The following is a 57,671-nucleotide window of genomic DNA, read 5'->3' on the forward strand; positions in this document are numbered from 1 at the left end:
TAGCAGAAGCAATATTTGATTTCGCTACTGTGGAAGATCTACGAAATTGGTTAGACAATTTACATGATTAAGTTAAACTATATAAAACTCCACCTAACTTATTAAGTTTTAACTTCGCAATTTAAAATAACCTGCCAAAAATTAAAACCCATGAATAAAATCCCTTTCAATAAACCCTATATGACAGGTAAAGAGCTTTGGTATATTAGCCAAGCTCACCACGCTGGACAATTGGCTGGGGACGGGAACTATACCAAAAAATGCCATCAATGGCTAGAAGCGCAAACGAATTGCCACAAAGCCTTACTCACCCACTCTTGTACAGCAGCCCTGGAAATGTCGGCTATTTTAGCCGATTTAGAACCGGGAGACGAAGTGATTATGCCCAGTTATACTTTCGTTTCCACAGCTAACGCTTTTGTTCTCAGGGGAGCAGTTCCCGTATTTGTTGATATCCGACCCGATACCCTAAACTTAGACGAAACCCTCGTATAAGCGGCAATTACGGACTGTACTCGTGCCATTGTCCCCGTTCATTATGCCGGAGTAGGGTTATAACTATGCTCATCTCTTTTCTAATGTTGCTGCTTATACTAATACTATTCATAGGGATACACTATTCCACTCTGCTATTGTGGAAATGCTGGCTAAATTCAATACACCTTCAACAGGTTTGGACGGAGTAAAGCCATTAGAATATCATGTTGGGGTACATCCTTGGGTAGCAGCAAATCTCAATATTTTGGGTGGTCAAGCACCTCTATTATTAGCTATTTGTCAGCAAATTGCTTTTTTGCCTGTATTATTTTTTACCGCAGTATTAGTCCTCAGTTGCTTAGTATCTACTCAAGTCTCAACATTGGTAGCTTGTGGGTTTACTTTTTTAGCTTTGTGGTTGTCAGGAACTCGTATTTGGGATTCTTATTTAGCAGGTGAATCCTATGCTTTTTCCCTACCTATCTTTATGGCGATGTTGCCAGTAGGTCAGTCCTGGTTGTTTAAGGCTTGTCAAAGTGTAACTGAAACGAAAACTCAGCTATATTCTTGTAACCTGTCAAAAAAAATAGACAAGTAAAGAACTTACCAGTGTAAAAAAAGAGAAAATTACGATATTAACCTACCAACTAAAAATAAGGTAATTTGGCGTTGCTGAACTCAAGTATGAAATTGAAAAATCAATGACTTCAAACTCTTACTCTCTGCGACTCTGCGCCTCTGCGTGAGGTAAAATCATATTCTGAATCAGCAACGCCGGTAATTTTAAGTCACGCTGCGTTATCAGCACCAAAGGCTATTCTGATCCCCCAAAATACCATTAAAGTGGCGATCGCTAACCAATCACCCATTTTTAATTTTAACTCTTGCCATCTCACTCGATGTTCGTTAGGACTAGTAAAACCCCTTACCATCATCGCATTTGCCATTTGTTCTGCCCGCAAAAGCAGATTTTCTAATAATCTTTCCGTCACAATTAACCAAACTTTTGCTCCTCCTTTTAATCCTAGCTTTTTCCAATTAATTGCCCTAGTCATCACGGAACGAACTAGATTTTGAATTTCTTCTAAAACCAGGGGAATAAATCGCAAGGATAAAGTTAGAGTCAGGGTAATTTCTGTAACGGGAATATTGAACCTTCTCAACGGCTGCATTAAACTTTCCATTCCCGAAGTAATTTCTTCTGGTGCAGTTGTGAGTAAATATAAATTAGTGCTGTAGATTAATGTAAAAACTATTGTACTCAAGCTAATTGCCAAATCCAAAGAACGGCGATTTATTTTCACAAATCCTTTCTGAAATAACACATAGCTATACTTTTTACTGCTATCTGCTATTACTGGGGTAACTTGGGTCTTCTTATCAGTTATTGGTTGGGTAAGGATTTGTTCATTTGCGGGTAAACGGGATTGATAACTCACACCTAATCCATCAGGACTAATCGCGCCAATAACCAATACCATAAATGATAGTACCAATAACCAGCCCATTTGTTGTCGCCATACTCGCAGAGGAATTTTGGCAAATACAGTAAAAGTAATTAGCAGTAATACCAGTAATACCCGCCAATAGTTGTTAGCGATAATATAGCTACTGAGAAAGCTCAATAACCAAATTAACTTCACTCGCGGATCGAGTTTATGTAACCAAGTTTGCGGTTCTTCTAAGTAAAGTCCGAGGGGGAGCGATCGCAATAAATCCATATTTTGTCAGTTGTCATTGGTCATTGGTCAGTTGTCAGAATAAATAAAAATAAAACAGTCGGTTTTAACCGACTTTAGCTTTTAGACAGGGAATTTATTCCCTGGCTTCCTGGCTTCTGACTCCTGACTCCTGACTCCTTACGTTTCCTATTTTACACGAGTAGCACGATTTGGTCCGCCAATTTCCATTTCTCGAACTTTCTTACTGCGCCAAAATAACCGAATCGGTGTACCTTGAAAGCCAAGCTGTTTACGGAATTGGCGTTCAATGTAACGGCGATAATTGTCATTAAAGCGGGTATTATCATTAACAAACAGCGCGATAGAAGGAGGCTGACTGCTAACTTGAGTACCGTAGTATATCTTACCCTGACGACCGCCCCGTGAAGTCGGTGGTGAATGCCAACTGATAGCATCTTCCAGAACTTCATTAATGACTGATGTACTCACACGGCGTTTGTGTGCCTCAGCCGCTTGATTGACCAATTCTAAAATCTTTTCTACCCGTAGTCCCGTATTTGCGCTCACAAAAATAGTATCTGCCCATTCCGTAAAATGTAAGCGTGATTCTAGTTCTTTTTCATGGTCATAGATGGTGTAAGAATCTTTCTCAACAGCATCCCACTTATTTACAACCACAACACAAGCGCGACCTTCTTCTAAGACGCGCCCTGCTAATTTTTGATCTTGTTCAGTGACACCATCTAAAGCATCAATCACTAATAAAACCACATCGGAACGACGAATAGCTTTAAACGCACGGTTAATACTGAAAAATTCCGTCCCGTATTCTATATGTTTCTTTTTGCGAATACCAGCAGTATCAATTAACCTGTAAGTTTGTCCCCCTCGTTCAACTATTGTATCAATTGTATCTCTAGTTGTTCCAGAAATAGGACTGACAATAGCTCTATTTTCACCGACAAAAGCATTGAGTAAGCTCGATTTGCCTACATTTGGTCTACCAATAATGGCAACTTTAATTTCTGTATTTTCCTCTACTTCTACTGTATGAGGAATGTGATTCATTAACTCATCTAGGATTTCCCCTGTCCCACTACCATGAATAGCGGAAATGGGGAAAGGTTCACCTAGTCCTAATTCCCAAAATTCAGCGGCTTGAATCACCCCTTGGTCTGGAGATTCACATTTATTCACAGCCAGTAATACGGGAACTGGTTGTTGACGTAACCATTCGGAAATTTCTTCATCTGCGGGCATCAAACCAGCTTGCCCATCCACTACGAAAATAGCAGCACAGGCTTCTGCAAGCGCCGTTAAAGCCTGTTGGCGAATCATGGGGAGAAATTCGGTATCATCGTTAAAAACCAAGCCACCTGTGTCTACTACGACAAATTCCCGATCATTCCAAAAAGCTGGACGGTAAGTGCGATCGCGTGTTACCCCTGGTTCATCATGGACTATCGCCGTTTGATCTCCGGCAAGACGATTTACAAAGGTAGATTTGCCCACATTGGGGCGACCGATAATTGCAACAATTGGCAATGCCATAAACTAGAGTTCTTTAGTGCTGAGTGTGTAGGTGTGCTGAGTTTTGTCTCTACGTTCTTCACCCAGCACCATTTTAGAGAACTACTAATTATATCATAGTTTTTGGTCATTGGTCATTGGTCATTGGTCATTGGTCATTAGTCATTGGTCATTGGTCATTGGTCATTGGTCATTGGTCATTGGTCATTGGGAGGAAATATTCCCCAACTTCCCCAACTTCCCCAACTTCCCCAACTTCCCCAGCTTCCCCAACTTCCCCAACTTCCCCAGCTTCCCCAGCTTCCCCAACTTCCCCAACTTCCCTAACTTCCCCAGTCCCCAGTCCCCAGTTCCCAGTCCCCAGTTCCCTTTTACTCAACTACTGTAGCCATAGTTTCCTCCATTCCCGGAGGTAAACTAGGTAATTCCAGACAATATCCTGCACCGTAAACGGTTTTAATGTAGCGCGGATGACGAGGATCAGGTTCGAGTTTAGTTCTCAAGTGGCGAATATGCACCCGAATAGTTTCAATATCATCATCAGGATCATAACCCCAGACTTCTCTGAGGATTTCGCTAGGGGAAACAGTTTGTCCATGACGTTGCAGCAAACAATGGAGTAACTCAAACTCTAAATGAGTCAGTTTCACCGTTGCTTTGAACCAGATAGCCTCAAATCTTTCGGGAACGAGGGTAATCGGTCCATAGTTGAGAATTTCGCTATGTTTTGCTGCTTGGGGAATCCGGTCAGTGCGTCGTAATAAAGCCCGTACTCGCGCTAACAATTCTTCTAGCTCAAAGGGTTTGGTCAGATAGTCGTCTGCACCAGCATTAAACCCTTCCACTTTGTCATGGGTTTGGCTTAAAGCAGTTAACATCAAGACAGGAATTTCGGCAGTCCGTTCATCCCGACGTAAGCGTTGACAAACTGTAAATCCATCTACTCTAGGTAACATCAGATCAAGCATAATTAAGTCAGGTTGTAGCTGGAGAGCCAGAGCCTGACCTTTAATGCCATCTTCAGCTTGACTAACATCGTAGCCCGCCATTTCCAAGTTGACGGCAACAAGTTCTGAAATCGCTGGGTCATCGTCTATGACAAGAATCCTCGGCATTCTTAAAAAATTATAACTACTTTATTTAACGATAATTGACGCTCTCCCAACTACCAAAATTTCGCTACGCTGATTCTGGGAAAAAGTTGAGGGATGATTAGATGATCAAGCAAACCATAAGGCTTTGTTTTCCTTGATATATAAAAAGATTACCATCTTAATTATGAAAAATATGTTAAATCTAATATAAATATTAAACTCAAACTATTGTAAGATACAATGCTCTTCTTTTATGTATAAATACGAATATTTACCGCCCTATTTTTTGCAAAATGGCGTGACCATGACGGCTTATACGGCTTTATGGGCTAATCGGGATTGGGAGAGTAAAATTACTCATCCAGAACCAAAATATCACGAGGTTATCTTCTCTGGGGGTCAAGGTGTGCCAATTTTTGGTCAAGTTGCTATTCCCCCAAATGTCCATAGTACAATTGTTGGCACCTATGGTATTACTGGAGAGCTAGACCAGCAATGGTTTTTACGAATTTTGGGACGCAAGGCTTACGCCCAAGGCTATGCTGTGGTGTTATTTGATTGGCGGGCGCATGGTAAAACCGCAGAATTATCGCCAACATTGACTTCGGATGGTTTGTATGAGGGGGAAGATTTTGTTAAAATAGCCGAAACTGCCGCAAAAATGGGTTGTCCTTCACCATTTTGGTTTACGGGCTATTCTTTGGGGGGACAGTTGGCTTTGTGGGGAGTGAAAGCTGCTGCGGATTTAGCACCTAAAGACATTGACATTGCTGGTGGGGCGGTGATTTGTCCAAGTTTGGATTCGTTGCGATCGCTCACCTATTTAGTTAAACACCCTTTTGGTAAATATGTCGAGTCTCGCATTGCTCAGGAATTGAAAAAACTAGCCTGGAAAATTCATGCTGCTTATCCTGAGTCTATTCAACCAGAAGCTATTGCCAGGGCTAATAGTATTTGGGGATTTGATGAAGAATTGGTGATTGCCCGTTTGGGTTTTGCGACGGTTGCTGATTATTATCAAGCCAGCAGTGGTTTAGAATTATTACCAAAATTATCTCAACCAACTTTCATTTTATATGCTGCTGATGACCCTTTATTTGATCCGGCTATCATTCCTGATTTAGAAGTTGCTGCTAGAAAAAATCCTGATATAGATTTATTACTGACTCGCTACGGTGGTCATGTTGGTTATGTGAGTAGCAAAAAATGTCAAAATCAATACCAAGATCCTGATCAATGGTGGGCGTGGAATCGTGTTTTAGAGTGGATAGAAGGAGTTAGGAGTTAGGAGTTAGGAGTTAGGAGTTAGGAGTTAGGAGGAAGAAAGAATATCCCTAACCTTTCCGACTATATCAAACGTTTTGTCTCCCGAATTTTTACAGTTTAATTATTAGATATTGTGTGTAATTTGAATTGGCTACCCGCACCTAAAAAATTAGATTTGTTATTAAATGATGTGCATATTTGGCGCATTAATTTAAATTCTGATGAATTACAATTACAATTTTTTCGGGAAACTTTATCTAGTGATGAAATTGCTCGCGCCGAAAGGTTTTATTTTCCTGAACATCGGCAAAGATTTATGGCTGGACGTGGCACTCTCCGCGCCATTTTAGGGCAATATTTAGATATTGCCCCTAAACAAGTAGAATTTGAATATCAGCCGCGTGGTAAGCCTTTATTGGCGGCTAAATTTGCTGATAAAGGATTGTTATTTAATTTATCTCATTCCCAAGATTTGGCTTTATTGGGGATAAGTTATCAACATCAAATTGGTGTGGATTTAGAATATATTCGCACTATGTCTGATTTGGAAGGTCTGGCGAAAAGATTCTTTTCTGCTAGAGAATATGAATACCTGCGACTACTTTCTCTCGCCCAACAACAACAAATATTTTTTCGTTATTGGACTTGTAAAGAAGCTTATTTAAAAGCTACAGGAGATGGTTTAGTACAGTTAGAAGAAATTGAAATAGATTTAACACCAAATCAACCTAGTAAATTACTTGTCTCAGGAGATTGGAGTTTAAGGGAATTAATACCAGCAGACAATTTTGCGGCTGCGGTTGTAGTTGCCGGTAGCAATATTAATTTGCATTGTTGGGAATATGCTTGAAATAGTTCATGTATACTACTTTGTCAGCTTTTTGTTGATCTGTGACAGTTGGGGTAGGGAAGGTGGGATATAAATCATTCCGCAAGAAAGTTAAAGCCATAGTCAATAACTCGAATTATGGTGCTGTAGTTAGCGATTATGTACTTTCATAATATAGTTTATGTATAGATTTTTTATGGCAATTATGCTAAACACGGTTGGGACATGGGCTTTTGCAAAATTACGAAAACCCCGGATTGGTGGGGGTTTAGCACTGCTAAACCCCTATAGAGAGAATCAAATGATTAAGCTATGTTGAGTATATTACAAGTGTTAATTATGTTAACTCATCGCTGCATGGTAGTAGTGAGTATTAATTTTGTAATCGTTTTGGGTAATATTGGATCTGGTGTTGCACAATTACCTGATGACCTCAATCCTAGTAACAATCCCTTACAGTTACCTTCCCTACCAGAGGAAGTCACAATTCAAAGAACTCAGCCAGTTACTTTACAGCAAGCCTTGGAACTAGCACGACAAAATAACTCTGAGTTACAGGTGGCATTATACCAGGTAGAACGCAGCCGTGCTGCCTTAAGAGAGGTTCAAGCTGGTATGTATCCATCTGTTACGCTGAGTGCTGATTTGAGTCGCGTTCAGTCTGCTTTTAATCAGCTTTCGACAGAACAACGACAAGCTCAATTATCATTTACTCAGAATTTTTTCTCTAGTCAAGATGAACATACTACTACAACTTTTAGTGGGACTGTGCAAGTAATTTATGGTCTTTATAATTATGGACCAGGTAGCTCTAGTAGAGGAGCAGCTAAAGAACAGGTTGGTGTAGATGAATTAGAGGTAGAGCGTCTGTCAGAGGAAATTCGCCTGAATGTCACCATTGATTATTACAATCTGCAACAAGCAGATGAACAAGTAGGCATTGCACAGTCATCTGTAGGAAACTCGACAGCTATTTTAAGTGATGCAATAGCTTTAGAGCGTGCGGGAGTTGATACGCGGTTCGATGTACTGCGTTCTCAGGTAAATTTAGCAAATGCCCAACAAGACCTAAGCAATGCTATCTCGCGGCAGCAGATTGCCCGTCGTCGGTTGGCAACTCGGTTAAGTTTGGCACAGTCTGTTAATATCAGTGCGGCAGATCCTGTAAAATTAGCTGGTCTTTGGAATCTTACACTTGAACAAACTGTTATATCAGCGTTTCAAAACCGACCAGAACTAACACAAAGGTTGGCAGAACGTAATATTGCTAGATTCCGACAGAAAAGAGCAATTTCTCGGTTGAAGCCAGAAATACGCTTTGTTGCTGACTATGAACTAGAAAACGTATTGAATGATGACATTAGTATCACTAATGGTAATTCGCTAGGAGTTAAATCAACATTAAGATTGTTCGATGGAGGAACTACAAAAGCTCAGGTATCTCAACAAGGTGTCCAAGCGAGGATTGCTGAGACTCAATTTACTAACCAACTTCATAACATTCGGTTTGAGGTGGAACAAGCTTATTGGCAATTGCAGTCTAACTTGGAGAACGTTCAAACTGCTAATGTTGCTCTAGAACTAGCTAAGGAAGCTCTTCGTCTAGCACGGTTACGTTTTCAAGCAGGTGTGGGGACTCAAACCGATGTTATTAATGCAGTAACTGATTTGACCAGAGCAGACGGTAAGCGAGTTCAAGCTATCTTAGACTACAACCGTGCTTTAGCTCAATTACAACGAGCCGTTACTTCTAGATAACTACCTACGTAAGTAATAGATAACAGTTGAGAATCAGGCAACACTCTAGTTAAAGAGTGTTTTGTATGTGCTATACTTGTATCGGTTTCAGTGTTTACCATATAAACACTGTCGAACTTGGAGTAGCTATTTACATTAATTGAGGTTTGTTCTAATGGGAGACCCAGTAACATTCACCGCCGCAGCGATCGCAGCATTAGCTTTTACAAAAGCGTTAGAGAAGACCGTGGAAATGTTCACCGAAAATGCTATTATCAAGATGGACGAGTTGCGTAAAAAGATTTCGGACAAGTTGCGGGGAAATACGAATGCTGAAAAAGCCTTAGCCGCTGTTGAAGAAGGCAACAAGGCTGAACTAGAAAAGGTTACAGGATATTTGCAATACGCGATGCTTGAGGATGATCAGTTTGCGGCTGAAGTGAAAGCCCTAGCCGAAGAAATTAATGCGGGTAAACGGCGAGATAACAGTAATATGCAGCAGAATAATTATGACAACAGTACAGGCTTTCAAACGAAAATAGACGCAAATGGATCACAAATCTTTATAGGTAATCACCCTGGCACTTCCCCTAATGGCTGACTGGAGTCGCCCAAATTGGAACGGGTAAAGTCAAATCCACCACAAAATATTCCTTCTAGCGGTGCTGCTCAGTTTGTTGGGCGATCGCATGAGTTGGAAACTTTGCATCAGCAGTTGCAAGGAAAAGATCGTGTTGCTATTGTAGCCATCGCAGGTATGGGAGGAGTTGGCAAAACGGAACTGGCAATCCAGTATGCTAAAAAATATGCCCAGTCGTATCCTGGTGGAGTTTTTTGGTTAGAAGCTAAGGGATCTAATTTAGCCGATCAGTCCAATCAGATTGTGGGATTCGCACAGAGACATTTAAAAATTCCAGGTTCACAAGAGTTATCGAACGAAACGATGACTACAAAACAAAAGATAACTTGGTGCTGGCAGCACTGGCAACCACCAGGGGAGGTATTATTAGTTTTAGATGATGTTATAGAGTTGGCAAATTTTCGAGAGTTTTTACCACCGTTAGATCATCAGTTTCGAGTCCTAGTAACAACTCATTTGAAAAATTTAGATGCAACTATTACCGAACTATCTCTAGATGTATTATCACTTGAAGCCTCTTTAGAACTATTAACTAGACTAATTAATAAGGATCGGAATCGGATTGAGGGCGAACTAAAAGTTGCAGAAGACCTATGTAAATGGATGGGTTATCTACCTTTGGGCTTAGAGTTAGTTGGACGATATTTGGCAAGAAACCCTGATTTATCTTTAATAGAAATATTAGAACGGTTGAAAAATCAAGGATTGCAAGATAAATCCATAAATGAGCAACAAATACAGAAAAATTCTTTAATGACTTCTCAAAAAAGTCTCAAAGAAACGTTTGAATCAAGTTGGCAACAACTTGACTCAAATGCATCTCAGCTTGCACAACTGTTGGGATACCTCAATATAAATGTCATCCATTGGGAACAGGTAGAATCAATCGCTAAACAACTAAATTGGACACAGACAAATCTTAAAGATGCAAAAAATCAGCTTAATAAACTTCATTTCATTCAGTCATCTGGTCAAGGATTGGAGAAATTTCATCCATTGATTAAGGAGTTTTTACGGGAAAAGGTAAAAAAATCGGGGAATATCAAACGTTTCCGCCAAGCGATTGATGCCTCTATGAAACTGAAGCGTCCACCTCTACCTGTCTGGCTAAAGTTTTCCCTATTCGGGTTACTTTTAGCAGTTGGAGGCATTGCTCTTATATATTTAATTATACAACTATATTTTAATGGGCAAGAAAAACCTCTTTCTAAAAATTACTTCACCAGAGGAGAAGAAGCTCTGATTAATCAAAATATCAAGTCAAGTAATCCATTATGCAAACAAGCTTTTGAGAAAAAGAATCAAGGAATGCAAGCTTTTGCTGGTAAACAATTTTCCCTTGCCCAAGAAAACTTCCAAGCTGCTATTAATCTATTTAAACAAGCTAATCTTCAATGTTCTGTTGATCCAGAAACTCAAATTTTTCTTAATAATGCCAAAGCTAATATCCAAGGCAACCCTTTAACAATTGCAGCCGTTGTTCCAATGAATGGAAGTGAGCAATTTAATAATCTTTCCGAACAAGTTTTACGTGGGGTTGCTCATGTTCAGGATAACTTTAATCGAAGCAATGGCATCGAAGGCCAATTCTTGCAGGTGATAGTTGCTAAGGATGATAACAAACCAGAAGTAGGCAAACGTCTAGCCAAGCATTTTGGAGATAATAATATTCCAGGAGACACAAACTTCAAGGGTGAAGTTTTAGGAGTTATAGGTCATTTTACCAGTGATGTAACTCAGCCTTCAGGAGAGATTTACGAAAAGAAAGGATTAGTTGCAGTTTCTCCTATCAGTACAGCAGTTAGACAGTCTAATCTCAGTCCTTCTGGCTATCAATTTAATTTAAGTAAATATGTTTTCCGCACTGCTCCCTCTGACTCAATTGCATCTGACAATTTGTTTAAGTATGCTCAAACAATTCCTAGTTCTGGAAAAGCTGCTATATTTTTCAATTCTAAACAGATATATAGCTTATCTCTGAAAGAGGCATTTGAGAAAAAGTTTGCCCCACAAGATGTGATTTCTTGTGATTTATCCAAAAAGACTATAAATACCTGTATAGAGATAACTAAAAATGCAAAGTTTCTCCTGTTAGATATCGGTTCTGAAACAGCGAACGACGTGTTATTAATTATTGAGCGCAATCAAAATAAATTGCCTTTATTGGGTGGAGATGCTTTATACAGTGACGATAAGTTACCTTCGGAGTTTGGCAATAAATCTAAAAATATGGTTGTAGCTGTAGCATCTCATATAGAACTCTTTTCCGATTCATTTAAGAAAGAATCTGTAAGACTTTGGGGAACTAAATATGTCGGTTGGCGCACAGCTACAACATACGACGCAGCACAAGCAATAGTGGAAGGGCTAAAGAGAAATCCGACTCGCGCTGGGCTATATACTGCCTTGTCATCCAGTAATTTTTCTGTAGAGGGTGCTACAGCTAAAGTCCAATTTGATGAAAAATCGCATGATCGCAAAGTTGATCTTAATATCGGCGTTTTAGTTAAAGTTCAACAAAAGTGTAAACCCAATGGTGAAACAAATCCTCAAGCCACTGATTCTAGTAATTATGTATTTTGCTTATTAAAAAATTAATATGAAATTATTTCTGAATAAGCGTTTCCAGGAATATGGCGGATACCACAGCCCTGGTTATAAAACCGGGGCATGATTAAAAATTTTAGATCAGTCTTGGTGTGGACATCAATCGGTAAAATTCCCTAATTAGATATTTTCTAATTCAAAATCGCGTAAATGGGCTTTAAATTTTTTGCTGAACTGGACTAAAAAAGGAAAGTTGGCACTTACAGGTCTATTCTGCCATTGGGTGACAATAGCCACTAATTCCCCTTCTGCATCCTTGATGTCAAAAGCATCACCGCGATGTTCGGGATGATGATAAACTACTACTGATTCTTTAACACGCACGCGATCGCCTATTTTCATAAGAATACTCGATAAGTGGGAAACTCAGCGGCTTTAGCCCTGAGAGGGAAACTGCACGAGCGGTTTTAACCGCTGTGGATATTAAAATTGAAGCCAGATTTTTGATTGGAACCTGGAAACCAACTCCCATTTCTGGGGTAATGTTAGCTAGATGCCTCCGGCACGCTGGCGCGAACGACCTGTTATAAGAGCTTTTTAGACTTGCAACACTGTTTCTGTTACCTTAAAACTGTTTAATTGCAAATGACAGAGCAGGGAACTAGCTACGCATTCCAGGGTGTCGTGACTCAAATAACGGCTACCCTTCGACTTCGCTCAGGGTGGTCTGGTCAGTACGGCTTGCTTGATTACTCTTGCAAGCCCAGTCCATTTAGGGCTGGGTTACTGACAATATCTTATGTATCTAACTTTTGTTGTTCCTAAACCATCTCCACAGCTATTTTGACTGCAAAATCCAGCATGATTTAATGGCAAACCCAATTTTACAACATATTGCGCTATTAAGCTGTAGAACAAACTTGTATATTTCTTATTGAGGTCATTGGTCATTGGTCATACTCTTTTCCCTACCTCCCCCACCACCCCCACCTCCCCTACCTCCCCCACCACCCCCACCTTCCCCACCTCCCCCACCTCCCCCACCACCCCCACCTCCCCCACCTACTCCCTTCCCGGACATAATTCTCGTACCTTTTGCGGAAGTTGCCGACAGACTTGTGAGAATGATTGGGGTGATAATTGCCACCAAGCAAATAAACTGATTGTGGTACTTCCCAATAATAAAACTAATAATCCTGCTAATAGTACCAAACCTTTACTTCTAGATGGTTTTAGCGGTGCTTCTGTCAAACTTAAATCAAGCAAGGCTTGGGAACTTGCTGTTAAACCTGTTTCTATGGGTGCTGATATAATTAATGCTTCTGCGTCAGGGACGGCTAAGGGTTGGGGCGGAATAATTTCTGCTGGTGGTGCGGGTATAATTGCCATTGAGGATGGTTTGGCAACACGGCAAAGAGTCAGGACTACAGATATATTATCTTGGCCATTCTTTTCGTTAGCCAGTTTAATTAATTCCTGGGTAGCGTCTGCTATGTCTAAATCGCCTGTAAGTACGGGAATTGCGTAGTCTTGCCAAGATTGTTCGACTAAATTGCGATCGCTTAAACCATCGGAACACAGCAATAAAATCCCATCTTCTTCTATAATAAATCTTTGAACCGAAAAGTTGAGAAATTCCGCTTCTTTTGTGCCTAGTGCTTGGGTCAGGGCTTTAGCTTCTGGGATTTGCAATGCTTGACGATATAAACTTTTCCCTAAACCAACTTCTCGTTTTACCATATCATCGTCCACAGTCAGGAGTTGACAATAATTTTGAGTAATCCAATAAGCACGACTATCACCAACATGGGCTAAATAAAGTTCATGGGAATTTTCTAACTGTTCTCTTCTTTGAGGGATTTGCAATGACATAACTAAGGTTGTAGCCATGCGTTCCTTTCCCTGACGTTTTTGCTCGTCATTGCGCGACCATACTACATTATTAACGACGCGTAAACAAGACTCTATTTGTTGACATAAAAGCTTAGGAGTTAATAATTCTGTTTGTTCGTCTATTTGTGCCAATAAAGCCCGCATTTGCAACTTGAGAGACTGCAAAGCTAATTGACTCGCAACTTCACCACCTTCATGACCACCAATACCATCACAAATAATTGCTAGTCTTGGTTGTAATTGATCATCTATGTCCCTTGGATGACTAGGATAACAAGCATCTTCATTATGTTTAATGACGGGACCTGGATCTGTCCCCCCGGCTATAGTTAAATATAAAGGTAATTCTGTGGCTGTTGTTAATAATAGTTCATTGAGTTGAGTATTAATAATTTCTAAATCATTTTCAGGTTGACACATTAACTCAACTATGTATTCTAATTTTGGGGAACTGGTGGTTTTTGCAACTGTCACCCAATTGCGCCAAGAATTACCTAAATCTTGTAAAGTTAATTCTTCTATGTTTTGATGCAGTTCTAGTAAGCGAATACACCAACCTTGCACACATAAATTATCTGCTAATAATAAACTTTGGGCAACTCCCAATTCTGATAAAGGTGTCCACAATTGAAGAATTTGCCATAACCAATAAATCTGTCTCACGGGAGATGCTTGTTCCCAGGAGTCGGTAATTGTTGGGTAAATGCAGCCTGTTTCATCTATGGGGGCATTTTCTAGTAAAAGAATATCATCTTCTATTTCGGCTAAGGAGGTAAAACCATAGGCTTGGGGTATATGCAAATGTTCTGAGTATAAGCGTAGGTAGGGAATAACGATATTTGGTAGTTCTGCGGGGATATCTGGTAATAGTGCAGGTTGGGTGTCTAACCAAATTTGGGGTTTGATGACTTCATATCTGTTTGCTACCTTTGTTTCTGGGGAAATTTCTGCGGCTTGGTTGCCAGTTGCCCAGAGATAGCGGTAAATTAGGGGGGTGTGACAGCGATCGCAAATAGTATCTCCGACGCAGTTCAAAGGTTGATCACATTCTGGATTTGGGCAATTAATCACCCGCTTGGTAGAAAACATAATTAAAATCAGGATTAGTTTTTTTTGTCAAGATTCACTGTATTGGTGTATCTAATGCCAAGTTAAGATAAAACTGCATGGAATAAGACTTTAAGAATATTTGACCGCAGATAAACGCAAATAAACGCAGATAAGAATAGATGAATAGATTTCATGATTCTGTTCAGCCTCACATAATATTGGTATCAGTAAATTCATTGTAAAGGGAAAAGCGTTATGCCAAGTTCTAGCTTAATTTGGCTGTTGGCGGGTTCGGTTCTGTGTTTGACAGAACTGTTTTTACCATCGGCTTTTGTTGCTTTTATGATGGGCATTAGTGCTTTAATTGTAGGATTATTGTCTTACTCTGGTATAGGAAACTTGTGGATACAAGTTGCAGTTTGGTTGTTTTTGTCTACTACTCTGATTATCCTTTCCCGGCGGTTTTTGCAACCACGACGACGAAAATCGCCCATTCAAGATGCAGTCATTGGGGAAACTTTAACGGAAATTTTACCAGGACAGGTGGGTAGGGTATTATACGATGGTAATTCTTGGCGAGCCAAATGTGATGATCACAAAATTAGCTTACCACCTCAGCAAACTGTTTATGTGGTGAGAAGGGAAGGGACGACTTTAATTGTCATGCCAGATTATTTTTTGAGTTAGTTGTCAATTGTCAGTTATTCGTTCCGGCTTTAATGGTTAATACCTGCAAATTAGGAGAAAATTATTATGGAACAGCTTTTTTTACTGATCATTTTGGCACTTGGTGGTTCTGCTGTTGCTGGATCTGTGCGTGTTGTCAATCAGGGAAATGAGGCTTTGGTGGAAAGATTGGGTAGTTATAACAAGAAAATGCAGCCCGGACTAAATTTTGTGATGCCGTTTGTTGATAAAGTTATCTACGAAGAAACTATTCGAGAAAAGGTTTTGGATATTCCCCCTCAAAAGTGTATCACCCGCGATAATGTGGGGATTGAGGTGGATGCTGTGGTCTACTGGCGAATTGTGGATATGGAAAAAGCCCGCTATAAGGTGGAGGATCTACAATCGGCTATGGTAAATTTGGTGTTGACTCAAATTCGTTCGGAAATGGGACAATTGGAGTTAGATCAAACTTTTACCGCTCGGACTCAAATTAATGAATTGTTATTACAGGATTTAGATATTTCTACTGATCCTTGGGGTGTAAAGGTGACGCGGGTGGAGTTGAGGGATATTATTCCTTCTCAAGCGGTACGGGAAGCAATGGAATTGCAAATGTCAGCGGAACGACGCAAACGCGCATCTATTTTAACTTCGGAAGGTGATAGGGAATCGGCTGTGAATAGCGCTAGAGGTAAGGCAGATGCCCAAATTTTGGACGCGGAAGCTAGGCAAAAATCCGTAATTATGCAAGCAGAAGCTGAACAGAAATCAATCATTCTCAGGGCGCAAGCAGAACGCCAACAACAGGTTTTAAAGGCGCAAGCGATCGCTGAATCGGCAGAAATTATCGCTGAGAGGATTAAGGCTAACCCTGATGCTCAAAAAGCACTAGATGTGCTGTTAGCCTTAAATTATTTGGATATGGGGACTACTATTGGTAAAAGCGATAGCAGCAAGGTGATGTTTATGGACCCTCGCACTATTCCAGCTACTTTGGAAGGTATTCGTTCTATTGTTTCAGATAATGCTCCTAATCCCAAACCTCTCTTTCCCACTAATTAAATAATTTCTTCTTCTTTCTTTTATTCCTTCTTTCTGACTCCTGATAGCGCAGCGTGGCCTTAGCCATACTCCTGAATGGGCGCAGTCCCTGCGCCCCTACCTCCTGATAGCACAGCGTGGCCTTAGCCATACTCCTTCTTTCTGACTCCTAACTAGTAGTCTGTCAACCCGAAAATGACGGGTGAAGGCAAGCAGGGGGAGAAGAGAGGCAGGGGGGGGTAGGGGAGGGAAGAACAGAAGTTTTTTCCGATCATTACCCGTCAAAATAAATTTGACGAACTACTAGCTTGACATTTTGTACATAGTCCAAAAAATTCTAGAGTGTGATAAAACACTTTAAATTGATGACTGGTTTGTAATTGATTTTCGAGTTCATGGACAGGACATTGATGAATAGGAATGGAAATGCCACATTGGAGGCAAGTTAGATGATGCTTGTCCTGTTGTATTAAACTATAAAGGGCTTCACCATTTACTAAAGTTCGCACTTGCACTAAGCCTTCTAATTTCAGAGCATCCAAGGAACGATAAACTGTTGCTAAACCCATGCTTTGGTTGAGATTACGTAGTTCTACGTAAATTTCTTGAGCAGAAATGCCTTGTTTAAGATTTTGTAACAGGTTTAAAATCCGTTCTTGACTACGGGTATGTATGGCTCTCATAAATCGTTGTTAAATTTGTATTTATGTAGAGGTAATTCATGAATTACTTCTACTTCCTGATTATATTTTCACTCAGTTAGACCAGAAAAGTTATAGGATAGCGATCGCAGCATTCAGCAAAAAGCCTGTGCAAATAAAATATTTAGCTAAAATTTTCGTGACTCTGAGAACTTCAGTTTTAGATCCTGCTGGTGTGGCTGTACAATCTGGCCTCAAACAAATGGGATACGACAATGTGGAACAGGTGAGAATTGGTAAGTACATTGAGTTAACCATTACCGCACCTGATGAAATGAAAGCGCGTCGAGACTTAAATCAAATCTGTGACCAAATGTTATCTAATCCGGTCATCGAAAATTATCGCTTTGACTTGATTGAGGTAGAATCACAAACTGGCGTATTTTGAAACTGCTAATGGGTAATTGGTGATTGGTAATTGGTAATAGAAACAATACTATTGCCAAATCCCTGAAACCCTATTGATATCCTCACGATTTTATTGGGTTTCAGACATATTTTGGAAAATTGGCAATAGTATTGAGAAAATAAATAATTTGCCTCTTGCCTCTTGCCTCTTGCCTCTTGCCTCTTGCCTCTTGCCTCTTGCCTCTTGCCTCTTGCCTCTTGCCTGTTCCCTGTTCCCTGTTCCCTGTTCCCTGTTCCCTGTTCCTATTCCTCTGACAAACAATGAAATTCGGTATTTTAGTTTTTCCAGGTTCTAATTGCGATCGTGATGTTGCCTATGTGACTAGAGATTTGCTAGGACAACCAACGCGGATGATTTGGCATCAAGAGACGGATATTAGTGATATAGATGTGGTAATTGTCCCCGGTGGCTTTAGTTATGGGGATTATTTACGATGTGGGGCGATCGCTCGCTTTTCTCCTGTGATGCAGCAAGTTATCAACCATGCACAACAAGGTAAATTTGTCATCGGTATTTGTAACGGTTTTCAGGTATTAACTGAGGCTGGTTTATTACCTGGGGCATTGGCGAGAAATCAGGATTTGCATTTTATCTGCGATCGCTCTCCCTTGAAAGTTGAGCGTAATAATTTACATTGGACTCAAGGTTATTTTGAAGGGGAAATCATCACTTTACCCATCGCACACGGAGAGGGGCGATTCTACAGTGACGAAACTACTTTAGCAGAAATCGAAGCCAACGGACAAGTTTTATTTCGTTATCAAGAAAATCCCAACGGTTCACTCAACAACATTGCGGGGATTTGTAATCTTCAAGGCAATGTTTTGGGCATGATGCCACATCCAGAACGAGCAGCAGATAAAGCGTTAGGGAATAGTGATGGTTTGCGCTTGTTTGAGGGGTTGTTGGGGAAGGTAGCGGCTTTGGTGTAACTGACTGATAAACAGATCCCTGACTTTTTGGAAAAGTCGGGGATCTATAATTTATTTTTTATTTATATATCTTGACTTGTCAAATCGCAAGGCATTATTATTTATAGTAATTAATTTTAAAAACAACAATGAAGGGTGCAAATGAACAAAATAACCATAAATCCAGACTTAGCCAATGTTGATTATACTGATTTATTAGCAAAAATCTTGTTAGTATTACAGAAACCCAATCAAGAAATATTTAAACTTTCTGATGATAATAAACGTTTACGAATCAATATTGATCAGGTAGCAACTCAAGTTGCTAATTTGCAAGTAGAAAATCCCTTGGGAGCATCTGCAAATAGTGTTCGTTCTGCTACCGTAAATATTAGTCCAGGTTCTGAAGTAAAATTTCGGACTCAAATTCACGCAATTAAAGATTGTGTTGAAAAAATATTAGAATCATCATTAGGAAATAGTAAATCAATAGAGGAATTTGTTAGTAACCTAATTACAGATTTACAGACATTCAAAGGGACAACAGCTAAATTAGACTTTACATATCCTTTTCTTCCTTATGACAATTTGCAAAAGCAACGGTTAACTTTTAATAAAAAGAATCATGAAAACAGAGAATTGCTAAAAGTTCACAAGCTAACTATTTCTGTGCAGAAAACCCGTGATTTTGATGCAGAATTGCGAAAGGGGTTAGAAAATTATATTCGGGTGAAATTTGCGGGTGCAAATGCTGAAGAAAAACAAGACTTAGAATACATTCTTGAAGACTTAGAAAAAGATAAAAATTCTGACCTTTTCCGGTTGCGGGATGTTTTCAATAAGGAAACATTAGGAAAACTCAAAAAACAAGCACAGATAAATTATTTAGAGTTCCTGCTAGAAAATATCAAGACCAAGACTAGTAATTTAAATGCAACAGGTGCTATCCCAGGTGCTATATATTTAGAAGATTTGATTAGAAGACTCAGACTTATAGAAACATACATCAATGATAGTAACAAAGCTGATGGTGATTACCTCGTTAATTATGCGGGTGCTGAAGTTAATTACAAAGATGCCTTTTCTAATGGTGAAGCATTTAATATGCTGCCAATTATTCCCATAGTAGAAGGTTTTTTGGGAGAAACAAAAGATGAAAATCAAGGAGCAATTCAATTTGTATTTGGACTAAAATTGAAGTTTGATGGTAAAGTTCATACTGACGGTGGTAAAAGCGTTTTTGATTATCGTCTCAATATCCTGAATCCAGATAGTCAAGAACATAAAGATGCACTTACAGATCCTTTACAGCGAGAATCATTTGCAAAAAAGGTATTAAGAATAGCATTTTTGTACTATTTTTTATTTGCGTCTTGTCAAGATCCAAAAAAAAAGGACTACAACCTGAATGATGAATTAAAATATGATCCTATTACAGAATTTGAACAAGGAGTAATATCAATACTGAAAGGGTCTGATGATATAGCAAAACAGGACTTATTTCAGAAAATTCTTGGAGATTTTACTGAGTTTAATGTTCATTTTAAAATTAATCGTCTCAAGAGTGTTCTGCAAAGTCTCCTCAAGCGTAAAACTTCCTTTCCCGCAAGAGAGTATCCTGTACATATTTCTGTAAAAAATGGCATTCTTGAAGAAGATACCCAGAATATTTTTAATAACAATACATTTTTTAAACCTGTTGTCAGAAGAAATCCCAAGGAAGTTCTAAAATACATATCTTTGGGAAAACCAAATACAGAAACAAATTCTCTTTGTACCCTACCAGCTAAGGTTACTATCAACGACATTCACTTTTTTGCTACAGATGATCAAGAAACCTTTAACATGGAATATGATTTAACTGCTATTCGTGCATTACCAGTAGTTTTTGCACCTTTAAATGATCAAAGATGTTTAAGGATTTACAGTCAACATTTCAAGAATCGGCAACTTTTATTATTTCCCTATCGTTTAGAAGATAAAAAACTAGAACCTCATCAAGCTTTTGTTTATAAATTTACTTACGGTTTGCTTGCTTATATTTGTCTTAAAGTTTTATTAGACAAGCAGAAAAGATTATTTATTCCCATTCTCAGATTACATCTAAATGCCAAAGATGATGATGCACCGATAGAAAAATTTATAGTTTCTTTATCTGCTGTTTTATCTCATTTATTCAACGAAACTCATCGTGCGAATGAACAGGGAATTGATATCCGAGATTTGGGATATAAAATCCCTAATACCATGAGTTCTTTGTACTCTGTTTTACCCAAAAAATTCACTTTCAATAGTTCCTCAAAATCTCCCAAATTAGACAAATTAGCCATTATTATTGTCTCCAGTCGTGAAAGTGATCGTGGTTGGAATGGTTCTGCAAAAATCTCCAACTTAATGGGAGAAATCATCTGTGTAAACATGAAAAATGGGAAAATTAAATTCCAGTTACCGACAACTTTTTCTGATAACTGTAATAACCAAGAAATGTTTACAAATCCCAGCGTGATTATTGATAAAGTGACTGAACTTTACCAATTGGGATACAAGCACATTGTCTATATTGCTAAAGCACCTTATACCAGCACATTGCATCTAACACAAACAGAAGATGACGATGGACTTTTCTTTATGTCAAGAGATGTAATTAGAGGTTTAAAATCTGAATATCATGATATTAAAATCTATCCCATGTTTTTTGATAAATACTATGCGGTTAGATTAGAAAATATTGCAGCTAGTTCTTTGTATATTCAAGACACAGTAGAACTAACAAAATTACTTGAAGATCCTAGCAAGAAATCTGTTGTATTTTTCAACTTATTTAATGGAATGAAAGTAGGTAAGGAGGAAGAAAGATATTATAGAGGTGTTATTTCCTATGCGACGCTGTTAAATAGTTATAAAGGAATTCTTGATGATGAAGATATCCATAAAGGACTTATTTTTGATGGTTCGTTAAAAGACGATATCTTACAATATTTAACTTTATTTCACTTCTCCCGCTACCAAAAAGCCGACAAACAAATTCACATTAAACTAGATCCTTACGACAATTTAATCGGAGATAAATCCGTTGGTAAACTTTCTTTACTTAATCATTTTAAAGGAAAAGGTGAATTTAACTCTTTAGCATTTTTAACTCTTGTGAGAAAAGTGTTAAATGCAAAGCAGTAGGGGTAATTCATGTAGCTTGCTTCCCGAAGGGTATTAACCCTAAAACTTTCAGAAGAAGAAGCAACAGGGAACAGAAAAAAACTCATCTTTTTAAACATGAGATTGAAATAATGATACTGTTTTTTCGGGCTACACATCTTTTAAAAACATCTTTTTCTTAACTGAATCTCTAAACTGGTGAAACTTTAGTTTCTTATCTGTTCCCTATTCCCTTTTTTTGTAAAATTATCTGAAAATTAACATGAAATCTAAAATAGCTGAAGATTTGGGACGTTTGTTTGAAGTAGGTTTTAATATTGGGGTTCTTGCTTATATTGAAGAACAGAAAATTCAGCACAAATTTGGTGATTTATATCGTCAGGAACTACAGCAACTAAAGTTATCTAAAATTCAACAGCGAGTTATTGATAAAGTTATCAGTACTGTAGAAAGAGAAATGGCTAAAACCTGGAGTGTGTTTTTTATTCAAAAAGGTTTTTTAAGTGGCTTTAATTTCTTGCGAGAATACATCAAATCTACTGGTTGGGATAAACCACACAAGTTAAAAAATATAGAAATCTTATATTATCAATGTCGGTTTAATGGTGATAATAGTATTGGTACTTATGACACCAAAGATAATTTTCAATGGTTTGGTGAAGTCTTATCTCAATTTGATAACTTAGATAACATCCCTCAATATATTACAAATTATCAGAAAAAAGGTGAATTTCTGAATGCAGATACTTTAATTTTATTACGTCATCGAAAAGAGTATCGAGTTATTTGTGTTGATTTATCAGTATTTTCTATCAATTCTCATCAAGATGTTGAAAATATTGATTATATAGAAATTATCCGTCGGTTATTGCTGCGAGATATTAGCTATTTACGGTCAAAAAGTGTTTTTTCTAATCTGAGAATTGATACTGAATCTTTAGGTTTAGAATTTTCGGAAAGTTTAAAGACATACTTTACTGCTTTTAAATATAGAGACAAAGAAAGTACCAAATCAATTCAAGCTGCTTGTTATCTCCATAGCTTCTATGAATTTCTCCAAAAAACCACTATTCTCCCAGATACAGCAAATGTAGTTTTCAATTCTATAGGATATAGCGATCGCGGAATTAGCACAATATCCATTCAACGAGAAAATGTCGATATCTTAAAAACCTGTTACCAGATTTACAAGCATGATTCCAGTCCCCAAGAAATTCCCCAAGCACGTAAGCAAGTTTTAAATAAAATTAAAAGCAGTGCTTACCGGAGTTTTGAACGTGGTAAGGAGTTTGTTGATTCTCTTTTAGAAATTCCTGCTGATAAAATTACCCTTTTACCGCGTCACACAGAGAAAATTACGGGATTTATCAATTCTGTGGGGACAGTTCCTTCAGAATTAATGAATGATTTGGGTTTAACTGGAAGTATAACATTAAGAGATGCTCATGCTGAATTAATTAAAAAAGCCTTAGTTTCTCAATCAACTTATATATTTTTAACGGGAAATCCGGGAATTGGTAAAACTACCGCAATTGTTGATTTTTTGAAAGCACATATAAATGAAGGTTTTCTTTTCTTTTATGTTAGTCCTCGCAAACAAGTTAATTTGGATATTATCGAAAAATTCAAAGATAAAAATACCGGAAAATTATCTCATGACAAATTATTAGCTATAAACACTAACAGCAACCTAATTACAAATAATTTTGGTCGTTACACAGTTCAATACACATCTAACCAGCGTCAGGGTAAATTTATTGAAAAGTCTGTTGACTTTCTCGATAGTAGAGATATTGAACAAAAAGCCAGACGTTCGGACAGATTTCAGCGAACTAAGGAAGATGTAATTCAAGATATTGGACAAAAAAAGCAGGGTGTTTTAAATAGTATTTGCGAAGCTATTTCCACAATTGTAGAACAAAAAATATCGAATAATATTATCGCAACTGCTTCTATTCAATCCTTGAAAATGACTGATGCTGGTAATACATTAAAGCATTTTGATAAGATATTTAGAAATGCTTATAATACCTCAGATGGTAAAGTTTTACCGCAAAAAATGCAAGAAATATCTGGGAGAATTAAACACCTATTTATCATGATAGATGAAATTACAGGTGATGATGGAGGTGTGGAGTTTTTAAATGGAATTCATCAAATAATAGAAAAGTATCAATTAATGGATTCTCAACATGGTTTTAATACTAAAGTAATTGTTGCTGATGCTTCTATTGTTGATAAAAACGTGATTATTCAACATTTATCTGATACCTCCCCAGAACCAGATAAAATATATTTCCGCCGTGCGGTAGATACGGCTCAACCTCTTTCTATTCAACCATTAATATTTAAAGGTTTAGAATCAACTGTTATTAATACTAACTCCTACCCAGCAAGCAGTTTATCTATTAGTTATCAAGTATTAGTTGAATCTTGTAGATTTAGGGAAGAAGGGGGATTAAAGCAACAATATAATTTAGAATCTGGGTTACAAACTGAGATTTTAAAAGATATTGAATCTCTCCTTCAACGGTCAGATGTTGAACAAATAATTGTTTATATTCAAAACAAGCGTAAATTAGCAGAATTAATTGATAAAATTAAGCGAAACTGGGGGAAGTTTGAAAAATGTACAGATTATTTAGAAATACACGCAAATATTTCTGATCACGAAAAGAAAGAAATTCAGAAATTTCAGGAAAATGTCAAAGTCATTTTTATGACTGCTTGCGGTAGTCGGGGGTTATCTTTTCCTAAAGCTAAACATATTTTAGTAGAAATTCCTAAATTTGAAATTGAAAAAAACCTTATGGAAATAATTCAAGTTATTTACAGAGGTCGGGGAAATCAGCATATAGATAGTCAAGAAAAAGAACTAATTTTTTACTTAGCAGAACGAGCAGTGTATTATCAAGATGATGCAGAAATATCTTTACAAGAAAGTGCGCTGAGTCTATTAAATATATTATTGATTTTAAAAGGTTCTATCATGACCCGGATTTTTGGTTATAGTCGCATAGGTCGAGATAATTTTATGCTGATTCCTATCGGTGGAAAATCTGTTTTTGCTGCTGGAGAAACATTTTCTGCTCAAATGGTCAACCTGATTCGTCAATTAAAAACAGAATATCAACGCACTAAAAGTGATATATTGCTAAAACAAGTTTATACAAATTTAGAAAATCTCCTCGGACGAGCAGATTTTGTCATTCAAAGTACAACTGAGTCTAATTATTTAGGACTACAAAAGTCTTTTAACAGCAAATTTTCAGAAATTTCTCATACTTTAGATAAGTTACTAGATTTTGGAAAACTTGAACCTGGTTATATTAGTGGTGGTTTGCTGGTAGTACCTATTGCTAATAATAAATTAGAAGAAACTTATCAAATGCGACTAGCTGATATAGCAACCTACGCTAATGAAGAACTGTGGAAAAATATGCACGAAATTACCCGCCGCAAATCTTATTATCCAGAAAATTTACGATCTGCTATTCAAGATGCTATAGAATTAGTGAAAAATCTCAAAGATGATGTCAAGAAAACCCAAAAACTCGAACAAAGTAGTCAACACAATGATCAATATTACGCTTTACCATTATTTGCGTTTATTAGTGGGGAAGCAATGAAAGAATATTTTGAAAATGAACCCCAAGAACCGGAAGATCAACTTTTTCGGGATATTTTATCTACCTACATTCGTTCATTATATCCCGTTGGTAATGTTTTACCAATTGGTCATAATTACAAAGAATTTCCCTTTGTGGTATTTAGAAGTTATAGCTTAGAAGAAATCAGAAACAAAATATTTACAGAAAAGTATCTATTAAATTCTCATGAATTAAATGTGCTAAATTTGATTCTTTCTTCTTAGAGGGTGTTTAAAAAGTGGTATCCCATAATTTTCATCACATTGTTACCCCCCCTCCCCTTGTAAAGCTACGGTGTACACACAAGTTATCGAATCACCATTATTCCTCAAATTACCCCACCCTAACCCTCCCCGATGCTTTGGGGAGGGAACTAATTTTTTTGGTTTTCCCCTAAAGCATCGGGGGATTAAGGGGGGTAATTTAACTTGTGTGTACACGATAGCCTTTATAAGGGGAGGGTTAGGGAGGGGTAAAATATTTGATACAGCAATCATGACTTTTCAAACACCCTCTTAGAGGTTGTTTAAAAAGTTTATGGCGAATACAAGGATACCTGTTATGGTAAATTGCGTTTTATATTTATCTCCACCTCCGGTCAGGGATATATATGCTACTATACAAACGAAGTCTGTTTAAACCCAAGAAAGTGGGTTTTGTCTGTGTAGCCGCGACTTCTAGTCGCCAAGGCTTTTTAAACATCCTCTAAAATGAATGATAATTTTTCGCGTTTTATGGGTTGAGGCTATTGACTTGCACCGAAAAATATGTTAGACTAGCTCTTGACAAGGAAGAACTATTCTCCACTTTCCCCTCCCACCACCACATCCCGAATTCGTAAACTGGGACCACCGCAACCGACAGGTAAACCATTTTGTCCACCTTTACCACAACCCCCGGATTCATCCCAGTAAAAATCATCACCAATGGCTTCGATATCTGCGAGGGTTTGGAAAACGTTACCGGAAAGGGTTACATCCTTCACAGGTTCAGCAATTTTGCCATTTCTAATCATCCAGGCTTCCCCAGCACTGAAAGTGAACATTTCCCCGTTCGTCATTCCCCCTAACCAATTTTGGGCAAAAACACCTTCTTTAATCCCTGTAAATAAATCTGCGACGGGAGTTTTCCCCCGTTCAATCCAGGTATTTGTCATTCTCACAATGGGGGAATAGTGATAATTAAGACAACGAGCATTACCTGTGGGTTTCTCCGCCAATTTACCAGCAGTTTCACGGGAATGCAGTCTCCCAACTAATACACCATCTTCAATTAACTGGGTAGTCGTCGCCGGTGTACCTTCATCATCGTAAAAATAACTACCGCGATGTCCTTGGGGTGCAGCACCATCAAATATTTGCAATTCTTCGGGTCCAAAACGTCGTCCGAGAGTCATGACTTCCAGAATATCGGGATTTTCATAGGCCATATCTGCTTCAGAAAGATGTCCAAAGGCTTCATGCACAAACAAACCGCTGAGAATGGGATCAATAACTACAGTGTACGTATTACCCTTAACAGATGGTAGAAATAAAGACGTAACTGCTCTTTCTGCTGCACCTTTAACTTGTTTGTCTAAATTAGTTAGATCTTCGTAGGCTTTGCGAGAACCAGTGGTTTCTCTACCAGTTTGCACAGTCTCCCCATTCCTGGCTGTAGCAGCAAAACGCATTTCCATATCTACCCAAGATTGGTCAATGAAAGTTCCTTCAGAGGTGACTATAATTACTCTTTGGGTGCTGTCACTGTAATGAACTGAGGTGGTAGTAATTCGGTGATCAACTGTTTTCAGGAGGTCAGTATAGCGATCGCATAATTGTTTTTTCTGCTTTAGCGAAACCTGTCGAGGGTCAGTACCCAATAAAGGCAATCTACATACAGCCTGTACGGGATCAATGGCTGCAAGTATAGTCTCTTCATCACCCACTATCCGGGCTGCGGCAATGGCTTCTTCTATGCGGTCTTCAATGGTTGTTAATTTATTAAAACTACTTAATCCCCAACCACCTTTATAACAAGTGCGAACATGACCACCAATAGAAATTCCCTCGCTGAGAGTTTCCACTTTATCACCCCGCAAGACAATATCTGTTCCCTCGGCTTCTTCCAAGCGAATCATCAAATAATCCACACGGGAAGAGTAACGAGAAATTAAATCTGAGAGGAGATTTTGAACGTCAGTAAGTTTAGTTTTCATTTTATAAATCGCTATAAATTACATTTATTTTCTGATTGAAAAGCATATTTTGGAGTTATCATAATCTTTACAACAGCTTACTTGATCATTTTGGAAGAAGTTAAAATCTTTTAATACTTATTTTACAAGCATTCTGACTCTTAACTCCTAACGTATAAATTCCCTTGCCAATAAATTTTTAATAATTTTTGCAAAATCGTAACTATGGATACATCCAATTCTTGCAACCGTGGATAACATGATAAAAATATTCACATAGTAAAAAAACATCAAGAACCAAAAAACCATTGTTCTTGTTCATCTTTCTTTTTTCATAAACAGCAGCCCACAGGAGTTTGCCTTCCTCAATAATTTACCTGACAAAAATAATCTTTACAGCCTTAAACATAGGGACAAAATAACTTTATCACAATTGCGGATGACATCACAAAAACCTGTCATACCAATTTGGGATTTTAGATTGGGAATAAAAAACACCTTTGCAGTCACTTCCCACCATCCTAAATATCCGCAGTTAGCGTCCTTGTGATATTTCAACTAAACAATCAAGGAGTTCACTATGGTTCGACAAATGTGCTGGTTATCTAAGTCTAACGGCGATGATGAAAAGATTTTGTACTTGCAAACTGCACCTGGACAACCTTGGCGGCCTTACACAGCTTTTCCGCAATTTTCAGTTCCAGATTATCGTATCCCTCGTGGTTCTAAGGGTTGGGCAACTTATCAAAAACTCTTTAAAGCAGGTTGGACTTTAGTACCTAGTGCCAGAGGTAGCGAATTTGGTGATAGTTGCTATACAGAGTCAACAGTGCAGACTTCATAGCCTATATTACCATCTGGGGAACACCATCAATATTATCTCATCCCCAGATGGGTGAAATTATTTGCGTATCTGAGCAAGTCAGTCGCAAACACCTTACAATAAATAAGGTGCGTTAACTGCTGTTACAAACATTTATATTTATGCCTCCCCGTTGGCCTCGCAAACCAGATCGTAAAGATCCAGATTTCCGTAAACTAGATGATCGCATGAATTTCGCTGTTCATGTCGGTATTTGTGCAACTGTCACTTCTGGGTTGTGGTTTTTTCACATTTTGAAAACTACTGCCTGGGAATGGCTACCTGGAGTAACAATTGGTTGGGTAGGAGTATTGCTGCTGCATCTAATTTACATTGGTGCGATCGCTAATTACGACCCCACACCACCGAAATCTACCTAAAGAAAGAAAAACAAGCTAGGGAATTCTCACCTGTGGTAGTAGATCAAGTCTAGCTAATTGAGTAATAATATGAAATAAGCTAAGATATCCCGATGTTACTAACAAAGAGGTTATATTTATGGCTAAAACTAATACCACAGAATTACTAGAAACCCTAGCCGCAGAAATTGGTGAAAGTGTTTATATAGATATTGCCAAATGGCATCTATATCTATCTGATGCCAAACTGCATAATGTTGTGGCTGAAAAATTGTATCCTTTAATTACTTCTAAAAGCGTTAATGAAGATAAGGTAATTGCCGCTTTAGAATCTATTACTGTCAAAGTTGGTGGTGGTAGAAGGGAACTATCTTTAATTGATTTATTACCCTTGCAATGTCAAGTTACTTTAGTAGATATTGTTGAAAAATATCAACGGTAAATCTAGTCTTCATTTTCTTCCCATTAGCAAATTTACATATTTAAATAATGGAGGTTGATCAAGATGTTTTTACAAATCAAAGATAGCCGCGATTTAGTGAAAATAGTTGATGTTCAAGAACTATTAGACCCCACTAGTAAAATTGTCCATGCCCAAGACCAAGAAGGACAAGAAGAACAGGAAACGGACATTTATCAAAAGGAAGAATTAGTATTTCCTTCTGGGGAAAAATTGCCCCGCTGTTGGTTAGATGCCAAATTTCGAGAAAGAGAAGCTGTAGCAGCTTGATATTAATTACAGTATTTCGTAGGGGTTTAGCATTGCTAAACCCCTACATTAATTTAATTAACAGCAGCTTTTTCTGTCACCCCTTCAGAAGCTTTAGAAAAAGCTTTAGTAAGCCAATAGGTGAAAATATGAGAAAGCACACCTAAAGGACCCGCAAATAAACACAAAGCTAGAGAATGAATTGTCCAAATTCCGGTTTTTTGTCCTTCCCAATAAATCCATCTACCGACAAATAAATCCATTACTAGAAAATGAATCCAACCTGTAGCAGCAGCAGTTTCATTACTAAAAAACCTGGCTATATCTGCTAGTTGAGGATTTGATAAAGCAGCAGCATTTTCTGGAGTAATGCTGACGACAAACAAATACAAATAAGCACCTGCTAAAACCACAAAAGGTAGATAAGATTCCATTACCTTGCGAGTAATTTTCCAATTTGGTAACAGAATCATCAAAGCCCAAAAAGGCAAAACAAACAAATTGGCAACGTTAAATAAATCTGTGATATTCATATTACAAAGCTACTAATTGAGATTCTATTGCTGAAGATTGTAAATTACGACCGATAAAAACTAAACTGGTTTGTTTTGCTTCTTCTGGTTTCCAAGGACGATCATAAAATTTATCAAATCTATTACCTACACCTTGCATAACTAACCGCATGAGTTTATTCTCAACAGCCACAAAACCTTTAATTCGATAAATTTCTTGTTCTTGTGCCAGTTTTTCTAATGTTGCTTGTAGCTTTTCGGGGTCAAATGTCCGGTCTAAAATCACGTGAGTTGAGTTAATTTTATCATCATGATCATGGTCTTCTTCTGTGTCATGATGACTAGGACGTGAATCTAAATTATCTTCAACTGCGGCTGCAAATCCTAATAAGATAGATGGGTCTAATTTACCATAATCACTAGAGACAATTTTCACAACTCTAGGTAATTCATTCTTGACTAATTCTAGAACTTGTGCTTGGGTTTCACTATCAACTAAATCAGTTTTATTCAAAATTACTAAATCAGCACAAGCAAGTTGATCTTCAAACAATTCTTGTAATGGTGTTTCATGTTCTAGACTATCATCTTCTTGTCTTTGGGCGGCTATAGCATCCAAATCACTAGCAAATGTTCCCGCTGCAACCGCAGCACAATCTACCACTGTAATTACTGCATCTACTGTAGCTGCGTTGCGGATTTCTTGCCAACGAAAGGCTTTAATTAAGGGTTTTGGTAAGGCTAAACCAGAGGTTTCAATGATAATATAATCTATACTATCTCGGCGTTTAATTAACTCCCGCATTGTCGGGTAAAATTCTTCTTGCACGGTGCAGCATAAACAGCCATTTGTGAGTTCAAATATATTAGTTTCTGGATTTTCTGCTGTTTCATCTTCGGGGCAAATTTGACAAGATTTCAATAATTCTCCATCTATCCCCAGTTCACCAAATTCGTTGACTAATACGGCTATCCGTCGTCCTTGGTTGTTTTGGAGGAGGTGACGGATAATGCTGGTTTTACCGCTTCCTAAGAAGCCTGTGATGACGGTAACGGGGATTTTTGTAGCCATGTTTTCTGTGTGGTTTTGAATTCAATTTTACCATATATCGTCAAACCCAGATCCCCGACTTCTCAGAGAAGTCGGGGATCTAAACTTGTTAAGAGGTTAGGTGTTGATTCGGAAAAATCTGTTCCTGATACGGTAGAGCCGAGTTTTAGAGATTTATTACCTAATCACTATATTTCCAATTCCCTGAAATATCAAATAATTATCTACAATTAATCGTTCTGCTATATCTGGAACTTGTTGATAAAGATAGGTTTTCAATAAATTACTATCACCACCAGTCATTACAACCTGACTACCAGGAAATAACCGCCACCAAGCCTCAATAAAATCCTTTATCCCACTTAATAAAGTGTAAATTACGCCACTTTGAATTGCATCTGATGTATTCATGGCAAAATGTAGTGGTAAAGATATCATTAAACCAGGTTTTAATAATGGTAATTGTCCGGTTTCTTGCCCTAAACTGGCAAATTGTAACCCTAAACCCGGCAAAATTGCCCCACCAACAAAGCATTGATGATTGTCTGCACCTGTAAAAGTCAATGCTGTACCAGCATCAATTACTAATGTGGGAAATCCCCAAGTTATTCCCGCACCCCATACCGCTAAAGCCCTATCAATTCCTAATGTGGGATACATTCTCTCTAATGGTACATCTTCTAAAGTAATCAGACGCAAATGAGGGTAACTTTGCCACAGTGCGGTTTGACTAGGAACGACAGAAGCGAGAATCAGGGGTATAGGATAATCTGGAATAATGGGAAGATTGTTAGGTAGAGAAATCGCTGTCAGCCAATTATCTAAGGTTGGACATTGAGCTAATTGTTGGATAATAGATGCAGATAGATGAAATATGTCCCCAGTTGAGTATAGGGTTTTATCTATGAATAATGCCCAATGAAGGCGGGAATTGCCCACAATTAGGACTATGGAAAGACGCTGTTGGTCTTTTGACTGAGGATGATTGTTCACAGTTTTAATTTTCTTAACTGAGGTATATGTTTTTTAAGAAAAATTAATATTCAACCCGTGCCACAATAAGAGCAAGGCATAAATACTCAATTTATTAAAGAGGGGCGTTATGGTATTGCTTACCGAGAAACTAGAAAAGCGTCTGACTATAAATACTGTAGAGATTAGTGAAGATACTACCGCAATTCGGTCTTTAGATTGGGAGCGCGATCGCTTTGATATTGAGTTTGGTTTACAAAATGGCACGACATACAACTCTTTTCTGATTCGTGGTGAGAAAATCGCCCTGGTTGATACCTCCCATGAAAAGTTTCGCCAACTTTATTTTGATACTCTCACGGGTTTAATTAATCCCCAAGATATTGATTATTTAATTGTGAGTCACACTGAACCAGATCACAGCGGTTTAGTGAAAGACTTGTTACAACTCGCGCCTCATATAACCGTAGTTGCGTCAAAAGTGGCAATTCAGTTTTTGGAAGATATGGTACATCAACCATTTAACCGGAAAATTGTCAAAAATGGCGATCGCTTAGATTTAGGAAATGGACACGAATTTGAATTTGTCATAGCTCCTAATTTACACTGGCCGGATACTATTTTCAGCTTTGACCACAAAACCCAAATTCTCTACACCTGCGATGCTTTTGGGTTACATTACTGCTCAGAAAGTACCTTTGATGACGATTTAGCAGCAATAGAAGCTGATTTTCAATATTACTACGAATGTTTGATGGGTCCAAATGCCCGTTCCGTCCTGTCCGCAATGAAGCGCATGGCAGAATTGAAAACAATTCGCATGATTGCCACCGGACATGGACCACTATTGTACCATAATGTTGAAGAATTAACAGGACGCTATCGCAGTTGGAGTCAAGGACAAACCAAAGCGGAAACCCCTGTAGGCATATTTTACGTCTCTGAATACGGTTTTGGCACGCAAATAGCCCAATCTATCGCTAACGGGATTACAAAAACCGGTGTCGCTGTCGAAATAGTAGATTTAGCCAGCGTCAACGAACTACAAGAACTGCGGGAATTAGTAGGACGTTGTACAGGTTTAGTCGTGGGAATGCCCCCAGCATCCAGCAATTCTAACATTCAAGCCGCACTCAGCACCGTTTTAGGTTCTGCCAAAGAAAAACAAGCAATTGGCATTTTTGAAACCGGTGGAGGAGATGATGAACCCACCTATCCCCTATTAAATAAATTCCGGGCTTTAGGGTTACACTTATCTTTTCCCGTAATTGAAATTCGGGAAACACCCACAGCTAACACTTATAAAAAGTGTGAAGAAGCGGGGACAGACTTGGGACAATGGGTAACAAGAGACAAAAGCATCAAAGCCATGAAATCCCTGGCTGCTGACTTAGATAAAGCCTTGGGAAGAATTAGCGGTGGTTTATATATCATCACAGCCAAAAAATCCGACGTATCCAGCGCCATGTTAGCTTCCTGGGTAAGTCAAGCCAGCTTTAAACCCCTGGGCTTTTCCATCGCCGTCGCCAAAGATCGAGCCATAGAATCACTCATGCAAGTAGGCGATCGCTTCGTCCTCAATGTACTCGAAGAAGGCAACTATCAACCATTAATGAAACACTTCTTAAAAAGATTTGCTCCTGGTGCAGATCGTTTTCAAGGAGTCAAAACCCAACCTGCCGAAAACGGCGCACCCATCCTCACCGATGCCCTAGCATACATAGAATGCGAAGTTGTCAGCCGCATGGATTGTGGCGATCATTGGGCAGTATACAGCACAGCCTACGCCGGTAGAGTATCAAACCCCGATGCCATGACAGCAGTACACCACCGCAAAGTAGGAAACCACTATTAAAAAAAGGGAACAGGGAATAGGGAACAGGGTAACTTCCTCGTTCCCTTACGAGAGGGGTAAAAGTTTTTCCCAATTACCAATAGGACTTATGGAAAATATCTCTCAAACCCTCATTTCTCTGTGACCTCTGTGCCTCTGTGGTTCGTTATTCCGTGACACTTATGTAAGTCTTAACCAATTACCAATTACCAATGACCACTAAACCCCGTGACGTGCAAATATTGCCCATTGGTACAGATACCATAATATTGCGATCGCGCAGTTGGGCAAGATTAAGATTTGAAATTGAATATGCTTTAGCCAAGGGAACAACGGCTAATTCTTATCTCATCCAAGGCGATAAAAATGCCCTGCTTGACCCCCCTGGCGAAACTTTTACCGAAATCTACCTCCAAGCCTTACAACAGCGGTTTGATGTCAAAAAACTCGATTATGTGATTCTTGGTCACGTTAACCCCAACCGTGCCGCAACACTAAAAGCATTACTAGAAATCGCCCCCCAAATTACCTTTGTTTGTTCTAACCCAGGGGCGATAAATCTCCGCGCAGCTTTGGAAAATCAGGATTTACAAATTTTGGTCATGCGGGGAGAAGATACCCTAGATTTAGGAAAAGGACATCATTTACAATTTATTCCCACTCCTAACCCCCGTTACGCTGACGAACTTTGTACCTGGGACCCACAAACAGAAATTTTGTTTTCTGATAAATTATTTGGAGCGCATATTTGCTCAGATCAAGTTTTTGATGAAGGTTGGGAAGTATTTAACGAAGATAGACGCTATTATTTTGACTGTTTAATGGCACCTCACGCCAAACAAATCGAAACGGCTTTGGAGAAATTGGCAGATTTGCCGGTGCGAATGTACGCTACTGGTCATGGTCCAATGGTGCGCTATGGTTTAATTGACATCACCAAAGGCTATCGGGAATGGACTAAACAGCAAACTTCCGCTGATATGACAGTGGCTTTAATTTACGCCTCAGCCTATGGCAATACTGCAACTTTAGCACAGGCGATCGCTCGCGGCATTACCAAAGCCGGTGTCAGTGTCGAAGCCATTAACTGCGAATTTACCGAACCCGAAGAAATCAAAGCCGCAATTGCAAAATCCGCCGGTTTCGTCATAGGTTCTCCCACCTTAGGTGGACACGCACCCACACCAGTACAAACAGCTTTAGGAATTGTCCTTTCTACCGCAACTAACAATAAATTAGCCGGTGTATTTGGTTCTTTTGGTTGGAGTGGAGAAGCCGTTGATTTAATCGAAAGTAAACTCAAAGACGCAGGTTACAGATTTGGATTTGACACCATTCGCGTTAAATTCAAACCCAATGAAGTTACCTTGCAAACCTGCGAAGAAGCGGGAACTGATTTCGCCCAAGCATTGAAACGCGCCACAAAAAAATCAGTTGTCGCTAAACAACCAGCAAGTAATGTCGAACAAGCTGTAGGGCGGATTGTTGGTTCTATATGTGTGGTTACAGCAACCCAAGGAGAAGTAAAAACGGGAATGTTAGCATCTTGGGTAACACAAGCCAGTTTTAATCCTCCTGGTTTAACCATTGCGGTAGCTAAAGAACGAGCTATGGAATCCTTATCCTATACAAATAACAAATTTGTAGTCAATATCTTGGCGGAAGGGAAAGAAATTCGTAAGCAATTTATGAAAGTTTACGCCCCTGGACAAGATAGATTTGCCGGTTTGGACACTCAAGAAGCCAATAATGGCGGAATTATTCTCAATGGTGCTTTAGCATATCTAGAATGTTCTGTCCAAAGTCGGATGGAATCTGGTGATCATTGGTTAGTTTATGCCACTGTTGATGATGGTAAAGTCTTAAATCAAGATGCTGTCACAGCAGTACATTATCGCAAATCAGCGAGTTATTATTAAACAGTAGCGTGGGCATTGCCCACCTAAATGTACAGCAGATTCCAGATAAATATTTTTACATTAGGACTTACGCACAAGTCATGGAAAAACGAACCACAGAGGCACAGAGTTCACAGAGAAATGAGGGTTTGAGAGATATTTTGCGTAAGTCCTATACATAAAAAAGTAAACAGTGTTTTGCAGAAATTGGAAAAACTCAGGCAGGAAGGTTTAATTAATATTACCAGCTTTGAAAATTTGTTCCGCAGTCAACTTTAATTCTGGGAAAGTTGATGATACTATCAATTCACTACCTGTAAATTGACTAATTTGGTATTCTCTATCTATCAGTTGATGAATAGAAATAGTTGGTTGTTTAGGACTACCAATAAACCTTTTACTTCCCAGTGCTAAATAATCCACAATCCAATATTCAGCAATACCTAATCTTTCATAATCTCCCAGCTTTTTATAATAATCATCTTGCCAATTTGTACTCACAACTTCAATAACTAAAGGAATCGAATCAGGTTCAGAAATTACTGCTGATTTTCTCCAGTTTGGGTCAGTTGCTAGAATGTTTCTATTGATTACTAACACATCGGGTAAATAGCTGGATTCGCTTCCTGGTGTTTTCACAAAAGTGGTTTTTGGGATTCCATACGGTAAATTCAATCGTAAATACTCAGCCGTGATTCTCTCAGCTAAAAAACAAATAATATCTTCATGAAAACCTACGGGTGGATTCATTTCAACAATTACTCCATCATGTAATTCATAGCGTCCCTTATCAGGTAGCCATTCTATAAATTCTGCAAAAGTTACTATTTTTGGTAAGGCTTGAAGCATAATTTACCTACCTTTGTAAATTCAAAATTATTCAAATTGTAGCGACTGATATGCTTTCTAAATCTATTTATGCACATTGGTACATATTACTAAAGAGAGATCGCACTTTTAGAGTCTACCATCTACAAGCGATCGCTTCCCTCCCCCCAAGCATCACATTTTTGGAGTTTGAACAAAGGTGATGTAAATACAGTATGCAGGAAAATAAAAAATATATCCCTCGTTCCCAGACTCCGGCTGGGAATGCCTACCAGGAGGCTCTGCCTCCAATCCCAGAATACAAGCCACTTTACCCGATTTTGTGCTGGTACTTGAGGCAGAGCCTCATCAACTGCATTCCTAGTCAGAGACTAGGAACGAGAACAATATTTTATATAAACACTTGACAGGTTATTATTTTATTGTTATTTTGGTTTACATAAGGAGTCAAATGTTTAAATAAAAAAAGGGCAGTGTTTTGCAACCGCCCAGACGTTATCTATGATTGATATCCCTCCTACTTCAGAAGTTGGATTATGTCTTTAATGGACTTGATGATATCCTTAATGGACTTAAGGATTTGGTCTGTTTTTTCTAAAATGGCTAAAAACATTTTAGCAACCACAAGAAACTCCTTGATTATGCTAGTTACATATCGTGGAATGCTCGCTACATTCCACAAAGTATGAAACGCCTTAATCAAGAGGGGTATTAGATGGAGCATTGCTTCCATTTGCCTCCTGGTATTTTATTTTTGATTCAGTACACAAAATTAATTCTACCACATCACCCAGAAAAAAACTCTAGGGTGTTTTTGCCATTAATTCATGTTTAAAAATTATAACCTTATTGGTAGCCAAATGTCATCAATTTTTACCAAAATATCCACATATTGAAACGAAGTATAAGTTAATGAGTACGTATGTACTAAACATATCGCTAATTATTCACCTTACAGACGAGCAATTTTACACTTAAATTTAGAACTTACCGCAACAGGATAACTGATAATTCTCCCAGGTTTAGATTTGTAGGTTGGGTTGAAGCATGAAACCCAACGCATTTGTTGGGTTGCGCTGTCGCTTAACCCAACCTACAGAAAATGGACAAGGTATTGATAGTGAAGTTGACATTTCTTTTTTGCAGCCGTTATGTATCAAACAGACCCACCGCGTTCTGCTCAGGAATTCCTACCGACAATGTATGATTTACCTAGCGAAGATCCAGAGGAACCCGGTTTGCCAGACGAATTTCATCTTTTACAACCGCAGTTATTACGGGAAACTTTTTGTCCGTCAAAGTTCCCGGAAAATCAGGTATTTATCGCCACAGACTTAAATCTTTACTACGACGTTCATCATCCATTATGGTATAAACGCCCTGACTGGTTTGCTGTCGTTGATGTCCCCAGGTTGTATGCACAAAAAGAACTGCGGCTGAGTTATGTGGTTTGGCAAGAAGGCGTTAATCCTTTTGTAGTGGTAGAATTTATTTCACCAGGAACAGAAAAAGAAGATTTAGGGAGAACCCTACGAGATGTTAGTCAACCTCCAACTAAGTGGGAAGTTTACGAACGAGTTTTAAGAGTACCCTATTATCTAGTTTTTGACCGTTACACTGACCAGTTAAGAGCATTTCAGTTACAGGGAAGTAGTTATGCTGAATTGGAAATCAATCAACTGCGTGTATGGCTAAATGATATTGAATTAGGTTTGGGACTGTGGCAAGGTGTCTATCAAGGCATTGAACGGCAGTGGTTACGCTGGTATGATGCGTCAGGTAACTGGGTTCTCACACCGGCAGAACGGGAAAGAAAACAAGGGGAGCGAGAAAGACAACGCGCAGAAAGATTAGCAGCACAATTACGCGCTCTTGGTGTTGAACCTGATTTTGGTGATGATGAAGAGGGCTAAACTGCTGACTCTGAAAAATTTAACCCAGAACAATTTCTGTGAGGGCTAGAAGTATGGCTAACGCCACGCCGCGCTATCAGGAGTATGGCTAACGCCACGCCGCGCTATCAGGAGGATTTAGAAGAAGTTAGAAGTAATATCAAGTCTGGAAAATTGAACGATTTTTGATGCTATGATCACACTTTCCTTGCACCTCATTTATCTTTCATACAGATGAGACTCTTCATGCGTCTGGGTTGTAGGTTTATTCAGCAAGCCCTAAGTATCAGCAAATATTACTCAAAAGATGGAAGCATAAACACAGAAAAAGATGATAATTAGAGAGGATTAGTATCTATAAATCTCTGTGTAGGTTAGAAAAATGGCAGCCCAAAAATTGAGCGAAACCGAACTAACATTAGCCCTGAATAGTTTACCAGGATGGCAAATCAAAGAGGGCAAATTATACAAAGAATATAAATTTAGCTCTTTTGCAACGGCGTTGGGTTGGATGGTTAGTGCGGGTGTTCACGCGGAAAAACTTGGACATCACCCGGAATGGTTTAATGTTTACAATACTGTTCAGGTTAATCTTATTACCCACGATATCGGTAATGCTATCAGCAATTTAGATGTGGAACTGGCAAAGAAAATGGAGGAATTAGCGCCGTAACAGCCCCGGCGAATATAATTCACGGCTATACAAACAAAGTCCGCCTGCGCGGACTAATAAAGAAAAATTAAGGGTTTGAACCCAAGTAGGTGGGTTTTGCTTGTGTAGATGCGGTTTCTAACCGCCTTTTTCATGTTTAAGTTGAGTCTAACTCGTTTCCTGAATCTGTAATCTAATTGTGTGTTCTATTGTCCCGCTTAATTGCAGTTCCATGATTTCCCCTCCTAGAGGTTCTATGCAGGTGAGGAGCGATCGCAAATTGGGCGTACTTGCACCAGTATCTACATATAATCTATCTGCTAAACTACTGATTTTTTTCCAGGTCATATACAATTTGCCAATGGTTTGTTCAATTTGTGATGCCTGATTTACCAAGTCAGCAGCAATACTTAAACAACCGACTCTCTGGGCTTCTTCTAAGGCGGTTTCAATATCTACGTCTTCGGCGATTAAGGCTTGCACTTGGGCGGCAGATTTGAGGTATTTAGCTAATTGCCTAGCTTCTGAGGTGGCTTGTTTGACTGTATCAACGTCAGGATTGGCGGCTATATCCCTTTGTAATGCCTTTTGGTGCAATTCGGGCAGTTTTTCCATTTCCTTGACCAGAGGGGCAATGTAGCGCGGTGGCAGACTGTTATCTGCCGCTTTTTCCCTGACTTCTTCTGGTAATAAATCGGAGGACATGGCTGTCCATTCGTCGCTGAGTTGACGGACTTCTCTGCGGGTAATGCGATCGCCTTTCTCCGCAGCTTCACTGACCATCTGTTGTACTTCTGGAGACGCTTTGGCGGTTTCTACAAATGCCCGTTTACTAAAGTTATTAACCGTATCTGGGTTCAGTTTGCCATCTGATATCAAGGTATCAGCACTATTGGCTAATTGAATCCAACTATAGGCTTGAGTCTTACTGATTTCGCGTTCTTTGAGCCATTTAAGGAAACCCGCACCGCGTCCATCTCCGCCCTTTTTCTCTCGGTCACGGATAGCGCGTAAAATGCGACCACGCCAAATTTCTGTTTGTAAATCAAAGCGATCGCATACCTGCCATGCTACATCAAGTTGTTGTAAAAAATCGGACTCAGGAATTTGTTCATCTTCTGGATCAGGTAATGCAAAGTCTAAATCTGCTGGCTGTTGGAGTGCAGCAGCAATATCATTCATAGAGTCGGTATCTTGCACGATGGATAGCTGGTTGGGGTATGCGATTTAGCTTATATTCACGCAACTTGCGTCATGAAAATTGGTGAGTAATTATTGTACTTTAAAAATTAAATTTTAGGGGGACTGGGAAAATGAGAAAATGAAGGGACGAAAGTGCAGAACAGACAAAAATAACAGGACTTACGGAAAATATCTCTGAAACCCTCATTTCTCCGTGTCCTCTGTGACTCTGTGGTTCGTTATTCCGTGATTTGTGCGTAAGCACTAAATAAGAAACAATTCTCTGTCACCTGTCACCTATTCCCTTATGAAACAAACCGCCAAAATCCTTGATGGTAAAGCATTAGCCGATAAAATTCAGCAAGAACTTAGCGAGACAATTGCCAAATTACAAGGTAAAATTGGGCGATCGCCTGGATTAGCGGTATTAATGGTGGGAGATAACCCAGCCTCAGCCGCTTATGTTCGTAACAAAGAAAAATCCTGTGCTAAAGTCGGAATCGCCTCTTTCGGTAACCACTTTCCTACCCAAACCAGCCAAACTGAATTAGAGGAAGTAATTGCCCAACTCAACGAAGATGAAAGAGTAGACGGGATTTTAGTCCAGTTACCCCTTCCCAATCATTTAGATGCTGTCAGTCTATTACATCAAATTGCACCGGATAAAGACGCTGACGGACTCCACCCCGTGAACTTAGGACGACTGGTGCGAGGTGAAACAGGTTTACGCAGTTGTACTCCTGCCGGTGTGATGCGATTGTTAGCAGAATATAAAATTCCTTTACAGGGCAAAAAAGCTGTGGTTGTAGGACGGAGTATTTTAGTAGGTAAACCGATGGCTTTGATGCTACTAGAAGCTAATGCTACAGTTACCATTGCCCATTCTAAAACCCAGGATTTACAAGATATTACCAAAAATGCTGATATCTTGATTGCTGCCACCGGTATTCCCGGCATGATTAGTGCTGATATGGTAAAGTCGGGCGCAATTGTGGTAGATGTAGGAATAAACCGGGTTACAGATAGTAATGGCAAAAGTCGGTTAGTTGGTGATATTCAATTTGAAGCGATCGCTAATGTGGCAGAATATATTACCCCTGTTCCCGGTGGTATTGGTCCGATGACAGTAGCCATGTTATTGCAAAATACTGTTTCTAGCTATTTACAAACAACAGGCAACTGAGAAATAATTTTTATGAATATTCATGATTCCTCAGTACAACGGGAATCAACAGCGGATTTTAGATTTATTCCCCGCACAAATTCGGGGACTTGAAACTCTTTAAGATTTTCAATCCAAAATCTAAAATCCTGTGAGTGTTTCCGCCCCAAACCCCCATAAAATTGGTACATAGATCACAAACAACCCAATATTTTCAAAAGTCAAGAGGAATACAAAGCATGGTAGCAACGGATAAAAGATTGGAAACCCCAAAAAAATCAGAATCGGCTAGTTTTAACCTCGCTACCTATCTCAAAGAACGACAACAGCTTTGCGAACAGGCTTTGGACAATTCCATTACCGTCGTTTATCCAGAAAAGATTTATGAAGCCATGCGCTACTCACTCTTAGCTGGAGGTAAACGAGTTCGTCCTATTCTCTGTCTCGCTACTGCTGACATGATTGGTGGCACAATAGAAATGGCCATGCCTACAGCCTGTGCCGTAGAAATGATCCATACCATGTCATTGATTCATGATGATTTACCCGCAATGGATAATGATGATTATCGTCGCGGTAAACTCACAAATCATAAAGTTTATGGTGAAGATGTCGCTATTTTGGCAGGAGACGGTTTATTGGCTTTAGCCTTTGAACACGTAGCCGCCCAAACTCCTGCAAATGTACCCAGAGATAGAGTATTACAAGTCATCATTCGTCTGGGTAAAGCATTAGGCGCGGCTGGCTTAGTCGGTGGTCAAGTAGTAGACTTAGAATCCGAAGGTAAATCCGATATTTCCTTAGAAACCCTGAATTTTATTCATAATCATAAAACAGCAGCCCTGTTAGAAGCTTGCGTAGTTTGTGGGGGAATTATTGCTGGTGCATCCGCTGAAGATGTGCAAAAATTAACTCGTTATTCTCAAAATATTGGTCTGGCTTTCCAAATCATTGATGATATTCTAGATATCACTGCTACCCAAGAGCAGTTGGGTAAAACCGCTGGGAAAGACCTCACAGCCCAGAAAGTTACCTATCCTAGTCTGTGGGGAATTGAAGAATCTCGCGCCAAAGCCCAACAACTGGTTGCTGAAGCTTGTGCTGAATTAGAATCCTATGGTGAAAAAGCCATTCCTTTGCAAGCGCTCGCTCACTTTATCATCAACCGCAATAACTAAGCCCAATTGTGGATTTTAACTAAATTTTGGCTTCTACTGCCGTTTTTCCTCCATACAATCACTGCTTACACTTACTAACTTCACCAAAATACCATGCAGGACATAGGCGAAATTGTTAACAACCGGGTGCTGCTGGTTGCGCTTGTAGCTTGTTTTGTAGCTCAAGGATTAAAGCTTATCGTTGAGTTAGTCAAACATCGTAAATTAAACGTGCGTGTTTTAGTAACTACTGGAGGTATGCCCAGCGCCCATTCAGCCCTAGTAACAGCCCTAGCAGACGGTGTAGGTCAAACTTTAGGTTGGGCATCCCCAGAATTTGCTCTAGCTACAGTTTTTGCTATCATCGTTATGTATGATGCCGCTGGAGTGCGTCAAGCTGCTGGTAAGCAAGCAAAAATCCTCAATCAAATGATTGATGAATTATTCCATGAAAAACCGGACTTTTTTCAAGACCGTCTCAAGGAATTATTAGGACATACACCAGTTCAAGTTATCGCTGGTTCAGTTTTGGGTGTAGCTATTTCTTGGTTAGCACGGGCTGTTTATTAGTCGGTTGTTCGTTGTCAGTCGTCAGTGGTCAGTTGTTAACTAACTCTTAACGGACGGTTGAGCGCAGTAAAACTACTTTCCGACCATCTGCTAATATGGCTACAAATCCGCTTTCGCTGAGTTTTTGTAATGTATTATATGCTTCTTTTTGGTTGGTAGTATAAACTGCCAACAGGTAAGGGCGTTGTCCATAGGAGACAAAACCCACATCACCTCCTACGGATTTTTGCAGGCTACTAACCATTTCTGGACGGTTAAAATAATCAACCAGAATTGCATAACCTTCCCCTAATATTTTGGGGTTATAGCTAATTTTTGAAGTTGGTAATTTTGGTGTTGTTTGTGGTACTTGTTGAGGTGCTTGTTGAGGTGCTTGTTGGGTAGCGCGAGTGGTGATAATGGCAGATAAACCAACTATATTCTGAATATACCTTGCCCAGCGATTGGCATCATCAATATTTTTAAACCCACCAATTCGCGTTACTGTTTGATTATTATATTTGCAAATAACTGTTTTTAATTCAGTCGGTAATGCACTACGCAACTGCTTTTGATTTTCAGTTGTGGGACTTACTACTAATAATAAATATTCTCCTGCATTTGGTGGTTGACAATTAGTAAGATTTTGTTGAGCAATAACAGGATTGATATTGCTAATTAAGGGAGTAACTGCTAGTAATAAGGCACTTGGTAAGATTGTTAATATTTGCATAAATTGGTAATTGGTAATTGGTAATTGGTAATTGGTAATTGGTAATTGGTAATTGGTAATTGGTAATTGGTAATTGGTAATTGGTAATTGGTCATTGGTCATTGGTCATTGGTCATTGGTCATTGGGGAAGAGGTGAAATTCTTATATATTCCCCGTTCCCCGTTCCCCGTTCTCTGTTCCCTATTAAGAAGTTGTGGTAAGGGATGCTAATGGATTTGGTATAGTGTCGCTAGGGGCGGAGAATTCTCCAGTAATCACATACTCTAACCGCAGTTTTAGCCAAGTTATAAATTGCGAATTGGTGGAAATAATGGCTGCCGCAGGTTGGGGACATTTCTTTTTAATATCTGCCATTTTTGGTGTTTCTAAAAAAGCGGGTTGCTTAACTAACCAAAAATCAATTTCTTTTTCTTGTTCATGATAGTTACGAGTCCGTTCTTTGAGAACTTCGTCTATTGGTTCTTGTTCCATAAGAAAGTGTTGACTGGCCAAAACGTAATAGTATGTTTGCATTTTCTTTGCTTGCTGACTAATCTATAATTTTAGGTTACTGCGGTAATATCCCCGACTTCTAGTATTAATTCATCATTTATTAACATCATGAAAACAGAAGTCGGGGATCTGCTATAATTTTAGGGTACAGTGTTGAATCTGTACCCTGAGCGATTAACTTTTCTTTAATCCCTGAAACCAAGAACCAAAAGGACAACCACCGCTCTTATTTTCACTATTTTCTAGTTTGCCACCTGCTGTCAGGCTTTCTAAAAATAGGGCATTATCAAAATAGTGTTCTAAGGAAACAATTTTTAAATCTTCGGTGACATGAGCAATACTCATACCGATAATTTCAACTGTTTTCCCTGTGGGTGCATAATCTTTATACTTACCCTGAAAATGTCCCCAGTGTCGCCATTTAAATGTAACATTGGGAGGACCAGAATAAACTGCCAATACTTCCCAGGGAAATCCTTGAGGAAAGGTGCTATGAAAGATATCATGGGATGATTCAAAACTTTCCTCTGAAGCTTTGTAATGTTCAGAATCAGCCATAAATAAATTATAAGTACCTGATTTACCTAATTCGGCAGCGGTGTATTCTTGACCACCATTGCTTGTTACCCGGAATTTGTCATTGACGATAGATAACCACTGTTCGGGGTTAGTTTTCCATGACACTTCCATTTCAAAGGTTCTCACCAGGTTTTCGACGATAGCTTCCAGTGTACCTTCGAGATGATGGTGGATACTCTCTTTTGCTAGGTTTTGCTGAGAACGGCTATAGTCAGGAGATTTTTGATTGCGCCATTGAGCATCAGTGCTGGCTGCAATTACCTTGTCTCTATCTTGTACCCATAGGGGCAAGTTGTTAGACTGTTGAGAATTCATCGTAGGTTGAAGTTTCCAAATGTGACTCTAATTTTCTGGAATTACGCAGCTATAACCCCTCTAGTAGTCTGTCAAGCAGGGAGGTGGGGGAGGTGGGGGAGGTGGGGGAGGTAGGGGAGGTAGGGGAGGTGGGGGAGGTAGGGGAGGTAGGGGAGGTAGGGGAGGTAGGGGAGGTAGGGGAGGTGGGGGAGGTGGGGGAGGTGGGGGAGGTGGGGGATGGAAGAACAGAAGTTTTTTCCGATCATTACCCGTCAAAATAAATTTGACGAACTACTAGTCCAAAGAGGCAAAAGGTAGGGGGAATATATTTCCCAATTACCAACTACCAACTACCAACTACCAATTACCAATCACCAATCACCAATCACCAATTACCAATTACCAATTACCAATTACCAATTACCAATTACCAATTACCAATCACCAATTACCAATTACCCCGCATTGCTTCTTTCATTTCTCGAACTGCTCTTTCTATACCTACTAAAGCTGCCCGACTAATGATAGTATGACCGATGTTGAGTTCTTCCATGCCTGGAATTGCAGCAATGGGGTAAACGTTCCAGTATGTGAGTCCATGACCTGCATTCACCCGTAAACCTGCTTTAATGGCTTGTTCACAGCCTTGGGCTAATAAAGCTAGTTCTTTTTGGCGAGTTGTTTCGTCTTTGGCTTCCGCATATTGTCCTGTATGCAGTTCAATAAATTTGGCTTTTACCTTGACAGATGCCTCGATTTGTGGTGGTTCGGCATCAATAAACAAACTTACGGGAATGCCAGAATTTTGCAACTTATCAACTATCTCTCCTATTCTAGCAATTTGTCCGACAATATTTAACCCACCTTCTGTTGTTACTTCTTCCCGCTTTTCCGGTACTAAGGTAACATAATCGGGTTTGATATCTAGGGCTATGGCTAACATTTCTGGGGTTGCTGCCATTTCTAAGTTTAAATGGGTTCTCACTGTTTGCCGCAATAGCCGCACGTCTCGATCTTGAATATGTCTTCTATCTTCGCGCAAATGGGCGGTAATGCCATCAGCACCTGCTAATTCTGCTAGTATTGCTGCTGCTATGGGATCTGGTTCTACTGTCCGCCGTGCTTGGCGAATGGTAGCGATATGGTCAATATTTACACCGAGTGTAGGCACGCCTGGTTTCTCCTGTTCAACGGTTCTTTTGATGTTAATTTTACAGGAAATATCAATTGTGCGGTGAATGGTCATATTATAAAGAAAGATAATTCTTAAAAACTTGGATAATCTCTGAGGCGATATGCTTTTAGAACTGCAACAAATTATTGTCAATCCTGGTCAACAAATGTTACTTAAGGATATTAGTTGGCAGCAGTTAGAAAATATTTTAGAAGAAATGGGAGAAATTTCATGCAATTAAATTGTGAGTCCAAAATATTCAATTTTGGATTTTTTTCTCTTGTTTATTTATTGTCAATAATCATTGCTAATTGAGAAAAGCCTGATATAATTAGTTTTCAGGATGATTATTTATATCGAACTCAGGTTGGCTAAGGAACGTGGATTTATTAACTTACAATTCTTGATAACGACCGTCTAACATTAGTTAGATTACATCTAACAAGATTTGCACTTTATTTAATCCTCATTCCTAAGGCATTGATTTCTGAAAAAAGCTATGAGATAATACGGAGGAATGTATCTGTCTAATAGGGGATAGTTGAATATGATGTGATCTACGAATCAAAATGAAGCTATTACGATTTGTTTGACGTGGCGGGAATTAGTTGGAAGAAAACCACGTTAAGTTTTGGTGAAAAAATACAGGTTCTGCTTCAATCACAGGAATTTTCATGTCTAAATTCTCCCAAGATGCAGACTAGGAATAAAAAAATTCTCTTGTGTTTACTGCTCTTGCACTATCAAAGTTTTTGGGTTAAAAGTGCTAACTACCTACTCCAAGTATTAGCCTTTAGCCATTTGTTAAAATCCTAATCTTCTTTTTACATGAGGTAATTCTAATGAGTAACACACAGCTTTCGGTTGGTGAACGCGTACAGCAGTTTCTCGACTTGGATAGAAACATCAGTATAAGTTTGTTAGATAGTCTCATCCTGCGTGGAATGATGAGTGTGAATGAAGAAAAAGCGGATCAGCTTCTTAATTTGGGTTCCTCAGTTATTGCCTTCAAACGCGATAAATTAATACTTAATGGAGAAGCAGATCTAAACGAATTTTATTACACAAAAGACTATCTGGGGAAACTATTTGGTGTCAATAATATAAACTCTTTTTACGAAGTAGTTGACGCTGACAACCAAAAGATATTATTTCTCTTTGAAATTGACACTGAGGCAGTATCTCGGAATGGTTTCAGATTTGTTGTGACTAGACAAAATCTTGGGACTATCATTTCATTAAAAATACAACAAGTATATGCCACCGGACTAGGAAAGTCTTTGCTTATTAGTGTTTATTCTCCTAATTTTTCAGCCCTCTCTTACGACAATATAGTTGATCACTTGAGAGTTTCTAGTAGGAATTTTAGTTATGTTTATCAGAAGGGTTATGTCCAAAATGGAACAGTTTTCTTAGATACAAACCTGAATGGAATTCCTGATCCTGGGGAACCGACAACCACTACAGATCGGAATGGTGTAGGTAATCTGTTTCTTACTGATGATGAATTTGCTCAGATTGACGTTAACAAAAATGACAAAATTGACCTGAATGAGGGGCGGATAGCCATGATTGGGGGATTCAATTCTGCTGCGGAAGTACCCAATGAAGGAATTCTGACGGCTGTTGCAGACCCCAACATTACAACCGTCACTCCTCTTACCAGCTTAGTTGAGCGTATGGCTCGGCGACTTTTAGCTGATCCAACCATTCCCGATCCCGTCAAAACGACTAATGACTTAATTCAAGAGCGGTGGTATCGCTACCTTGAACCCGCTTCCAATGTCCAACTGGTGGGTTATCATCCCGATCCGAATGATCCCCAAAAACCGTTAGAATATCCAGATCCTACCACGATTAGCATATTTGACCCCAACCTAGAGTTTGAGTTTGATAGCAATGGTTCATTTGATATCCAAGATCGAACCTACGCCGACATCGAAGCATTCATACAGGACGACACCTTGGATGAAGGCATTGTTAATCTTAAGACTTTTCTCAGTCCAGAAGCTTATGAGTACTTAATCGGCGCACAAATCGAAACCATCACCGAACTTTTTGGATTAGCTACAGAGCAACCTATTAACCAAGTGCTTGACCTGCTAGCCGATTCACTCCTCGATCCTAAACTGAACGATGCAAACAACTTAGGGATTAATAACCAATTCTACCAGTTGGTTATGAACTGGTTTGACGCAATCAACTCAAGCCTGGATTTCGACAAGCGCGATTTCATGGCAACGGTGATATCAGAAGCATCGCGCAATCTTGCCATTGAAGCTTACCAAGCCGTTCTAGACGATCAAGAACCAGATAGCTTTCGCGATGTTTATCGAGTGAATGGGAAAGTACAGCGGCTTATGGAAGTTGTTGAAGATAAGCTCAATCAAATTTATGAAGGCGAGTTTGATAACATAACCGTCCAAGAATACAACGACCTCTTCTCTTCAAAAGCTCTACAAGAAGACTTCGATAACTCAACCTACACTGCTGACAATATCTTCCCAGTTGACACCAAAAGCTTTACCCTCTCAATTCCTGAAGATGGTGAGTATGTGCTTCAAGTGTCTGACTTCCCCTTCATCAAGGGCGACACCGATGATACGCTCAAATCTGTTATCGTCAGTCCCCTTGAGGTCTTTATTGGGGCAAGCAAAGGCAGCCTCAAACTCGAAGGTCAAGAAATTACCGAAGAGACCGAGATTGCTGTAGAAGACATTCACGCAGGCTTACTCACCTACACCGCCGCCAAAGGTAGCCTTTCCACAAATTTCTTTGATTTTCGCGTCACAGATGGCAAGTTTTACTCGGAACAGTCCCAACGCGCTATCCTTGATATCGAGATGAAACCTTTCAGCTTGACGCAAACCTCCACAGATTTTACTAATCGTTTCCTACAATTCAACGGCAATGCCAAGGCTGCCAAACTGGAAGTAACTCTCACAGATAAACAACTCCAACCCTTTAGTGTGCATGAAATTGGAGTCTTTACCGTTGATGATGAACAGGGTCGAGTTGAGGGACTAATGCCGGAAGATGCGGGCTATATTCAGGCAGCTTTGAAAAAAGCTCAGGTAGTTTTTTCCATATTACCCGATAGCTTTGTAACGAATCCTACCCGGACATTATCGAAGCTGGGCAATCAACGGTTAGGCTTCTACTTGGTTCAAAACGGTACGACAGATGAAGTTCTAAATAACCCAAACGCCGCAAATAAAGTGTTGTTAGGTTCTCCCACACCTGGACAACCCCCAAATTCTTTCAGCCTCCAAAACGTTGGAGAAAACCTATTCCAACTAGAGTTCAAGACTCAGGGCGATCAATCTTCGCTTCTCAAATTGTCCTTGAAACCCACGGAAATAGAGGAATCTATCGGAATTACCCTTCAAGGTCAGCATGAACGGGAATTAGTGAATTTGTATAATTTTATTGGGCAGTCTGTACAGGCAGTTTTCCCTGTTGTGGCCAGTGAAGCTGCCTTTGCCAATACAGTTGGTTTCTATCGTGTTGAAAATCCTCAAGGTGCAGTGCTTGATCCGCTAACGGGAATGTTAGTCAAGCCAGGTGATGTTAATTACACACAAGTGGCTCTCCGCAGTAGCCAAAATTACGGGATTCACTTTGCTTCCCAAGCTGTAGGGACTTCTGGTACTTGGGAAGGTGGCTATCTGTATGCCCCCTTCATTATTGCCAACGGCACGATGGAACAGGCATTAAGCAATCAGGATAGCGCCCCTCTAGCCTACTTTGCCTATATTGGAGCCAATTCTGACAAGGTGGATCATATTCGACTGCTGGGCAACAACACCTGGGGATTTGAAGATCTGCATGGTGGCGGTGATTTTGACTTTAACGACATTGTGATTCAGGCTAAATTCAACCCTGTTGGCAGTTGATTACCGTTCTTTTGTTCTAGTGTGACCGAAAACCTGTTCCCACTTTGACTAAGAACTTATTTGGGAAAATATTTGGAGACAAAGGATATATTTCTCAAAAACTCTGGCTTGAACTTTGGTCTAATGGACTCAAATTAATCACTCCTTTCAAGAAAAATATGCGGAATAAGCTCTTGTCCCTGGAGGAGAAATTAATGCTCCGAAAACGCTCTTTAATTGAAACTGTTAATGACCAACTCAAAAATATTTCACAACTTGCTCATTCTCGACATCGAAGTGTTACTAATTTCATGGTTAATGTTGTTGCTGCAATAATAGCTTATACTTGGCAACCTAAAAAACCTTCTTTAAGATTTGATGAAAATGAAATTGAAACCTTACCAGTTTTATTAGCTTAATTACCAATTAAATATCAATATTACCTAATAGTAAATACATTTCAAAAAATTAATTTTTTGAGAACTTTTTGGCGTGGGCTTTAATTCTCAATAACCAATACTTATTGACAGAACTGTTGCTGTTACGTACTTTTAGACTTTTTATTTACATCGAACTCAGGTTAAATATAGATCCACCACCAGATTTGGCTATTGAAATTGATATTACTTCTCGGACTCGATTTGAGAATTATGAGATTTTGGGAGTTACTGAACTGTGGCGATATCAACAACAAGGGTTGGAGATTTTCTTGTTACAGTCAGGGAAATATATAAAATCTCAATCTAGTCCTAATTTTCCTAATATTCCCATTATTGAATTAGTTAATGAGTATGTGCAGCAGTGTTTGACTATTGGGAGAAGTCAGGCTATGCGGAATTTTAGGAATTGGGTTAGGGATAATTTGTAATTGCTATTTAGTAAAGTTGTAAAATTAAGGAATTGGCACAAATTCGTATTTTTTAGTGGTGGAGTTTTGTTGAACTTTGATGGGGAAAGTAGGATCATATCCAACCTTACGATTACCTGATGAAAACTGAATTTGTCCAGTTGCACCATCAACTGAAAATTTCGGATCACTCAGCGTCTGTTGTAGTTCGTAACGGGTACTGCTTTTTTGCAAACCTAAAATAATCGCTTTAGTTGCATCATAGGATGTTGCAGTTCGCCAGTTTACTGGGGCTTTCCACAATTGATTAGCATTTTTCACAAAGGGATTATCAGGAAATGCTGTGGAATGCCAAGGTAGAGAAGTTATTAGACCATTAATGTCTTTCCCTTCCTCTAAACTTTCTTTTGTAACCACAGCAGAAGTGCTAAATAAACTTAACTGGAAATTATTAGCTTTTACCAATGCTCTACCTCTCCTTTCTGTGTCCCTACTTTTATTTATGTATACAGCTAATACCAAAGCATCCGCACCACTATTTTTAGCTTCAGAAATGACTGCGTTAGGGTCAAATGTAGGGACAGAAATCTCGCATTTTGTGGGGTTAACCCGACGAAGTCCTATCAAGTTGTCAAAATTCTTTTTAAACGAGATGTTATCTGGATTTTGATCAGTACAGATGAGAAAGTTAGTTTTCTTCATCTTGTTAATCGCATAATCAGAAATGCTCTTTGCTATCGTTTCAATGCCAGGAGCAGTGCGAAAGATATATGTAGTGCTACTAGTCAGATCTTCGGCATAACTAGTAGGAGATATCATCACTAACCCTGATTGTTGATATACTGCGGATGCGGGTTTAGAAGCACGACTAGAATTATGTCCCACTACAGCCAAAATACTCTTATCCTTGACAAAATCACTAGCAATTTGTGGAGCAATCTTCGCATCATTATCATCATTAGCAATTACTACTTCTAATAAAGCTTTATTATTGATACCACCCTTATTATTCACCTCATTTTGTGCCTGTGCCACACCGCGTAGCATTTCTTCCGCTATACCCTTTTCAGTACCAATGGGTACGCTGACAGCAATTTTGAGCCGATTTCTATTCTCACGAGCTTTAGCATTGTTCAGATAAATCAATGCTTCTGGGTCTGTTGGTTCAGCTTTGCGATATAAATTTAACTTCTCAATAGCAGTTTTACAATCACCATCTAAAAATGCTTTAACTCCAGCTTCTTTATCTGGGTTTTTATCTTGTGTTAAGAGAATTTTTTCACCTAAACTAATTCTGTCATTCAAGTTATATGTCTCTTTATCACAGGAATTTGCAATAGGTGGTTGTCGAAATACATAACCAATCATTATTCCAATCATGCCGACTACTACGTATTGTAAAAGATTGATCTTAGGCAAATATAGAATAATTTTCTTCAGTGGAGGGATTGGGGAAATTTTACGATTGTTAATTTTGTCCACATCTTCATTCTTCAATCTCAATTCTTGTTGTAGCCTTTTTAATTCATCATGATTAATCTCGCTAGTCGGATTATTTTCCTGGGTTATCCTGAGAAATTCTGTCTTATATACATCCAATTTTCTCAGGTAATCTTTATGGGGTTTTAAAACTTCTTCCTCAATTGCAGTAGCTTTGTCAGGTTCTATTTCTAGCCGATTTTGTTGCTCAATTAATGCCACACGTCCGGTATCAGAAATCTGACCATTATCACCTATCCAAGACTTAACTATTCCCTTATATATATCTTCCCGGTTGTGAATAGGTGCTTTAGTTAGCATAATGTTAAAACCTTCTTTAATCACCGCTTGAATCTGCGGTTTCATTTCATGTTTACCTTCTTGAACTTTTCTTTGAACATATTGATGTAATTCATGAACAGAAATAAAACCATCATTATTTTCATCAGCTTCACCAGTTTCAATTCCTTGGACTAAATATTGAGTGTAAACAGATTCAAAAGAATACTGAGTTGAAGTGCTAGATGTGAGAACGGCTCGACCTTCTCCACCCAATTGAACCTTCTCAAAATTCAAAGATATATCATCTTCACCTTTAGTACCAGGAGAAAAAGCACCACTAAAGCAGCAATCTAAAATTATGACCTGTCTTCGGGAACGGCTACGATTATCGTTAATGATGTCATGGACAAAATCGGCTGAAACTGTGGAGGCTCTACTCAGTTCTCCCTGTTCATTTTTCCGGGTACTTTTAGTAGCAAAGTAAAGTTTGCCATTATCATGTTTAATCCCATGTCCAGAGAAATAAAGCAGCACAATATCATCTCTTTGACTACCTAAAAACAAGTTCTCAATAGCTGTTTGCATTTGCAGAGGATCAGGATTTAATAGGCATTCCACCTCAAAACCACCAATTTCTGGGTTTTGTAAAACTCGCTGCATGGCTTCAACATCTTTAATTGTCGCTGGCAATGGGTTCAGTCCAGATTCATATTCACTAACTGCAATTAGTAGGGCTATTTTCGCCATCTCGTTATTCTTTCCTTATATTGTGTAATTTCTTAGTTAGCTGCGATAAATTTTTGTGCTAATTCCAGTGCTGCTGTTAGTTCTTTCTGACCATTGGCTTTCACTTTCACCTTTTTTCCGTTGACTTCAACTTCCAATTCAATACTTTTGTTACCCAAGCCGCCCAACCATGCCAACAATTTATAACAATTACTAATAGTGACCTCAGCTTGCAAAGCCCCGACTAAAAAACCACCAACAGATTTAGCTCCTTCTGGTATTTCTGTCACTTCTACAAATCCAGCACTTTCCACATCTAAGTCTTTAATTTCTCCCAGCAGATTTCGTGTTTCCCGTTCCTGCTCCTCTGCATCGAAATCTGGATTGAAAAGAGTAATTGTGAATTTAACATGGGATTCTGAACTCATATTGCACCTGAGAAGTTTTTTTAAAGAGTTGATTATTATGATATATGCTTGTCTGTAATAATACGGGATAAAATCGGAAATTTTTCTAAATTTTCAGCAATTACCTCCATAATCAAATACTTTAAGTAGTGAGACAGAATTAATTACACAATTTCATTGCGTAAGCGTTGCGTGGCGTTAGCCATATGGAACGAAGTGAAATGAAGCAATTCCAAGGGTTGTGATTGCTTCCCTTCGCTCGCAATGACTGTAAATATTTTTGTCCAATTACTTAAGAAAGCTCTAAGTTACTCATGCTGAATGTGGGTTTGACGGAAAAAACTTCTGTTCTTCCCTCCCCTGCCCCCCTACTTCCCCTACCTCCCCTACCCCCCTACCCCCCTACCTCCCCTACCCCCCTACCTCCCCTACCCCCCTACCTCCTCTACCTCTCTTCTCCCCGTGCTTCCCCCACGAATGGACACCGGAAAATTTAATCCTGGAAAATGTAGTCTTCTAGGGGCTAAAATTGTTACGATAATTTCAGATTTGTTATTGAAACCTTGATCCAATCTGAAACCTTAGAATTACTAGAGTGGCCCCGTCTGTGCCAGCACCTTTCCACCTTTGCGGCAACTAAGTTAGGGGCGATAGTTGCGCGTAACCTGCCGATTCCTGAGACTCAGGTAGAAAGTGAACAGTTATTAGCGCAAACCAAAGAAGTTTACGAACTGGAAAGTCGTTTACATCCAGGGTTGTCGTTTGAGGGAATACAGGATATTGGTGATTCCCTGGAACGGGCAATACTCCAAAGTATTTTACCTGGTGAGGAACTGTTGGCGATCGCTACTACCTTGGCAGGAACAAGAAATTTACGTCGTGTTATTGATAATCAAGAAAATGTCCCCGTTTTATCCGATTTAGTTTCCCAATTGCGAACTTACCCCGAATTAGAACAGGAAATCCACCGTTGTATTGATGAACGGGGGCAAGTAACTGATCGTGCTAGTCAGAAAATGGGGGAAATTCGCATAGAATTGCGGAAAATTCGCGGACAAATCACCCAAAAACTCCAAAATATTATTCAAGCTAAATCGGGCGCTGTTCAAGAACAGTTAATTACTCAAAGAAGCGATCGCTTTGTTATCCCCGTTAAAGCCCCCCAAAAGGACGCAATTCCCGGCATTGTTCACGACACCTCTACCAGTGGTGCAACCCTGTATATAGAGCCTAATAGTGTCGTACCATTGGGTAATCAACTGCGGCAAGTCATCAGAAAAGAACAAACTGAAGCAGAAGTAATTCGCCGGACTTTAACAGAGAAGGTGGCCGCAGTTACCCCAGACTTAGAAAGATTATTAGCTATTGTCACCACCTTAGATTTAGCAGTTGCCAAATCCCGTTACAGTCTGTGGATAGGTTCTAATCCCCCACGTTTTGTGAATCGAGAAGACAATGAAATTATCACCTTGCGAAATCTGCGCCACCCCTTGCTAGTCTGGCAACAGCAGCATGAACAAGGAAATCCCGTCGTACCTGTAGATTTGTTAATTAGTCCCCAAATTCGGGTAGTTACAATTACCGGACCCAATACAGGTGGAAAAACTGTCACCTTAAAAACCTTGGGATTAGCCGCTATCATGTCCAAGGTGGGTTTATTCGTTCCCGCCCGTGAACCCGTAGAAATGCCTTGGTTTTCGCAAGTTTTAGCTGATATTGGGGATGAACAATCTTTACAACAGAGTTTATCCACATTTTCAGGACATATTCGCCGCATTAGTCGAATATTAGAAGCATTAGAGTCAGGAGGTAGGGGCGCAGGGCCTGCGCCCAACAATCAGGAAGAAAAAGAAGAAGGAGTCAGGAGTCAGGAGTCAGAAGTCAGTAGGGGCGGGGAAACCCCGCCCAGAAGTCGGGAGAAAGAAGAAGAAATAAAACTACCAATCCCCAGTCCCCAGTCCCTAGTTCTACTTGATGAAGTTGGTGCAGGTACAGATCCCGTTGAAGGAAGTGCATTAGCGATCGCTTTACTGAAATATCTCGCCAATCATACCCAGCTAACAATGGCTAGTACCCACTTTGGCGAACTCAAGGCATTAAAATACGAAGATCCTCGGTTTGAAAATGCTTCCGTAGAATTTAACGAAACCACACTTTCACCCACTTACCGTCTATTGTGGGGGATTCCTGGACGTTCTAACGCCCTGAGTATTGCCTTGCGTTTAGGCTTAAAACCAGAGGTAGTAGCAGCAGCGAAAACTCAAGTGGGAGAAGCCACAGACGAAGTAAACCAAGTTATCGCCGGTTTAGAAGCCCAACGTCGCAATCAGGAAACCAAAGCCGCCGAAGCCCAAAAATTATTACGTCAAGCCGAAAGATTATATAAAGAAGTTTCTGACAAAGCCGCGTCCTTAGAAGCCAGAGAAAAAGATTTGCGGGCTTCCCAAGAAATCGCCGTTCAACAAGCAATTACCCAAGCCAAAGGCGAAATTGCCCAAGTAATCCGCCGCTTGCAAAAAGGCACACCTAACGCCCAAGATGCCCAACAAGCCACTGCATCCCTAAGTCAAATTGCCCAAAAATACGAACCTGCACCACCACCTAAACCTAAGCCTGGGTTTATGCCGAAAGTGGGCGATCGCGTACGAATTCCCAAATTAGGACAAACCGCCGAAGTTTTAACAATTCCTGATGCTGACGGCAACTTTAACGTCCGTTTTGGCATCATGAAAATGACAGTCCAACTCCAAGATATAGAATCCTTAGATGGACAAAAACCCGAACCCATAGTTAAACCAAAACCAGCCCCAACGATAGTTACACCACCACCAGCCCCAGCTATTCGTACCTCCAAAAATACTGTGGATTTGCGCGGAAAACGAGTAGCCGATGCCGAATACATCTTAGATAAAGCTATTTCTGAAGCCGCTGGCCCCCTATGGATTATTCATGGACACGGTACTGGTAAACTCAAGCAAGGAGTCCACGTTTTCTTACAACAACACCCCAGAGTTACCCACTACGAACCAGCAGAACAAGCCGATGGTGGTACTGGTGTTACTATTGCTCATATCTAAAGGGAACAGGGAACAGGCAGGGGGCAGGGGGCAGGGAGAAATAACTCCCAATCACCAATTACCCATTCCCAATCTCGTTTCCAAATAGGTAACATTGACATACCTCCTCGTCAATCAGTCCGAGGATTCCTTAACGCTTCATTGGGTTGTGCTATTTCGATTTAGTCTTACCATCCCTCGACGTTCGTTTATAGTCTCCTAATGCCCTATGGCGACTATATCTAGTTTCCCATAAAGCCATCCTAGAAGAACGGGGCTTGTATCCCATATTTTTGGTCACAACTTCTTTCAGCCTGATCATTTATGCTAAAAGTTATGCACTCAACCGCTAATCCGACTATACCAAAATCACCTTGGGAGGATTTAAACCAAATCCCAGTCCCAAACACAACTCAATGGGAAAATATTAAAACTCAGTTAGATTTAGTGCTATTAGCCCTAGAAACCTTAACTGGTATTGGTTCAGAAGCCATGCTGTCAGCCGCAGCTAGTCTGAACTTAGAATCCAAAGTACCAGATCGGGTAGCATTGTGGCGATTACGGCAATCCAATCCCCTCCGCAAAAGTCAAGGGGGACGGAAAAAGTTAGATGTGGAAGAAGCGCGATCGCTAGTTCTCATTATCTGCCATC

Annotated in this window: 47 protein-coding genes and 3 pseudogenes (1 of these 50 running past the window's edge); 30 read left to right on the top strand and 20 right to left on the bottom strand. The window is 39.4% G+C overall.

Features of this window, described 5'->3' with window-relative positions:
• Positions 1-150 precede the first annotated feature (150 nt).
• Entirely contained in the window at positions 151-495 is a 345-nt protein-coding gene (locus tag HEQ36_RS02500) for an aminotransferase class I/II-fold pyridoxal phosphate-dependent enzyme (RefSeq protein WP_199924391.1), read from the top strand.
• Positions 496-640: 145 nt separating this feature from the next.
• Positions 641-1,075, top strand: coding sequence for a hypothetical protein (locus HEQ36_RS02505; protein WP_053538348.1), 435 nt, complete (start codon positions 641-643; stop codon positions 1,073-1,075).
• Between the two features lie 190 nt (positions 1,076-1,265).
• Here the strand turns inward: HEQ36_RS02505 and HEQ36_RS02510 are convergent, their stop codons facing one another.
• The 4 genes from HEQ36_RS02510 to HEQ36_RS02525 all read right to left on the bottom strand — a co-directional run bounded on the left by HEQ36_RS02510 (position 1,266) and on the right by HEQ36_RS02525 (position 4,804).
• Positions 1,266-2,198 (bottom strand): energy-coupling factor transporter transmembrane protein EcfT, encoded by a 933-nt coding sequence (locus HEQ36_RS02510; protein WP_168637155.1) that lies wholly within the window; start codon positions 2,196-2,198, stop codon positions 1,266-1,268.
• A 147-nt stretch (positions 2,199-2,345) separates the two neighbouring features.
• Positions 2,346-3,710 carry a ribosome biogenesis GTPase Der gene (gene der, locus HEQ36_RS02515; protein WP_039202145.1) on the bottom strand — a complete coding sequence of 455 codons (1,365 nt, stop codon included), beginning with the start codon at positions 3,708-3,710 and terminating at the stop codon, positions 2,346-2,348.
• 169 nt (positions 3,711-3,879) lie between these two features.
• On the bottom strand, positions 3,880-4,068 hold the full coding sequence (locus tag HEQ36_RS02520) for a hypothetical protein (RefSeq protein ID WP_168637125.1): 189 nt from the start codon (positions 4,066-4,068) through the stop codon (positions 3,880-3,882).
• Positions 4,061-4,804 (bottom strand): response regulator transcription factor, encoded by a 744-nt coding sequence (locus HEQ36_RS02525; protein ID WP_168637156.1) that lies wholly within the window; start codon positions 4,802-4,804, stop codon positions 4,061-4,063. Before HEQ36_RS02525 ends, HEQ36_RS02520 begins: the two co-directional genes overlap by 8 nt.
• Before the next feature lie 232 nt (positions 4,805-5,036).
• Here HEQ36_RS02525 and HEQ36_RS02530 point away from each other — a divergent pair, with 232 nt between their 5' ends.
• The 5 genes from HEQ36_RS02530 (at position 5,037) to HEQ36_RS02550 (ending at position 11,853) form a co-directional block, all read left to right on the top strand.
• Positions 5,037-6,071 carry an alpha/beta fold hydrolase gene (locus tag HEQ36_RS02530; RefSeq protein WP_168637157.1) on the top strand — a complete coding sequence of 345 codons (1,035 nt, stop codon included), beginning with the start codon at positions 5,037-5,039 and terminating at the stop codon, positions 6,069-6,071.
• A gap of 111 nt (positions 6,072-6,182) precedes the next feature.
• Positions 6,183-6,899, top strand: a complete 717-nt coding sequence (gene hetI / locus HEQ36_RS02535; RefSeq protein ID WP_168637158.1) for a 4'-phosphopantetheinyl transferase HetI — start codon at positions 6,183-6,185, stop codon at positions 6,897-6,899.
• Between the two features lie 291 nt (positions 6,900-7,190).
• Positions 7,191-8,636, top strand: a complete 1,446-nt coding sequence (locus tag HEQ36_RS02540) for a TolC family protein (RefSeq protein WP_168637159.1) — start codon at positions 7,191-7,193, stop codon at positions 8,634-8,636.
• 154 nt (positions 8,637-8,790) lie between these two features.
• Positions 8,791-9,216: a hypothetical protein gene (locus tag HEQ36_RS02545; protein ID WP_233455597.1), complete on the top strand. Its 426-nt coding sequence runs from the start codon at positions 8,791-8,793 to the stop codon at positions 9,214-9,216.
• A 15-nt stretch (positions 9,217-9,231) separates the two neighbouring features.
• Positions 9,232-11,853, top strand: a complete 2,622-nt coding sequence (locus tag HEQ36_RS02550; protein ID WP_168637160.1) for an NB-ARC domain-containing protein — start codon at positions 9,232-9,234, stop codon at positions 11,851-11,853.
• Positions 11,854-11,982: 129 nt separating this feature from the next.
• Here the strand turns inward: HEQ36_RS02550 and HEQ36_RS02555 are convergent, their stop codons facing one another.
• Both HEQ36_RS02555 and HEQ36_RS02560 read right to left on the bottom strand, forming a co-directional pair.
• Entirely contained in the window at positions 11,983-12,204 is a 222-nt protein-coding gene (locus HEQ36_RS02555; RefSeq protein WP_168637161.1) for a ferredoxin-thioredoxin reductase variable chain, read from the bottom strand.
• Between the two features lie 660 nt (positions 12,205-12,864).
• Positions 12,865-14,784, bottom strand: a complete 1,920-nt coding sequence (locus HEQ36_RS02560) for a protein phosphatase 2C domain-containing protein (protein WP_168637162.1) — start codon at positions 14,782-14,784, stop codon at positions 12,865-12,867.
• A 216-nt stretch (positions 14,785-15,000) separates the two neighbouring features.
• Here HEQ36_RS02560 and HEQ36_RS02565 point away from each other — a divergent pair, with 216 nt between their 5' ends.
• Positions 15,001-15,432, top strand: a complete 432-nt coding sequence (locus HEQ36_RS02565) for an NfeD family protein (protein WP_027401958.1) — start codon at positions 15,001-15,003, stop codon at positions 15,430-15,432.
• A 66-nt stretch (positions 15,433-15,498) separates the two neighbouring features.
• Positions 15,499-16,476 carry an SPFH domain-containing protein gene (locus HEQ36_RS02570; protein ID WP_039204335.1) on the top strand — a complete coding sequence of 326 codons (978 nt, stop codon included), beginning with the start codon at positions 15,499-15,501 and terminating at the stop codon, positions 16,474-16,476.
• A gap of 260 nt (positions 16,477-16,736) precedes the next feature.
• Here the strand turns inward: HEQ36_RS02570 and HEQ36_RS02575 are convergent, their stop codons facing one another.
• Positions 16,737-17,138 (bottom strand): Fur family transcriptional regulator, encoded by a 402-nt coding sequence (locus HEQ36_RS02575; RefSeq protein WP_039204337.1) that lies wholly within the window; start codon positions 17,136-17,138, stop codon positions 16,737-16,739.
• 127 nt (positions 17,139-17,265) lie between these two features.
• Between HEQ36_RS02575 and purS the strand changes: the two genes are divergently transcribed.
• The 4 genes from purS (at position 17,266) to HEQ36_RS02595 (ending at position 25,503) form a co-directional block, all read left to right on the top strand.
• The gene (gene purS, locus HEQ36_RS02580) at positions 17,266-17,544 is read left to right on the top strand and encodes a phosphoribosylformylglycinamidine synthase subunit PurS (protein ID WP_027401955.1); all 279 of its coding nucleotides are present in this window, start codon (positions 17,266-17,268) and stop codon (positions 17,542-17,544) included.
• A 281-nt stretch (positions 17,545-17,825) separates the two neighbouring features.
• Positions 17,826-18,497, top strand: a complete 672-nt coding sequence (purQ, locus tag HEQ36_RS02585) for a phosphoribosylformylglycinamidine synthase subunit PurQ (RefSeq protein WP_168637163.1) — start codon at positions 17,826-17,828, stop codon at positions 18,495-18,497.
• Positions 18,498-18,638: 141 nt separating this feature from the next.
• A complete protein-coding gene (locus HEQ36_RS02590) occupies positions 18,639-21,650 on the top strand; it encodes a hypothetical protein (protein ID WP_168637164.1) in 3,012 nt (1,003 codons plus the stop codon).
• Between the two features lie 241 nt (positions 21,651-21,891).
• A complete protein-coding gene (locus HEQ36_RS02595; protein WP_168637165.1) occupies positions 21,892-25,503 on the top strand; it encodes a helicase-related protein in 3,612 nt (1,203 codons plus the stop codon).
• 572 nt (positions 25,504-26,075) lie between these two features.
• Here HEQ36_RS02595 and HEQ36_RS02600 read toward each other — a convergent pair.
• On the bottom strand, positions 26,076-27,476 hold the full coding sequence (locus HEQ36_RS02600; protein ID WP_168637166.1) for a TldD/PmbA family protein: 1,401 nt from the start codon (positions 27,474-27,476) through the stop codon (positions 26,076-26,078).
• Positions 27,477-28,035: 559 nt separating this feature from the next.
• Here HEQ36_RS02600 and HEQ36_RS02605 point away from each other — a divergent pair.
• The 4 genes from HEQ36_RS02605 to HEQ36_RS02620 all read left to right on the top strand — a co-directional run bounded on the left by HEQ36_RS02605 (position 28,036) and on the right by HEQ36_RS02620 (position 29,406).
• The gene (locus HEQ36_RS02605) at positions 28,036-28,299 is read left to right on the top strand and encodes a hypothetical protein (RefSeq protein ID WP_168637167.1); all 264 of its coding nucleotides are present in this window, start codon (positions 28,036-28,038) and stop codon (positions 28,297-28,299) included.
• A 140-nt stretch (positions 28,300-28,439) separates the two neighbouring features.
• Positions 28,440-28,697 carry a hypothetical protein gene (locus HEQ36_RS02610; RefSeq protein ID WP_015078402.1) on the top strand — a complete coding sequence of 86 codons (258 nt, stop codon included), beginning with the start codon at positions 28,440-28,442 and terminating at the stop codon, positions 28,695-28,697.
• A gap of 118 nt (positions 28,698-28,815) precedes the next feature.
• The gene (locus tag HEQ36_RS02615) at positions 28,816-29,118 is read left to right on the top strand and encodes a DUF3181 family protein (protein ID WP_168637168.1); all 303 of its coding nucleotides are present in this window, start codon (positions 28,816-28,818) and stop codon (positions 29,116-29,118) included.
• Positions 29,119-29,181: 63 nt separating this feature from the next.
• Positions 29,182-29,406, top strand: coding sequence for a hypothetical protein (locus tag HEQ36_RS02620; protein ID WP_015078404.1), 225 nt, complete (start codon positions 29,182-29,184; stop codon positions 29,404-29,406).
• 53 nt (positions 29,407-29,459) lie between these two features.
• Here HEQ36_RS02620 and HEQ36_RS02625 read toward each other — a convergent pair whose 3' ends face one another.
• From HEQ36_RS02625 to HEQ36_RS02635, 3 genes are all read right to left on the bottom strand, one after another.
• Complete coding sequence (locus HEQ36_RS02625; RefSeq protein ID WP_168637169.1) at positions 29,460-29,918, bottom strand: ABA4-like family protein; 459 nt, start codon at positions 29,916-29,918, stop codon at positions 29,460-29,462.
• A 1-nt stretch (position 29,919) separates the two neighbouring features.
• The gene (gene cobW / locus HEQ36_RS02630) at positions 29,920-30,969 is read right to left on the bottom strand and encodes a cobalamin biosynthesis protein CobW (RefSeq protein ID WP_168637170.1); all 1,050 of its coding nucleotides are present in this window, start codon (positions 30,967-30,969) and stop codon (positions 29,920-29,922) included.
• Positions 30,970-31,125: 156 nt separating this feature from the next.
• On the bottom strand, positions 31,126-31,941 hold the full coding sequence (locus HEQ36_RS02635; protein WP_053538330.1) for a pantothenate kinase: 816 nt from the start codon (positions 31,939-31,941) through the stop codon (positions 31,126-31,128).
• Between the two features lie 109 nt (positions 31,942-32,050).
• On the opposite strand from HEQ36_RS02635, the gene HEQ36_RS02640 reads away from it, so the two are divergent.
• Together HEQ36_RS02640 and HEQ36_RS02645 are read left to right on the top strand one after the other, a co-directional pair.
• Positions 32,051-33,775 carry a diflavin flavoprotein gene (locus tag HEQ36_RS02640; protein ID WP_168637171.1) on the top strand — a complete coding sequence of 575 codons (1,725 nt, stop codon included), beginning with the start codon at positions 32,051-32,053 and terminating at the stop codon, positions 33,773-33,775.
• A 191-nt stretch (positions 33,776-33,966) separates the two neighbouring features.
• Positions 33,967-35,673 (top strand): diflavin flavoprotein, encoded by a 1,707-nt coding sequence (locus tag HEQ36_RS02645; RefSeq protein WP_168637172.1) that lies wholly within the window; start codon positions 33,967-33,969, stop codon positions 35,671-35,673.
• A 210-nt stretch (positions 35,674-35,883) separates the two neighbouring features.
• On the opposite strand, the gene HEQ36_RS02650 is transcribed toward HEQ36_RS02645, so the two are convergent.
• Complete coding sequence (locus tag HEQ36_RS02650) at positions 35,884-36,501, bottom strand: Uma2 family endonuclease (RefSeq protein WP_148763583.1); 618 nt, start codon at positions 36,499-36,501, stop codon at positions 35,884-35,886.
• Between the two features lie 1,130 nt (positions 36,502-37,631).
• On the opposite strand from HEQ36_RS02650, the gene HEQ36_RS02655 reads away from it, so the two are divergent.
• Positions 37,632-38,393: a Uma2 family endonuclease gene (locus tag HEQ36_RS02655; protein WP_168637173.1), complete on the top strand. Its 762-nt coding sequence runs from the start codon at positions 37,632-37,634 to the stop codon at positions 38,391-38,393.
• Between the two features lie 361 nt (positions 38,394-38,754).
• Positions 38,755-39,045: a 4a-hydroxytetrahydrobiopterin dehydratase gene (locus HEQ36_RS02660; RefSeq protein ID WP_039200962.1), complete on the top strand. Its 291-nt coding sequence runs from the start codon at positions 38,755-38,757 to the stop codon at positions 39,043-39,045.
• A gap of 147 nt (positions 39,046-39,192) precedes the next feature.
• On the opposite strand, the gene HEQ36_RS02665 is transcribed toward HEQ36_RS02660, so the two are convergent.
• Entirely contained in the window at positions 39,193-40,224 is a 1,032-nt protein-coding gene (locus HEQ36_RS02665; RefSeq protein ID WP_039200963.1) for a hypothetical protein, read from the bottom strand.
• 289 nt (positions 40,225-40,513) lie between these two features.
• Here HEQ36_RS02665 and folD point away from each other — a divergent pair, with 289 nt between their 5' ends.
• The 3 genes from folD to HEQ36_RS02680 all read left to right on the top strand — a co-directional run bounded on the left by folD (position 40,514) and on the right by HEQ36_RS02680 (position 43,095).
• The gene (folD, locus tag HEQ36_RS02670) at positions 40,514-41,389 is read left to right on the top strand and encodes a bifunctional methylenetetrahydrofolate dehydrogenase/methenyltetrahydrofolate cyclohydrolase FolD (RefSeq protein ID WP_168637174.1); all 876 of its coding nucleotides are present in this window, start codon (positions 40,514-40,516) and stop codon (positions 41,387-41,389) included.
• A gap of 218 nt (positions 41,390-41,607) precedes the next feature.
• Positions 41,608-42,546 (top strand): geranylgeranyl diphosphate synthase CrtE, encoded by a 939-nt coding sequence (gene crtE, locus HEQ36_RS02675; protein WP_053538324.1) that lies wholly within the window; start codon positions 41,608-41,610, stop codon positions 42,544-42,546.
• Positions 42,547-42,639: 93 nt separating this feature from the next.
• Entirely contained in the window at positions 42,640-43,095 is a 456-nt protein-coding gene (locus tag HEQ36_RS02680) for a divergent PAP2 family protein (protein ID WP_015079166.1), read from the top strand.
• Between the two features lie 46 nt (positions 43,096-43,141).
• Here the strand turns inward: HEQ36_RS02680 and HEQ36_RS02685 are convergent, their stop codons facing one another.
• The 5 genes from HEQ36_RS02685 to HEQ36_RS02700 all read right to left on the bottom strand — a co-directional run bounded on the left by HEQ36_RS02685 (position 43,142) and on the right by HEQ36_RS02700 (position 46,344).
• Positions 43,142-43,807, bottom strand: a complete 666-nt coding sequence (locus HEQ36_RS02685) for a hypothetical protein (protein ID WP_168637257.1) — start codon at positions 43,805-43,807, stop codon at positions 43,142-43,144.
• Complete coding sequence (locus tag HEQ36_RS25950; RefSeq protein ID WP_367272392.1) at positions 43,749-43,895, bottom strand: hypothetical protein; 147 nt, start codon at positions 43,893-43,895, stop codon at positions 43,749-43,751. Before HEQ36_RS25950 ends, HEQ36_RS02685 begins: the two co-directional genes overlap by 59 nt.
• 96 nt (positions 43,896-43,991) lie before the next feature.
• Positions 43,992-44,321: an MgPME-cyclase complex family protein gene (locus tag HEQ36_RS02690; RefSeq protein ID WP_168637175.1), complete on the bottom strand. Its 330-nt coding sequence runs from the start codon at positions 44,319-44,321 to the stop codon at positions 43,992-43,994.
• A 153-nt stretch (positions 44,322-44,474) separates the two neighbouring features.
• Entirely contained in the window at positions 44,475-45,194 is a 720-nt protein-coding gene (locus tag HEQ36_RS02695; RefSeq protein ID WP_168637176.1) for an ester cyclase, read from the bottom strand.
• 427 nt (positions 45,195-45,621) lie between these two features.
• Positions 45,622-46,344 carry a pyridoxine 5'-phosphate synthase gene (locus HEQ36_RS02700; protein ID WP_168637258.1) on the bottom strand — a complete coding sequence of 241 codons (723 nt, stop codon included), beginning with the start codon at positions 46,342-46,344 and terminating at the stop codon, positions 45,622-45,624.
• Positions 46,345-46,468: 124 nt separating this feature from the next.
• Between HEQ36_RS02700 and HEQ36_RS02705 the strand changes: the two are divergent.
• The 4 genes and pseudogenes from HEQ36_RS02705 to HEQ36_RS02720 all read left to right on the top strand — a co-directional run.
• Positions 46,469-46,573 (top strand): annotated as a pseudogene (locus HEQ36_RS02705) (Uma2 family endonuclease); the annotation flags it as partial.
• 616 nt (positions 46,574-47,189) lie between these two features.
• A complete protein-coding gene (locus tag HEQ36_RS02710) occupies positions 47,190-50,243 on the top strand; it encodes a DUF4114 domain-containing protein (RefSeq protein WP_168637177.1) in 3,054 nt (1,017 codons plus the stop codon).
• Positions 50,244-50,278: 35 nt separating this feature from the next.
• Positions 50,279-50,641: pseudogene (locus HEQ36_RS02715) on the top strand (transposase); the annotation flags it as partial.
• Between the two features lie 161 nt (positions 50,642-50,802).
• Positions 50,803-51,090 (top strand): annotated as a pseudogene (locus tag HEQ36_RS02720) (Uma2 family endonuclease); the annotation flags it as partial.
• Positions 51,091-51,114: 24 nt separating this feature from the next.
• Here the strand turns inward: HEQ36_RS02720 and HEQ36_RS02725 are convergent.
• Positions 51,115-53,577 (bottom strand): caspase family protein, encoded by a 2,463-nt coding sequence (locus HEQ36_RS02725; protein WP_168637178.1) that lies wholly within the window; start codon positions 53,575-53,577, stop codon positions 51,115-51,117.
• Between the two features lie 32 nt (positions 53,578-53,609).
• Positions 53,610-53,984 (bottom strand): hypothetical protein, encoded by a 375-nt coding sequence (locus tag HEQ36_RS02730; RefSeq protein ID WP_168637179.1) that lies wholly within the window; start codon positions 53,982-53,984, stop codon positions 53,610-53,612.
• 542 nt (positions 53,985-54,526) lie between these two features.
• Here HEQ36_RS02730 and HEQ36_RS02735 point away from each other — a divergent pair.
• Entirely contained in the window at positions 54,527-57,040 is a 2,514-nt protein-coding gene (locus tag HEQ36_RS02735) for an endonuclease MutS2 (protein ID WP_168637180.1), read from the top strand.
• Between the two features lie 303 nt (positions 57,041-57,343).
• Positions 57,344-57,671: the 5' portion of a DUF3038 domain-containing protein gene (locus HEQ36_RS02740; RefSeq protein WP_168637181.1), read on the top strand. The gene runs 275 nt beyond the window's last position; 328 of the gene's 603 nt are visible here — the first part of the coding sequence; the start codon lies at positions 57,344-57,346; its stop codon lies off the right edge, out of view.

The sequence above is a fragment of the Anabaena sp. 54 genome, from assembly GCF_017355725.1.
In the GTDB taxonomy this organism is placed as follows: Bacteria; Cyanobacteriota; Cyanobacteriia; order Cyanobacteriales; family Nostocaceae; genus Dolichospermum; species Dolichospermum heterosporum.

What these genes read in the sequence shown, in the direction of transcription:
- HEQ36_RS02500 (WP_199924391.1), top strand. Translation starts at nt 151, where the DNA reads ATGAATAAAATCCCTTTCAATAAACCCTATATGACAGGTAAAGAGCTT.
- HEQ36_RS02505 (WP_053538348.1), top strand. Translation starts at nt 641, where the DNA reads ATGCTGGCTAAATTCAATACACCTTCAACAGGTTTGGACGGAGTAAAG.
- HEQ36_RS02510 (WP_168637155.1), bottom strand. Translation starts at nt 2,198, where the DNA reads ATGGATTTATTGCGATCGCTCCCCCTCGGACTTTACTTAGAAGAACCG.
- der (WP_039202145.1), bottom strand. Translation starts at nt 3,710, where the DNA reads ATGGCATTGCCAATTGTTGCAATTATCGGTCGCCCCAATGTGGGCAAA.
- HEQ36_RS02525 (WP_168637156.1), bottom strand. Translation starts at nt 4,804, where the DNA reads ATGCCGAGGATTCTTGTCATAGACGATGACCCAGCGATTTCAGAACTT.
- HEQ36_RS02530 (WP_168637157.1), top strand. Translation starts at nt 5,037, where the DNA reads ATGTATAAATACGAATATTTACCGCCCTATTTTTTGCAAAATGGCGTG.
- HEQ36_RS02540 (WP_168637159.1), top strand. Translation starts at nt 7,191, where the DNA reads ATGTTGAGTATATTACAAGTGTTAATTATGTTAACTCATCGCTGCATG.
- HEQ36_RS02545 (WP_233455597.1), top strand. Translation starts at nt 8,791, where the DNA reads ATGGGAGACCCAGTAACATTCACCGCCGCAGCGATCGCAGCATTAGCT.
- HEQ36_RS02555 (WP_168637161.1), bottom strand. Translation starts at nt 12,204, where the DNA reads ATGAAAATAGGCGATCGCGTGCGTGTTAAAGAATCAGTAGTAGTTTAT.
- HEQ36_RS02560 (WP_168637162.1), bottom strand. Translation starts at nt 14,784, where the DNA reads ATGTTTTCTACCAAGCGGGTGATTAATTGCCCAAATCCAGAATGTGAT.
- HEQ36_RS02565 (WP_027401958.1), top strand. Translation starts at nt 15,001, where the DNA reads ATGCCAAGTTCTAGCTTAATTTGGCTGTTGGCGGGTTCGGTTCTGTGT.
- HEQ36_RS02570 (WP_039204335.1), top strand. Translation starts at nt 15,499, where the DNA reads ATGGAACAGCTTTTTTTACTGATCATTTTGGCACTTGGTGGTTCTGCT.
- HEQ36_RS02575 (WP_039204337.1), bottom strand. Translation starts at nt 17,138, where the DNA reads ATGAGAGCCATACATACCCGTAGTCAAGAACGGATTTTAAACCTGTTA.
- purQ (WP_168637163.1), top strand. Translation starts at nt 17,826, where the DNA reads ATGAAATTCGGTATTTTAGTTTTTCCAGGTTCTAATTGCGATCGTGAT.
- HEQ36_RS02590 (WP_168637164.1), top strand. Translation starts at nt 18,639, where the DNA reads ATGAACAAAATAACCATAAATCCAGACTTAGCCAATGTTGATTATACT.
- HEQ36_RS02595 (WP_168637165.1), top strand. Translation starts at nt 21,892, where the DNA reads ATGAAATCTAAAATAGCTGAAGATTTGGGACGTTTGTTTGAAGTAGGT.
- HEQ36_RS02600 (WP_168637166.1), bottom strand. Translation starts at nt 27,476, where the DNA reads ATGAAAACTAAACTTACTGACGTTCAAAATCTCCTCTCAGATTTAATT.
- HEQ36_RS02605 (WP_168637167.1), top strand. Translation starts at nt 28,036, where the DNA reads ATGGTTCGACAAATGTGCTGGTTATCTAAGTCTAACGGCGATGATGAA.
- HEQ36_RS02610 (WP_015078402.1), top strand. Translation starts at nt 28,440, where the DNA reads ATGCCTCCCCGTTGGCCTCGCAAACCAGATCGTAAAGATCCAGATTTC.
- HEQ36_RS02615 (WP_168637168.1), top strand. Translation starts at nt 28,816, where the DNA reads ATGGCTAAAACTAATACCACAGAATTACTAGAAACCCTAGCCGCAGAA.
- HEQ36_RS02620 (WP_015078404.1), top strand. Translation starts at nt 29,182, where the DNA reads ATGTTTTTACAAATCAAAGATAGCCGCGATTTAGTGAAAATAGTTGAT.
- HEQ36_RS02625 (WP_168637169.1), bottom strand. Translation starts at nt 29,918, where the DNA reads ATGAATATCACAGATTTATTTAACGTTGCCAATTTGTTTGTTTTGCCT.
- cobW (WP_168637170.1), bottom strand. Translation starts at nt 30,969, where the DNA reads ATGGCTACAAAAATCCCCGTTACCGTCATCACAGGCTTCTTAGGAAGC.
- HEQ36_RS02640 (WP_168637171.1), top strand. Translation starts at nt 32,051, where the DNA reads ATGGTATTGCTTACCGAGAAACTAGAAAAGCGTCTGACTATAAATACT.
- HEQ36_RS02645 (WP_168637172.1), top strand. Translation starts at nt 33,967, where the DNA reads ATGACCACTAAACCCCGTGACGTGCAAATATTGCCCATTGGTACAGAT.
- HEQ36_RS02650 (WP_148763583.1), bottom strand. Translation starts at nt 36,501, where the DNA reads ATGCTTCAAGCCTTACCAAAAATAGTAACTTTTGCAGAATTTATAGAA.
- HEQ36_RS02655 (WP_168637173.1), top strand. Translation starts at nt 37,632, where the DNA reads ATGTATCAAACAGACCCACCGCGTTCTGCTCAGGAATTCCTACCGACA.
- HEQ36_RS02660 (WP_039200962.1), top strand. Translation starts at nt 38,755, where the DNA reads ATGGCAGCCCAAAAATTGAGCGAAACCGAACTAACATTAGCCCTGAAT.
- folD (WP_168637174.1), top strand. Translation starts at nt 40,514, where the DNA reads ATGAAACAAACCGCCAAAATCCTTGATGGTAAAGCATTAGCCGATAAA.
- crtE (WP_053538324.1), top strand. Translation starts at nt 41,608, where the DNA reads ATGGTAGCAACGGATAAAAGATTGGAAACCCCAAAAAAATCAGAATCG.
- HEQ36_RS02680 (WP_015079166.1), top strand. Translation starts at nt 42,640, where the DNA reads ATGCAGGACATAGGCGAAATTGTTAACAACCGGGTGCTGCTGGTTGCG.
- HEQ36_RS02685 (WP_168637257.1), bottom strand. Translation starts at nt 43,807, where the DNA reads ATGCAAATATTAACAATCTTACCAAGTGCCTTATTACTAGCAGTTACT.
- HEQ36_RS02690 (WP_168637175.1), bottom strand. Translation starts at nt 44,321, where the DNA reads ATGCAAACATACTATTACGTTTTGGCCAGTCAACACTTTCTTATGGAA.
- HEQ36_RS02695 (WP_168637176.1), bottom strand. Translation starts at nt 45,194, where the DNA reads ATGAATTCTCAACAGTCTAACAACTTGCCCCTATGGGTACAAGATAGA.
- HEQ36_RS02710 (WP_168637177.1), top strand. Translation starts at nt 47,190, where the DNA reads ATGAGTAACACACAGCTTTCGGTTGGTGAACGCGTACAGCAGTTTCTC.
- HEQ36_RS02725 (WP_168637178.1), bottom strand. Translation starts at nt 53,577, where the DNA reads ATGGCGAAAATAGCCCTACTAATTGCAGTTAGTGAATATGAATCTGGA.
- HEQ36_RS02730 (WP_168637179.1), bottom strand. Translation starts at nt 53,984, where the DNA reads ATGAGTTCAGAATCCCATGTTAAATTCACAATTACTCTTTTCAATCCA.